This window comes from Flavobacterium succinicans LMG 10402, assembly GCF_000611675.1.
Lineage (GTDB): Bacteria > Bacteroidota > Bacteroidia > Flavobacteriales > Flavobacteriaceae > Flavobacterium > Flavobacterium succinicans.
Map to the genome: position 1 here is coordinate 115,344 of NZ_JATV01000005.1, position 57,671 is coordinate 173,014.

Annotated in this window: 49 protein-coding genes, 1 tRNA gene and 1 pseudogene (2 of these 51 cut by a window edge); 24 read left to right on the plus strand and 27 right to left on the minus strand. The window is 35.4% G+C overall.

Annotation, left to right across the window (positions count from 1 at the left end; all coding sequences use genetic code 11):
- The 8 genes from AO58_RS17545 to AO58_RS0106140 all read right to left on the minus strand — a co-directional run.
- On the minus strand, window positions 1–1,365 hold the 5' portion of the coding sequence (locus tag AO58_RS17545) for a PAS domain-containing hybrid sensor histidine kinase/response regulator (RefSeq protein WP_024980854.1). The gene continues 582 nt to the left of window position 1, outside the view; only the first 1,365 of its 1,947 coding nucleotides appear in the window; it begins with the start codon at window positions 1,363–1,365; its stop codon lies off the left edge, out of view.
- A gap of 330 nt (window positions 1,366–1,695) precedes the next feature.
- On the minus strand, window positions 1,696–2,106 hold the full coding sequence (locus AO58_RS0106105) for an ankyrin repeat domain-containing protein (protein WP_024980855.1): 411 nt from the start codon (window positions 2,104–2,106) through the stop codon (window positions 1,696–1,698).
- 228 nt (window positions 2,107–2,334) lie between these two features.
- Complete coding sequence (locus tag AO58_RS0106110) at window positions 2,335–3,090, minus strand: hypothetical protein (protein WP_024980856.1); 756 nt, start codon at window positions 3,088–3,090, stop codon at window positions 2,335–2,337.
- Window positions 3,091–3,320: 230 nt separating this feature from the next.
- Entirely contained in the window at window positions 3,321–4,271 is a 951-nt protein-coding gene (locus tag AO58_RS0106115; protein ID WP_024980857.1) for a phosphoribosylaminoimidazolesuccinocarboxamide synthase, read from the minus strand.
- Between the two features lie 83 nt (window positions 4,272–4,354).
- The gene (locus AO58_RS0106120) at window positions 4,355–6,712 is read right to left on the minus strand and encodes a S9 family peptidase (RefSeq protein ID WP_035717417.1); all 2,358 of its coding nucleotides are present in this window, start codon (window positions 6,710–6,712) and stop codon (window positions 4,355–4,357) included.
- 184 nt (window positions 6,713–6,896) lie between these two features.
- Window positions 6,897–7,508: a DUF502 domain-containing protein gene (locus tag AO58_RS0106125; protein WP_024980859.1), complete on the minus strand. Its 612-nt coding sequence runs from the start codon at window positions 7,506–7,508 to the stop codon at window positions 6,897–6,899.
- Between the two features lie 24 nt (window positions 7,509–7,532).
- Complete coding sequence (locus tag AO58_RS0106130) at window positions 7,533–8,348, minus strand: Cof-type HAD-IIB family hydrolase (RefSeq protein WP_024980860.1); 816 nt, start codon at window positions 8,346–8,348, stop codon at window positions 7,533–7,535.
- A 98-nt stretch (window positions 8,349–8,446) separates the two neighbouring features.
- A complete protein-coding gene (locus AO58_RS0106140) occupies window positions 8,447–9,397 on the minus strand; it encodes a PhoH family protein (RefSeq protein WP_024980861.1) in 951 nt (316 codons plus the stop codon).
- A gap of 107 nt (window positions 9,398–9,504) precedes the next feature.
- On the opposite strand from AO58_RS0106140, the gene AO58_RS0106145 reads away from it, so the two are divergent.
- From AO58_RS0106145 to dnaN, 5 genes are all read left to right on the plus strand, one after another.
- On the plus strand, window positions 9,505–10,332 hold the full coding sequence (locus AO58_RS0106145; RefSeq protein WP_024980862.1) for an SAM hydrolase/SAM-dependent halogenase family protein: 828 nt from the start codon (window positions 9,505–9,507) through the stop codon (window positions 10,330–10,332).
- Between the two features lie 39 nt (window positions 10,333–10,371).
- Complete coding sequence (locus tag AO58_RS0106150; RefSeq protein WP_024980863.1) at window positions 10,372–10,668, plus strand: putative quinol monooxygenase; 297 nt, start codon at window positions 10,372–10,374, stop codon at window positions 10,666–10,668.
- Between the two features lie 80 nt (window positions 10,669–10,748).
- Entirely contained in the window at window positions 10,749–11,474 is a 726-nt protein-coding gene (gldF, locus tag AO58_RS0106155) for a gliding motility-associated ABC transporter permease subunit GldF (RefSeq protein ID WP_024980864.1), read from the plus strand.
- Complete coding sequence (gene gldG, locus AO58_RS0106160) at window positions 11,474–13,159, plus strand: gliding motility-associated ABC transporter substrate-binding protein GldG (protein ID WP_024980865.1); 1,686 nt, start codon at window positions 11,474–11,476, stop codon at window positions 13,157–13,159. Before gldF ends, gldG begins: the two co-directional genes overlap by 1 nt.
- Window positions 13,160–13,262: 103 nt before the next feature.
- Window positions 13,263–14,381, plus strand: coding sequence for a DNA polymerase III subunit beta (gene dnaN / locus AO58_RS0106165; RefSeq protein WP_024980866.1), 1,119 nt, complete (start codon window positions 13,263–13,265; stop codon window positions 14,379–14,381).
- Between the two features lie 269 nt (window positions 14,382–14,650).
- Here the strand turns inward: dnaN and AO58_RS0106175 are convergent, their stop codons facing one another.
- Entirely contained in the window at window positions 14,651–16,423 is a 1,773-nt protein-coding gene (locus tag AO58_RS0106175; RefSeq protein WP_024980867.1) for a MutS-related protein, read from the minus strand.
- A gap of 390 nt (window positions 16,424–16,813) precedes the next feature.
- The gene (locus tag AO58_RS0106180; RefSeq protein ID WP_024980868.1) at window positions 16,814–17,464 is read right to left on the minus strand and encodes a DUF1349 domain-containing protein; all 651 of its coding nucleotides are present in this window, start codon (window positions 17,462–17,464) and stop codon (window positions 16,814–16,816) included.
- A 190-nt stretch (window positions 17,465–17,654) separates the two neighbouring features.
- On the opposite strand from AO58_RS0106180, the gene AO58_RS0106185 reads away from it, so the two are divergent.
- Window positions 17,655–18,413: a response regulator transcription factor gene (locus AO58_RS0106185; protein ID WP_024980869.1), complete on the plus strand. Its 759-nt coding sequence runs from the start codon at window positions 17,655–17,657 to the stop codon at window positions 18,411–18,413.
- Between the two features lie 173 nt (window positions 18,414–18,586).
- On the opposite strand, the gene AO58_RS0106190 is transcribed toward AO58_RS0106185, so the two are convergent.
- Window positions 18,587–20,398: an AMP-dependent synthetase/ligase gene (locus AO58_RS0106190; protein ID WP_051536625.1), complete on the minus strand. Its 1,812-nt coding sequence runs from the start codon at window positions 20,396–20,398 to the stop codon at window positions 18,587–18,589.
- An 811-nt stretch (window positions 20,399–21,209) separates the two neighbouring features.
- Here AO58_RS0106190 and AO58_RS0106195 point away from each other — a divergent pair.
- Window positions 21,210–22,043 carry a helix-turn-helix domain-containing protein gene (locus tag AO58_RS0106195; protein WP_024980871.1) on the plus strand — a complete coding sequence of 278 codons (834 nt, stop codon included), beginning with the start codon at window positions 21,210–21,212 and terminating at the stop codon, window positions 22,041–22,043.
- Window positions 22,044–22,114: 71 nt separating this feature from the next.
- Entirely contained in the window at window positions 22,115–22,624 is a 510-nt protein-coding gene (locus tag AO58_RS16995; protein WP_051536627.1) for a cupin domain-containing protein, read from the plus strand.
- A 390-nt stretch (window positions 22,625–23,014) separates the two neighbouring features.
- Here the strand turns inward: AO58_RS16995 and AO58_RS0106205 are convergent, their stop codons facing one another.
- From AO58_RS0106205 to AO58_RS0106220, 4 genes are all read right to left on the minus strand, one after another.
- Entirely contained in the window at window positions 23,015–24,865 is a 1,851-nt protein-coding gene (locus AO58_RS0106205; RefSeq protein ID WP_024980872.1) for a M61 family metallopeptidase, read from the minus strand.
- 65 nt (window positions 24,866–24,930) lie between these two features.
- On the minus strand, window positions 24,931–25,719 hold the full coding sequence (locus AO58_RS0106210) for a CPBP family intramembrane glutamic endopeptidase (RefSeq protein ID WP_024980873.1): 789 nt from the start codon (window positions 25,717–25,719) through the stop codon (window positions 24,931–24,933).
- 38 nt (window positions 25,720–25,757) lie between these two features.
- Window positions 25,758–26,450 (minus strand): TapB family protein, encoded by a 693-nt coding sequence (locus AO58_RS0106215; protein ID WP_139225563.1) that lies wholly within the window; start codon window positions 26,448–26,450, stop codon window positions 25,758–25,760.
- 62 nt (window positions 26,451–26,512) lie between these two features.
- Window positions 26,513–28,375 carry a M61 family metallopeptidase gene (locus AO58_RS0106220; RefSeq protein ID WP_024980875.1) on the minus strand — a complete coding sequence of 621 codons (1,863 nt, stop codon included), beginning with the start codon at window positions 28,373–28,375 and terminating at the stop codon, window positions 26,513–26,515.
- A 414-nt stretch (window positions 28,376–28,789) separates the two neighbouring features.
- Between AO58_RS0106220 and AO58_RS0106225 the strand changes: the two genes are divergently transcribed.
- Window positions 28,790–29,314 carry a hypothetical protein gene (locus AO58_RS0106225; RefSeq protein ID WP_024980876.1) on the plus strand — a complete coding sequence of 175 codons (525 nt, stop codon included), beginning with the start codon at window positions 28,790–28,792 and terminating at the stop codon, window positions 29,312–29,314.
- A gap of 230 nt (window positions 29,315–29,544) precedes the next feature.
- Here the strand turns inward: AO58_RS0106225 and AO58_RS0106230 are convergent, their stop codons facing one another.
- On the minus strand, window positions 29,545–30,405 hold the full coding sequence (locus tag AO58_RS0106230) for an EamA family transporter (RefSeq protein ID WP_024980877.1): 861 nt from the start codon (window positions 30,403–30,405) through the stop codon (window positions 29,545–29,547).
- A 149-nt stretch (window positions 30,406–30,554) separates the two neighbouring features.
- On the opposite strand from AO58_RS0106230, the gene AO58_RS0106235 reads away from it, so the two are divergent.
- Window positions 30,555–32,981 (plus strand): AsmA family protein, encoded by a 2,427-nt coding sequence (locus AO58_RS0106235; RefSeq protein WP_139225562.1) that lies wholly within the window; start codon window positions 30,555–30,557, stop codon window positions 32,979–32,981.
- 36 nt (window positions 32,982–33,017) lie between these two features.
- On the opposite strand, the gene AO58_RS0106240 is transcribed toward AO58_RS0106235, so the two are convergent.
- The 7 genes from AO58_RS0106240 to AO58_RS0106270 form a co-directional block, all read right to left on the minus strand.
- Complete coding sequence (locus AO58_RS0106240; protein ID WP_024980879.1) at window positions 33,018–34,475, minus strand: hypothetical protein; 1,458 nt, start codon at window positions 34,473–34,475, stop codon at window positions 33,018–33,020.
- A gap of 97 nt (window positions 34,476–34,572) precedes the next feature.
- The gene (locus AO58_RS0106245; RefSeq protein ID WP_024980880.1) at window positions 34,573–35,691 is read right to left on the minus strand and encodes a vWA domain-containing protein; all 1,119 of its coding nucleotides are present in this window, start codon (window positions 35,689–35,691) and stop codon (window positions 34,573–34,575) included.
- A 276-nt stretch (window positions 35,692–35,967) separates the two neighbouring features.
- Window positions 35,968–36,633 carry an META domain-containing protein gene (locus AO58_RS0106250; RefSeq protein ID WP_162150396.1) on the minus strand — a complete coding sequence of 222 codons (666 nt, stop codon included), beginning with the start codon at window positions 36,631–36,633 and terminating at the stop codon, window positions 35,968–35,970.
- A gap of 162 nt (window positions 36,634–36,795) precedes the next feature.
- Window positions 36,796–37,176, minus strand: coding sequence for a YchJ family protein (locus AO58_RS0106255; RefSeq protein ID WP_024980882.1), 381 nt, complete (start codon window positions 37,174–37,176; stop codon window positions 36,796–36,798).
- Complete coding sequence (locus AO58_RS0106260) at window positions 37,166–37,393, minus strand: hypothetical protein (protein WP_024980883.1); 228 nt, start codon at window positions 37,391–37,393, stop codon at window positions 37,166–37,168. The genes AO58_RS0106255 and AO58_RS0106260 overlap by 11 nt, the downstream gene beginning before the upstream one ends.
- A gap of 1 nt (window position 37,394) precedes the next feature.
- Window positions 37,395–37,547, minus strand: coding sequence for a hypothetical protein (locus tag AO58_RS18140; protein WP_169733397.1), 153 nt, complete (start codon window positions 37,545–37,547; stop codon window positions 37,395–37,397).
- Window positions 37,520–38,089, minus strand: coding sequence for a hypothetical protein (locus tag AO58_RS0106270; RefSeq protein ID WP_024980884.1), 570 nt, complete (start codon window positions 38,087–38,089; stop codon window positions 37,520–37,522). Before AO58_RS0106270 ends, AO58_RS18140 begins: the two co-directional genes overlap by 28 nt.
- Window positions 38,090–38,180: 91 nt before the next feature.
- Between AO58_RS0106270 and AO58_RS0106275 the strand changes: the two genes are divergently transcribed.
- The 5 genes and pseudogenes from AO58_RS0106275 (at window position 38,181) to AO58_RS0106295 (ending at window position 40,604) form a co-directional block, all read left to right on the plus strand.
- On the plus strand, window positions 38,181–38,426 hold the full coding sequence (locus AO58_RS0106275) for a hypothetical protein (protein WP_024980885.1): 246 nt from the start codon (window positions 38,181–38,183) through the stop codon (window positions 38,424–38,426).
- 162 nt (window positions 38,427–38,588) lie between these two features.
- On the plus strand, window positions 38,589–39,029 hold the full coding sequence (locus tag AO58_RS0106280; RefSeq protein ID WP_024980886.1) for a KTSC domain-containing protein: 441 nt from the start codon (window positions 38,589–38,591) through the stop codon (window positions 39,027–39,029).
- 168 nt (window positions 39,030–39,197) lie between these two features.
- Window positions 39,198–39,944 (plus strand): DUF4369 domain-containing protein, encoded by a 747-nt coding sequence (locus AO58_RS0106285; protein ID WP_024980887.1) that lies wholly within the window; start codon window positions 39,198–39,200, stop codon window positions 39,942–39,944.
- A gap of 18 nt (window positions 39,945–39,962) precedes the next feature.
- A pseudogene (locus AO58_RS0106290) lies at window positions 39,963–40,349 on the plus strand (peroxiredoxin family protein); the annotation flags it as partial.
- Between the two features lie 174 nt (window positions 40,350–40,523).
- Window positions 40,524–40,604, plus strand: a tRNA-Tyr gene (locus AO58_RS0106295).
- Window positions 40,605–40,656: 52 nt separating this feature from the next.
- On the opposite strand, the gene AO58_RS0106300 is transcribed toward AO58_RS0106295, so the two are convergent.
- Together AO58_RS0106300 and AO58_RS0106305 are read right to left on the minus strand one after the other, a co-directional pair.
- On the minus strand, window positions 40,657–41,352 hold the full coding sequence (locus AO58_RS0106300; protein WP_024980889.1) for an SIMPL domain-containing protein: 696 nt from the start codon (window positions 41,350–41,352) through the stop codon (window positions 40,657–40,659).
- Window positions 41,353–41,404: 52 nt separating this feature from the next.
- Window positions 41,405–42,043: a rhomboid family intramembrane serine protease gene (locus AO58_RS0106305; RefSeq protein ID WP_024980890.1), complete on the minus strand. Its 639-nt coding sequence runs from the start codon at window positions 42,041–42,043 to the stop codon at window positions 41,405–41,407.
- A gap of 110 nt (window positions 42,044–42,153) precedes the next feature.
- Here AO58_RS0106305 and AO58_RS0106310 point away from each other — a divergent pair, with 110 nt between their 5' ends.
- Complete coding sequence (locus AO58_RS0106310) at window positions 42,154–43,023, plus strand: lysophospholipid acyltransferase family protein (RefSeq protein WP_024980891.1); 870 nt, start codon at window positions 42,154–42,156, stop codon at window positions 43,021–43,023.
- 60 nt (window positions 43,024–43,083) lie between these two features.
- Here the strand turns inward: AO58_RS0106310 and AO58_RS0106315 are convergent, their stop codons facing one another.
- Both AO58_RS0106315 and glmM read right to left on the minus strand, forming a co-directional pair.
- Window positions 43,084–44,571, minus strand: coding sequence for an aminotransferase class V-fold PLP-dependent enzyme (locus tag AO58_RS0106315; protein WP_024980892.1), 1,488 nt, complete (start codon window positions 44,569–44,571; stop codon window positions 43,084–43,086).
- A 286-nt stretch (window positions 44,572–44,857) separates the two neighbouring features.
- A complete protein-coding gene (gene glmM, locus AO58_RS0106320; protein ID WP_024980893.1) occupies window positions 44,858–46,246 on the minus strand; it encodes a phosphoglucosamine mutase in 1,389 nt (462 codons plus the stop codon).
- 148 nt (window positions 46,247–46,394) lie between these two features.
- Here glmM and AO58_RS0106325 point away from each other — a divergent pair, with 148 nt between their 5' ends.
- The 8 genes from AO58_RS0106325 to uvrA form a co-directional block, all read left to right on the plus strand.
- A complete protein-coding gene (locus AO58_RS0106325; protein ID WP_024980894.1) occupies window positions 46,395–46,979 on the plus strand; it encodes an acyl carrier protein phosphodiesterase in 585 nt (194 codons plus the stop codon).
- Window positions 46,976–48,658, plus strand: a complete 1,683-nt coding sequence (gene ggt, locus AO58_RS0106330) for a gamma-glutamyltransferase (protein WP_024980895.1) — start codon at window positions 46,976–46,978, stop codon at window positions 48,656–48,658. Before AO58_RS0106325 ends, ggt begins: the two co-directional genes overlap by 4 nt.
- A 2-nt stretch (window positions 48,659–48,660) precedes the next feature.
- Window positions 48,661–49,335: a DNA alkylation repair protein gene (locus tag AO58_RS0106335; RefSeq protein WP_024980896.1), complete on the plus strand. Its 675-nt coding sequence runs from the start codon at window positions 48,661–48,663 to the stop codon at window positions 49,333–49,335.
- A gap of 2 nt (window positions 49,336–49,337) precedes the next feature.
- A complete protein-coding gene (locus AO58_RS0106340) occupies window positions 49,338–51,137 on the plus strand; it encodes a chloride channel protein (protein ID WP_024980897.1) in 1,800 nt (599 codons plus the stop codon).
- Between the two features lie 75 nt (window positions 51,138–51,212).
- Window positions 51,213–51,950 carry a LolA-like protein gene (locus tag AO58_RS0106345; protein ID WP_024980898.1) on the plus strand — a complete coding sequence of 246 codons (738 nt, stop codon included), beginning with the start codon at window positions 51,213–51,215 and terminating at the stop codon, window positions 51,948–51,950.
- A 63-nt stretch (window positions 51,951–52,013) separates the two neighbouring features.
- Window positions 52,014–55,094, plus strand: coding sequence for a WD40/YVTN/BNR-like repeat-containing protein (locus AO58_RS0106350; protein WP_024980899.1), 3,081 nt, complete (start codon window positions 52,014–52,016; stop codon window positions 55,092–55,094).
- A 112-nt stretch (window positions 55,095–55,206) separates the two neighbouring features.
- The gene (locus AO58_RS0106355) at window positions 55,207–56,160 is read left to right on the plus strand and encodes a Fic family protein (protein WP_024980900.1); all 954 of its coding nucleotides are present in this window, start codon (window positions 55,207–55,209) and stop codon (window positions 56,158–56,160) included.
- A 117-nt stretch (window positions 56,161–56,277) separates the two neighbouring features.
- On the plus strand, window positions 56,278–57,671 hold the 5' portion of the coding sequence (gene uvrA / locus AO58_RS0106360; protein ID WP_024980901.1) for an excinuclease ABC subunit UvrA. The gene runs 1,438 nt beyond the window's last position; the window shows 1,394 of its 2,832 coding nt (coding positions 1–1,394); the start codon lies at window positions 56,278–56,280; its stop codon lies beyond the right edge, outside the window.

The window sequence follows — 57,671 nt, forward strand, 5'->3', positions numbered from 1 at the left end:
ATCTTCTTGAACAAAAGACTCAAAGATCTTGTCTTGATTTTTTTCTTTTATGCCGATCCCCGTATCTTTAACGGAAAATTGAATAGCAAATACACTTTCTTTAAACCCACCAACCACCTGTATATCAACATGTATTTGACCAATAAATGTAAATTTAATCGCATTACTAATTAAATTCACCAACACTTGTTTGAGACGTAAAGCATCAGCGTATACAAAACAAGGGACATTTTCGTGAATGGTTACCGATAATTCAACTCCTTTTTGCTGTGCTTGAAATTTAAAAAGATGAATGGCTTGCTGCACCAATTCGTACAGATCAACTTGTTCAATATTTAGTTGAAATTTCCCTGCTTCTATTTTGGAAAAATCAAGAATATTATTAATAATTCCTAGCAATGTAATTGCCGATTCGTTGATTGTTTTCAAATATTCAACTTGGTGTTCGTCTAAGTTGGTTGCAGATAATAAGTTTGAAAAACCAATAATACCATTTAAAGGAGTGCGAATTTCATGACTCATATTCGCTAAAAATTCTGATTTGGTTTTATTGGCTTTTTCAGCCTTTTTTTTAGCTTTAATTAAAGCTATTTCTAGTTCCTTCCTTTCTGTAATGTCACGGATTGTACCGACTATAGCATAAGGAATCCCAGAGGCATCACATTTCAAGGATCCTTTACCGTGAAACCAGCGCTCTTTTCCGTCGGAAGGTCGAATAATTTTGTATTCTTTATCAAATGGATGTTTTTGAGTCAATACATCATCCATAATATAATGCTCTAAATCTTGTTTGAAATCAGGATGAACCAAATCAAGCCACATGTGCGAATCAAAAGAGTCAGCTGAGGAAATACCCAAAAGTGTATCTAGAAGCGGAGAGCGAGACCATTTTGCGTTTTTTAAATCTATACTATATGTACCAATACTGGCAATTTGTTGGGTTTCTGTCAAAAACTGTTCTTTTTCTATCAATAAAATTTCAGCCAATTTTCGATGAGAAACATCTCTTAAAATAGAAAGTATTGTGTTATTCGTTAATAATTTAGAGCGAATTTCCAAGTACAGAATAGTGCCATCATTTCTTTTTACTTTCCTTTCCGATTGGACAGATAACCCTTTTCTTAATTTTTTATATTGAAAAGGCTTAATTAAGAGCTCGTCATCGAAAACAAAATCATAGATCGATTTGGTTAACAATTCTTCTTCGGTGAAACCAGATATCGTACAAGTGTTGTCGTTTACACTCAAAATCTGCCCATCAAAAGTAGTTACAACAATAGCATCAAGCATTTGTTTGACCAAAACACGATATTTTTCGTCACACTCTTTTTCTTTTTCAACTTGCGTTACCGAATTTGATATCATAACCTTACTGATTAAAATAGTAACAATTAAATTCGAAGATATATTGGACATACAAAGTAACGAAATTTACATAATTATTTGTTCTAAATCACAAATAAAACACTAAAATCATAAAAATCACAACACTATAATGCTATATAAAGAATAATTAGCTTAAAAATTTAAGACATTGTGAAAAAAAAGAGGTTGTCTAAAAATAAAGACAACCTCTTTTTTTTAAGTAAAATATTTGAATAGCTAACATGAATAATTTTCATATAAAAACTTTTCAGAAAGACATTTGGACTTCTTGTGACACTTTCTTGTTGTACGATTGATAATTCATTACAATTAGCGCTGTACTATAGCGTTGGCGTGATTTAATTGAAGAAAGACAAAAGCCTCTTTTGCATTGGATAATTGAGCATACTTGGCAGCATCGATACCGAAATTTGTTTTCTCATCTACCTTTGCTCCTTTGGCAATTAGTAATTTCATGATTTCGACTTTGTTGTATCGCGCTGCAATCATTAAAGGTGTTAAACCGTATGATTTTTCATTGACATCAGCACCAAAGTCTATTAATTTTTTGATGAATTCCAAATCGCCTTTATAAATTGCGACGTGCAAAGGTGTTGCTTCTCCATATGAAGGAGTCATAACTTTTACTTTAGCAAATGATTTAACGTTTGCCGCTTCTACTTTTGTAGCAAAACTTGATAGTACTACTACTAAACCTAAATAGATGATTGATTTTTTCATGATGATTGTGATTTTTGATTATTGATTGATGATTAAAACTCTATTCAAAAGTAAGGTATTTTTATTTATGTGTATTACAAGGTACTATTTATTAACTAATAATTAACTCACTGTTTAAATACTTGATTTTTAAGTATATTAAAATTAAAACAACCTTAGATTATAGACGTTACCCAATGAATAATGTTACAACACTTTAAATAAATTAACTTTTATTTTGCTTTTAACTTATTGATTAGATTCGATAATGGTATTATCTAAGTAATCTGTAATTATTAAATTCTTTTCGGTCAAAGGATGAGAAGGAATCACGATTGGTTCGTCAAACATTTGTAAAGTTTCAATCCAATTAAAATCTAGAGGCACTTCTGACAAAGCATTGTCCTCACCTACTACATTAAAGTCTACAGTATTACTTTCAATAGTTGAAGAAGGCAAAACTATAGCTTCATCATACATTGCTAACGTATTGATCCCATCAAAATCTAATGTTTGGGTTTCATTTTGATCTACGTCTCCTATTATTGTATATTCTTGATTTAATCTATATTCAAAAGTATACTCTTTGTTTGATGTAAATGGTATTTCGATAGCTTCTTCCTCATATGATAAAGTATTGAATTTATGAAAATCTAAAGCTCTAGTTTCGTCTTTTTCTGTTTCTTCAATGATAGCACTTTCAAAAGAAATACTTTTTTGAGTTGATGAAATCAATTCTAAAACTGTAGGGGTTTCTTCTAAAACAAGTTCTGGCTTTACTAAAACTATTGGACTTTCCTTTTTAACTTCAAAATTTGTTTTAGCCAATTGAACTTTAGAAAAATCTACTGTTGCTTTTTGGTATTCATTTTGTTTAAAACTAGAATTGATTTTGGCTGCTCTTCTAGTTCCTATTTTACCGAAATTATTTTTGTCTAAACGAATTTCTAAAGTTGAAATTAAAACTACTGATACTGCTACTGTGTAAATGATTGATGCTTTCATGATTTTTATTTTTTTAGTTTTTTGATTTGTTGTTTTAAATAATAATATCCTATGCAAATATATATCTTTTAAACAGTATCTTGTTTTGCATAGTACTTATATTTAACAAATAATTAACAAAACACAAAAGATAACCCCTTAAAAAAAAGGAAATTGAAGTATTTACAAACAAAAAAACCTCATACTATTTTCATAGCATGAGGTTTTAAAGAATATGTTTTAGTATCGTTTTATCCTTTTAGATACTCCAAAACATTGTTTTCGATACGTTCATTAATATTTGTAATATCAGCTTTCACAAACTTTTCGCCAATTATATTTTCATACAATTCAATATAACGATCAGAAACTGATTCGATGTATTCCTCTGTCATTTCTGGGATTTGCTGTCCTTCCTTACCTTGAAAACCATTTTCAATCAACCAACGACGCACAAACTCTTTAGATAATTGCTTTTGCTCTTCCCCCTTTTCCTGTCTTTCTTGGTAGCCTTCAGCATAAAAGTAACGAGAAGAATCTGGCGTATGAATTTCATCTATTAAAACGATTTGTCCCTCTTTAGTTTTACCAAATTCATATTTAGTATCTACCAAAATCAAACCACGACTTGCTGCAATTTCAGTACCTCTTTGGAACAAAGCACGAGTATACTTTTCAAGTACTACATAATCTTCCTCGGTCACGATACCGTTTGATAAAATAGCTTCTCTCGAAATATCAGCATCGTGTTCACCATTATCCGCTTTGGTAGTTGGTGTAATTATAGGTTCAGGAAATTTATCATTTTCCTTTAGGCCTTCTGGCATTGCTACTCCGCAAAGTGTTCTTTTTCCCAAAGCATATTCACGAGCCGCATGCCCCGAAAGATATCCACGGATTACCATTTCTACTTTGAAAGGAGTACACAAATGACCAACAGCCACACTTGGATCTGGAGTAGCCACTAACCAATTTGGAACAATGTCTTTAGTCAATTCCATAAACTTAGTAGCAATTTGATTCAGAATCTGTCCTTTGTATGGAATACCTTTTGGCAACACTACATCAAAGGCTGAGAGTCTATCTGTAGCGACCATTACTAAAAGATCATCATTGATATTGTAAACTTCACGAACTTTACCGCGATAAACGGATTTTTGATTCGGAAAATTAAAATTGGTAGTCGTAATCGTTGTACTCATTGTGTTGTTAGTTGTGTGTTTTTTTTAAGATCGCAAATTTAAAACTATTTCTAGGAGCAAGCAAAGAAAAGCGTTGGTATAATTTACTTGGTCTCTTTTTTTCCGATGGTTGCTTCGAACAATTGCAAAATTCTACTGTATTCGTCTATCCAAGAATAAGTTTCTCTAAATCCATGAGCTTCGACTGGAAATGAAGCCAAGCTCCAATTCTTCTTTCCTAGTTCTATAAAACGTTGAGAAATACGAACAATATCTTTGTATTCTACATTATCATCAACCATTCCGTGAAGCATCAACAGATTTCCTTCCAATTTGTCTGCGTAATATATTGGAGAGCTTTTTTGAAAAGCAATAGGATCCGTTTCAGGGAAATTCAAAATATTACCTGTATAGCCATGATTGTAATGTGCCCAATCGGTTACAGATCGTAAAGCTGCGCCCGAGGCAAACTCTTTTGGAGTCGTTAGCATCGCCATCAAAGTAATAAAACCTCCATAAGATCCGCCATAAATCCCTACCCTGTTTGGGTCAATTCCGTATTTGTCTACTAATACTTTTTTTCCATCTATATGATCTGAAAGGTCTTTTCCTCCCATAAAACGATAAATACCCGTTCTTACCTCTCTTCCATACCCATCACTACCTCTGTAGTCAATATCTAGTACGGTATAACCTAAATCCGTCAACAAGTTATGGAACATGTATTCTCTATGATAATTACTCCAATAATTGTGAGCATTTTGCAAATACCCAGCACCATGTACAAAAATTACTGCTGCTTTATTTGCTTTAGTTTCTTCTGGCTGGTACACTCTTGCATAAACGGTAGCACCATCTTGTGCTTTATAGGTAATCACTTCTGGTTTTCTCCATTTGTAGCTTCTGAAAGCTTCGGTAGTAGAACTTGTAATAGGACTAAGTTTTGCGTTTTTTATATTAGGCGCCACATATAATTCCCAAGGTTTGTCTTTATAAGAATAACGAACTACTAGTGTCGTTTCATCAGGAGACATGCTTACTTCATGCGCTCCATCGGCAGTCAATATTGGTTGCAGAACCGTATCACTAACATTCAATTTATAAAACTCACGATTGCCAGGATGCGTGGTATTGGTCGACAAATAGAATGTTTTCTTATCTTTTGACAAGGTAACGTCTCGCACTTCCCATTTGCCAGTTGTTACTTGTGTTTTCTTTTTTGTCTTCAAATTATAGGTATACAAATGAGAAAAACCTGTAGCTTCAGATTGGAAATAAATGGTTTCATTATCATACAAAAAGCCCAAATTACCCGAACCAAATGAATAGGAAGGAATGCCAGGTCCACCAATCCAAGCCTCGTCATGTTGGTGGTCTATTTCTTCGAAAGTCCCGTTTTCTAAATTGAGATTTACCAACCAACGCTCTTTGTTGTCTTGGCTTCGGATTTCTACCACCGCAAAGGAACCCGTTTCGTTGTAGACTGGGTCTTGCGCAATAATTAATTTTTCTTCTTTGTCTTTCTTTTTCAGATTATCATATAATGCATAATATTCTGGTTGGTCTTTTATATGTGATAATTTTGAAAAATTGATCATGTATACCGTGTCTTTGGCTACATTATAAATCCCCATTTTCGAATTGACTAGGTTTTTGACAGACACTTTTTCTTTAGTCTCAGGTGATTGGTTGTATCCGTCGGCAGTGATAAAAACTTCCATTTTTTCACTTTTAGTTTTAGCTTCTTCGGTGAGTCTGAATGTAGCATATTGACCATTTGGGTTCATTTTAAAAGCCTCCAAATTATCCTCTCCATACCAATATTCCTTTGGGAAATCCGATTTTATGGCTTTGGCTCTTTCAGCGTTCCATTTTCTTTTAGCCTCTTGGTCTCTAATGAACTGGAACAATTCGGTTTGTTGTGCTTTCAAAAATGATTTATCGTCTTCTTTTTTGTTTTTAGAGGTCCCTTTTTTGAAATTGGTCAGCTGAAGCAATGTACCTGCTTTTGTATCCAACTGCATCAAGTTATCATTTTGTCCAAAAAACAAAACTCCTTCTTTACTTCCTAACTCTAAATTAGTGATAGAAGCAGTAGTAGCATATAGTTTTTTGGTCACTTTATCTTTAATACTATAAGAAAAAATAGCGCCTTTGTTGCTATAATATCCGACAGTACCATTCTTGTTGATTTTGATATTGTATCGAGAGAACGCAGCTTCTTCAGGTGTAGCCAATTTTGGTGCTGTGGTTCCTTTTTGCCAAAAATACGTACTTGCTCCCCATTCTTTATTAGGATTCCATTCAAAAAAAACTTTTTGGCCATCTACTGACCAACGAGGATTTTCGGGTTGCCAGCCAATGAAATCATTTCCTTTCATGATTTCTTCTAACTTAAGTGATTGGCTGAATCCAAAAAAGGAAACTAACAGTAAAAAATAGGGTAATTTGGTTTGAAGCATAGGTATTGTTTGAATTTATTTTTTTTGAGTTATTGTTTTGTTATCATTAATAACGACATGAATAGCAGAATACTAATACACTGGACTAAAGCTATTTATTAGAGAAATTTTAATCAAAATAAAAACTAAAACTACCTCAGATTGTTCTGAGGTAAGGCCTTAAAAAGAGGTAAAAGTAACGTTTTTATTTATTTAATAGTTCGAGAAATCCTTGTCCGTTATTACTGATGGATTGCAATAACTCGGTTTCAGAAACATTATTTAAAATTTTGATCTTATCAGTTGTCGTGAGATAAAAAACAGATTTCAAATTAGTATTGGGATCTATTACATACACCACTGCTTCCTCCTTTTCGTTTTTTTCTTGAAGAAAAGCCGGTATCCAAGAATCATTTTGCATAAACAAAATAGGGATTTTCGGTGGAACAACTGGAAGCACTTCGTCTTTTTTTTCTTCTTTAATAAGTTTTTGTTTCGCTAACTCCTTATGTTTTTCGTAGCCTGGTAAATAAATTTTCAAGTTATTATCTATGGTATCACTAATTCGTTTAAAAAAACTAAGACGAACCAAAAAACCACAAACTACAAGAAAAGCAATCAATAAAATGACCCCAAAAACGTTTGCCATATTTTTTCCTAAAATAGTTTCTAAACCAAAATACTTGGCCATTCCACTACCAAATTTTGCAAAAGCGCCAAATACTTTTTGAAAAATAATCATTAAAACATAAAGGGGTAAAAGAAATAAAACCCCTGCAATTGCGTTGTTTTTTAAATCGTTCCAAAGATCTTTCATACTGTTTTTTTTTTAAGATTAATATTAAATATCGAAATGGTTCATTAGATAATTAGCTACCGCATCCTCTTTATTCGACCCAATAACTTCGAGCTGTCCTAACTTATCTTTTAAAGTATCGGGTGCGTTTTTCATAATCAATCCTTTTTGTACGGAGGCCAACATTCTTTCGTCATTAAATCCGTCTCCAAAGGCCATAGTATTTTGAAAAGAAAAACCTTCCCTATCTAAAATTTTAGCGATAGCCACGCTTTTATCAACAGATGTATCCATAAATTCTAAGCAAAAAGGCAAACTAAAAGCATGGCATAATTTATCGGAGTGATGTTCTAATATTTTGTCTTTGAGAGTTACTAAAACTTCATGTTGATCATGAGTAAAAAAAAGTTTGATGGCACTATAATCAGTAATTGTTTTAAAGTCAACCACCCTAGGCGGATAAGAAGCATCTCGTTGAAAACTATTGATTTTATTGTTTGTTTTAGAAGTCAACCATTCTTTTTCTTTAAATAAAACCGAAGTAATTGATGGATCAATATCCAATTCAAAAACAGCTTCAATTATTTCACTTTTAATGTTGTAAGCAAAAATAAGTTCTTCTTCAGGGCAATGAATTCGCGCTCCATTGGAAGTCACTAAATAAAAAGGGATCTCTAAATCGCAAACAATCGCTTTAGCATCCAAATGATGACGACCAGTTGCGATAATAATCGTGTAACCTTCAAGATGTAATTTTGTAAAAACGCTTTTGGTATAGGGTGAGATTTTATGGTTCTCATTTAAGAGTGTGCCGTCTAAATCAGAAACAATTACTTTTATAGTGTGATCTTCAAACTTCATGTGCTATCTTCTTTTTTGTACAATCTAAAAAAATAAAAGCAAAAAGAAAAACGAACTGTTCGCCTAACTTTCTGCCTATATCACTAAATAGTATGGTTTTAATCATTATTCTCGATTTGCTTGTAGGCATCGATTACTTTCTTCACCAATCGATGACGTACAATATCCTTGTCATCCAAATAAATAATTCCTATTCCTTCTATATCTTTTAAAACTAATAATGCTTCTTTAAGTCCAGAAATCGTCCTTCTAGGCAAATCGACTTGTCCTGGATCACCAGTAATCATAAATTTAGCGCATTTTCCCATTCGAGTTAGGAACATCTTCATTTGAGAGTGCGTGGTGTTTTGCGCTTCATCTAAAATCACAAAAGCATGATCTAAAGTTCTACCGCGCATGAAGGCTAAGGGTGCAATTTGTATAATCCCTTTGGTGATTAGATCTTCAAGTTTTTCATTGGGGATCATATCTCTAAGCGCGTCATAAAGTGGCTGCATGTAAGGATCTAGTTTCTCTTTCATGTCACCGGGCAAAAAGCCAAGATTTTCTCCTGCTTCAACTGCGGGACGGGTAAGGATAATTTTTTTGACTTGCTTTTCTTTTAAGGCTTTTACTGCCATGGCTACTCCAGTATAGGTTTTTCCAGTTCCTGCTGGACCTACAGCAAACACCATGTCGTTTTTGTTCAAGGTATCTACCAACAATTGTTGGTTGGGTGTCATGGCTTTGATGATTTTGCCACCAACACCATGCACTAGAATTTTATCATAGTCCAATACTTTGCGATTATCCTGAGCATCATTCATAATCACTCGCTCAATTACATTCAAATCGATAGTATTATATCTGGTAAAATGCAACATGAGGCGCTGGAACTGCTTTTCAAATTCATCCAACACTTCTTTTTCGCCAAAAGCTTTTAAGGTAGAGCCACGAGCCACTATTTTTAACTTGGGATAATATCTCTTAATCATTTCAAGATGAGTATCTTGAGCGCCCCAAAAATCTTTTGGAGCAATATCAACAAGCTCGATGGTTCTTTCGTTCAAAATGGAGTAGTTTTTAATTAAAAATAATAGCTGAAATTAGTAGCTTTGCATATCTCAAATTTAAGCAAAATAGCTTAAAATTACCTGAAATAGTTATAAACAAAATTATGTCAATAATTACTCTTACTACCGATTACGGCTTAAAGGACTACTTTGTAGGCGCCCTTAAGGGTAAGATAGTATCGACAAATCCTGATCTTACAATTATTGATATTTCGCATGAAATAGATCCTTTCAACACTGTGGAGGCGAGTTACATAATAAACGCCGCCTACGCAAACTTTCCAAAAGGAACAGTTCACCTAATTGGGGTTGATATAGAATTAAACAATGAAAATCAGCATATTGCTATGCAATGGAATGATCATTTTTTTGTAGCTGCTGATAATGGTATTTTAAGCTTATTGTGTCAAAAAATAGTCCCCCAAAAAATAGTTGCTATAACCATTCATGACCGATTGCATCACGGCGCCACAGACCTAGATGTTTTTGTTCAAGTCGCTTGTCATTTGGCCAAAGGAGGCTTATTGAATGTAATTGGCAAAGAAATCCAATCCTTGAAAGAGGTTACTGAAATGCAAGTCACTTTGAATGACAAAGGAGATCGCCTAACCGGTTCAGTTATGTATATCGATCATTTTGGTAACGTGGTTTCCAACATCAGCAAAAAACAATTTAATGAAACAGCCAAAGGGCGTAATTTTGAAATTTTATTAAAATCAAAAAGTATCAAGACAATACTCCCATCCTATTCGGCCATTGCCGCCTCTGGTAAATATCCTATGAAATATTATGAGGGAGAAAAGTTAGCCCTATTCAACGAAGCTGGGTATTTAGAAATTGCCATTTTCAGAAGCAACCCCTCAAAAGTGGGTTCTGCCAATAGCTTATTGGGGCTCAATTATAGAGATCCTATAACTATTCAATTTACCTAAGTCAGAATAAAATTAATAATCATTCAAAAGTCATTTTAAATGTTGGTACGAATCGTAAAATTGAGTTTTCTTCCTGAACATATTACTACTTTTTTAGAGAATTTTGAGTCCATAAAACACCAAATCAGAAACACACCGGGCAATTGTTTGTTAGAATTGTATCAAGACCAAGCCAATCCGAATATCTTTTTCACCTACAGCTATTGGGAAACCGCATCGGATTTAGAAAATTATAGACAATCGGCTTTTTTTAATGACGTTTGGACCGACACCAAAAAACTCTTCAATGCCAAACCCGAAGCCTGGAGTGTCCATAAATTAGAAAGCTTGGTGTAAAACTAGTACAATTCATAAAGACTCTAGGCTTTCAACATAAACAAATATCGCATCATATAAATTGAAACTGAATTATAAAAATGAAATCAATCATACTAAGAGAAATAAAATCCTTTTTTGGTTCCCCTGTGGGCTATTTGGTTATTGCTTTATTCCTGCTGCTTAACGGATTATTCCTTTGGGTATTTGAAGGCGACTACAATATCCTGAATTCTGGCTTTGCCGACATGACCCCTTTCTTCACATTAGCGCCTTGGATTTTACTTTTTTTAATTCCGGCCGTAACCATGCGCAGTTTTTCGGACGAGAAAAAACAAGGTACTTTAGAATTATTATTAACCAAACCACTAAGCATTTGGGAAATAGCCTGTGGAAAATTCTTTGGGTCGCTACTGCTAATTGTAATAGCAATTGTACCTACTTTTCTCTACGTGTATATCATTTCCACTTTAGGTTTTCCGGAAGGAAACATTGATATGGGGAGCACAATTGGATCGTATGTTGGCTTGCTATTCTTAGCGGCTGGTTACACAGCTATTGGTGTATTTACCTCCACACTTTCTGAAAACCAAATTGTTGCTTTTATTATTGCAGTCCTTTTATGTTTCGTATTTTATTTTGGTTTTGAAGGATTAGCTTCGGCTCTTGGAAATTGGAGTTCGTGGATCACAGTAGTTGGCATGCAAAACCATTATAAAAGTATGAGTCGTGGTGTGTTGGACACTAGAGATATTCTGTATTTTGTAAACATCACTATTGTATTCCTAACGTGTACCGTTTTTAATTTAAAATCTTTTAAAGCGTAATGAAAACTATTAAAAAAAGCCATTTGACTCGCTTACTCTATACTTTTGCTGTTTTATTTGTACTACAATTCCTTGGTTCGCTTGTATTTTATCGTTTGGATTTAACCAAAGACAAACGCTACACCTTATCACCGACTTCATTAAATATTTTGAAAGAAGTGAAAGACCCAGTGTCGATCAAGGTCTATATGGAAGGTGATTTACCTGCTGAATTCAAGCGATTACAACAAGAAACCAAACAAATTCTAGAAGAATTTCAAGCCTACAATAGTAGTATTGTCTTTGAATTTGTAGATCCTCTAGCTCATCCAGACGAAAGTACTGACCTCATCAAAGACTTGTACAAAAGAGGACTTACTCCAATAAACATAACTGTTGATGATAAAGGAAAACAATCCCAAGCCATGGTATTTCCGTGGGCTATTGCTACTTATGACGGCAAAGAAGTAGCTATCCCGTTGCTAAAAAATCAAATGGGTGCTTCTACTACACAAAAAGTCATTGGTTCAGTACAGCACCTAGAATATTCTTTTTCTGAAGCTTTTAATAAAATCACGAAAGCCAAACAGAAAAAAGTAGCCATCATTAAAGGTAATGGAGAACTCAAAGAAGCTTTTATTGCTAAATTTTTATTACAAGTAAGAGATCGCTATTTTATTGCTCCTTTCACTTTAGATTCTGTTGCCAAAAACCCAGAAGGTAGTTTACAGTCTCTCCATGAATTTGATTTGGCCGTCATTGCAAAACCTACCGAAGCGTTTACTGAAAATGAAAAACAAGTCCTCGATCAGTACTTGATGCAAGGTGGAAAAACCATTTGGTTAGTAGATCAAGTGGTAGCCGAATTGGATAGTTTATACAATCCCTCTGGAGCAAGTTTGGCATTCCCAAGAGATTTAAATCTAAATGATATGTTCTTCAAATACGGCTTCCGCATCAACCCGGACCTAGTGAAGGACGAACAAGGTAGCCCCATACAATTGGCCTCGGGAGAACCTGGAAGCGCCACACGTTTTCAACAATTCAATTGGAAATTTGCACCATTGGTATCTCCAACCAGCCAACATCCCATTGTAAAAAACTTAGGAGGTATTAAATTGGATTTTGCCAATTCAATTGACACACTCAAAAACGGCATTAAGAAAACTGTTTTATTACAATCGTCTCCGTATTCCAAACGTATCGGAACACCAACAGCTATTAATTTATCGATGGTTTCAGAAACTACAAGCCCTGCTGATTATCCTAATACAGGAGGCATTCCTTTGGCAGTTTTACTTGAAGGAACGTTTCATTCCGTATTCGAAAATAGAATTAAAGGCTTTGAACAATCTAATTTCAAAAACCAAAGTGTACCCACTAAAATGATCATCGTTTCGGATGGTGACATCGTTCGCAATCAATTGGATAAAAACGACATGCCAGTCGAGCTAGGTTACGATCAGCGTAGTGGAAATTTATACGACAACAAAGATTTTTTAATGAATAGCGTCAACTATCTCTTAGACGACAATGGACTTATTAACATTCGTAGTAAAGATTTAGACCTTCCAATACTAGACAAAGAAAAAGTATATTCCCATTATACATCGATTCAAATCCAAACTATTGGGCTTCCAATTTTAATTTTAGGCGTTTTTGGATTACTATTTGTGTATCTTCGCAAACGAAAATACGCCCGATAAGTGTTAATAAAAAAATGTAAATGTAAAACTACTTTACAATATATTTGTAATCAGGTATTCTAGCCTGTTGAAATTTAGAATCCAATAAAATAAAACAATACCCATGAAATTTATAGTATCGAGTTCGTACTTATTAAAACAATTACAAGTATTAGGCAGTGTGATTAACAGCAGCAATACTTTGCCTATTTTAGATAATTTTTTATTTGAATTAGACAACACACAATTGACTGTATCTGCTTCGGATTTAGAAACCACCATGTCAGCATCGTTAGCCATCGATTCTACTAGCGTAGGTAGCGTAGCCGTACCAGCCAAATTACTTTTAGAAATTTTAAAAACGTTCCCTGAGCAACCCTTAACTTTTACGGTTGAAGAAAACAGTACTATAGAAATAAGTTCCAACTCTGGAAAATATGCACTGGCTTATGCTGCGGGAGATGAATTCCCAAAAGCTGTACATTTAGACGAACCTTCTGTAACCTTGGTACCTGCCGATGTATTGGCTACGGCTATCAGCAAAACGATATTTGCAGCAGGAAACGATGATTTACGACCAGTAATGTCTGGGGTGTTTTTTCAATTTTCTCCAGAAGGATTAATTTTTGTTGCAACCGATGCTCATAAATTAGTAAAATATGCACGTACCGACGTGACCGCTTCAGAAGTGGCTGATTTCATTATGCCAAAAAAACCATTGACTATTTTAAAAAACATCTTATCCACATCAGATGCCGAAGTTAAAATAGAATACAACAACAGCAATGCTACTTTTTCGTTCGATAATTATAACTTAATGTGTCGTTTAATCGACGGAAAATATCCAAATTACGAAGCGGTTATTCCAAAAGAAAACCCAAATAAATTAGTAATTGATCGCAGTTTGTTTTTAAGCTCTGTGCGTCGTGTGGCAATTTTTTCTAACAAAACCACCCACCAAATCCGTTTGAAAATTGCGGGTGCCGAATTGAATGTATCTGCTGAAGATATTGACTATTCTAACAAAGCCGAAGAGCGTTTGACTTGCGATTACCAAGGAGACGACATGCAAATTGGCTACAACTCACGTTTCTTAACCGAAATGTTGACCAACTTACAATCCGATATGATTATGCTTGAAATGTCATTACCTAACCGCGCCGGAATTTTAACTCCTGTAGACGGTTTAGAAGAAGGCGAAACAGTGACCATGCTAGTAATGCCGGTAATGTTGAATAGCTAATTAAACGCCTTTTACAACTAACCAAAACCAATTATTGTTATCAAATCCGTAATTCCTAACCAGTTTTACGGATTTTTTTTTTTGAATCAAAAAAGAAGATTGCATTTCATGCCTGCTTTGCCATAAATAATCCAACGGATTGAAATCTGTTGCTAAAAAAATTCAAACACAAAGATTCACAAAGTAGACAGGAAGCGCTCTAACAATTAAAATAATTCAACGGATTAAAATCCGATGCTACAAAATGAAACGTTCCTCCGGAACTTTTATTAGATGATGTCCATTTTTTTCATTAAAAAGGTCGCGCTTTTATTTTGACAAATACCATCACGCAATTGATAATCAAAATACAATTCATCATTCTTTATTTCGACCTCAAAACATTTGTTAGCCAAAATCTGTGGAAACTCATTGGTGGTCAAGCAAACTTCAATATCATGCGTGGCAATAGCTCCAATCGCTTTCTTACCAATTACTTTTTTTACCACCTCTATTGTTCCGTTGCGCTTATCGTCAGAATTGGTACCACGTAAAATTTCATCTAGTAAAACAAAAGCAGGACTTTCTTCTAATCCATTCATGATTTGTTTGAGACGTTTGATTTCTGCAAAAAAATAAGACTCACTATCCGATAACGAATCCGATAATCGCATAGAAACTAAGATAGGCAAAGGATGTATACATGCTTTTGTAGCACAAACCGGCGCACCCATTCCAGCCAAAACCATATTGACGCCTAAGCTTCGTAAAAAGGTGCTTTTGCCTGACATGTTAGAACCTGTTAAAATTAAAAACGATTGGGGACGAAAAGTAACCGTATTCCCTACTCTAGTTTGTGGATTCAATAACGGATGGCTCAAGTTTTCAAAAGCAATTTCATATGTAGCATTCAATTCTGGAAAAGCAAAATCAGGATTATTGAACGAAAAATTAGCTAAACTATGCAACATTTCAAAATCACCAATCACTTGCAAACTTTGCTCTAAATGAGCAGCATGTTGCTTTTTCCAGTTAACAATTCCATGTAAAACATGAATATTATACAAGAAAAAACCGTTGAATAAAATAGCCGTCAAAAAATTACTCGTGCTGTCCATTTTACCAAACAAATCAGATAATTGCTTAAGTTGTTGGCTAACTTGCTGCTTATCGTGTACTAATTGCTTTTGTAATTCTATGGTCTTAGTACTAGTAAACGTCTCGTTTTCTATCTTTTCGATTAGTAAACTATAATTGTACACAATTGTATTAATTTCAGAAGAATGCGCTGTTTCAGCTAAAATACGTTTTAAAAACAGACCAGAAATTGCCAAGTTAAGCATGAACATAAGACCAAATAGCTTAGCTAAGACCAAACTCGAAGTAACGCCATATCCAATAGCCAATCCGGCAAGAACCACGGGAGCAACATAACCAACCACTAAGGCAACTTTACCAACTGCTTCACTATTAAAAATGCTCCAGCGTAATAACTTTTGATACTGTGCCTTACTATCTCCGCCTACTTTGGCTATCGCCAAAAAGGACTGACGCCAATCGATTTTGTCGCGTAACTCTTTAACTGCTTCTTGAGTCTCAGCTATGGCAGTAGCGGTATTTATTTTTAACAAATGTGATGCTAAAGTATTTTTACCCATAAAAGTGCCCGTTCTATTCAAGCTTTGAAACAACGATTGCTCTCCAAAAACATCCAGATCGTACGCGTACGGATGATGAAAATCATTGTATTCAATACCGTTTTCAAAAGGAATGCTTTTTCGTTCTAAAAAATTAATTTCATCCGAATTGATAGCGACTAAAGCTTCGGTGATTTTCTTTTGATACGCTATTCGAGTGTGCCAACGCATCAGTACAAAAAAAGCTACAACCGACAAAACTCCTAAAACAACTAAACCAAAACTATCACTTTTTTGATAACCATAAATAGCCACGATCACTCCAAAAACAGCTACTAAGCGCCCCAAACTGATCCGATTGTATTGCAATTGTAGTTGCTTTACTTGCGCTTCAAAATGTGCTTTATTTTGTATGTAGATTTCCATTTTTTTCTGTTAGATGAAAAGCAAATATAAGCGATTCACCCACATCAAACGAAAGAAAAAGGAAAAAGACGAATTGCTCTGAGGACAGCATCTACAAATAACTTCGAATGAGTATGTTTTGAAAACTGAGCAATTACAAAAAAGTAATGAGAATACTTGTAATTGTAACGATCATTCTTGGGTACAATGCACTATCAATTTCTTTAGCCAATATCATTTAAAAATCTAAGTTCACCATTGCATTGAATAGTAAAACTGACTATTTCGTGTTAGTTTGTAGTTGTTTAAATCAGTATAAAACAATGCATACACAATTAATTTTCCATTAAAAAAGTACTAAGGTTTAAACCAACCCCCAGTACTTTCTTTACTTGTAACAATGTTAACACTCTAATTTGTATTATTTTTTAACCACTGCAATCTTCTTTTATCCGCAACATGCTTGACTTGAAAACCTTCGAAACTCGCAGTAAATCCTACTCCATCTGGCGATGCACCCATTAATCCTACTTGTACTGGCACATTATCTTGCAGCCATGCTACTCTCATCAAGACATACTCTTTATCATCAAAAGAATAAAATACTTCAACCGCATCTAAACTTCTAACTGCTTTGATCCACAAATAAGGCACTTCTTTCTCTAAGGTAATAACATTCCAATCTGAAGTTTTATGAGTGACAACAGTACTAAGATTATATTTTCCGTTAACAAATTCTATCCCTGTTTTAATGTAATTTTCGTGATCAATGCGCAACATTAAACCAGATTGATCAAAACGACTTTTATATTTTGCAGATATTTTTACTTTTGCTTCAAATTCTCCTCCGTAAGTAGCATAATAAAAAGGTGCATCATCGATTGTAAAGCCATAATGCGTAATTCTCCAATAATCACTTAATGGGGTAACATTCATTTGTAAACTGTTGTTTTTGATACTCCATTCTTTGGGTTCATTAAACCATTGCATTTTCTCTAATGTTTGTGCTTTTGAAAAAAAACAAACCATTACTAACAATGTTGTTGCTAAGGTATTTCTCATTTTATTCTTATTTAAATTGTTTACGCGATACAACTGAAGTGTTAAAAACATTTAAAATAAAGTGGGTTATAAAAATTCAACCTAGAACTTTTACTACTTTTAAATGTATTCATGTCATTAACATAGAATACAAAAATAACATTACCAATCGAGGTGTTCAATACTGATAAATAACCATATTTAGATTCAAATGAAAAATGAAAATAAAAAAAAACTAAACAGTGAATTTTCGTCCTTACATGGAAGCAAAGAAGCTTGTTCAGATAACCTTGAACATTACAGAAACATCGCTTCACAATATGCAGAAATTGAAAATGCTATCGCTATTTTGAGTGATTTAAATACCAATAGAAGCTATATGTATTTTGGAAAATTTGCTAAAGAGCTTAACATAGAGCATTCAGATACATCTAGTCAAATAGATTCTATTTGGGAAGATCAGATATTAATATTACTACATCCTGATGACCTAAAAAAGAAATATCTTCACGAATTACGTTTTTTTCATCATTTCACAAAACTGCCAAAAAAGATCCGTTTTGATCATTATCTTATTAGTAAAATAAGAATGCAAAATCATTTTAGAAACTATATCCCTGTAGTGCATAGAATGTTTTACATAGCAGACACCAATAACAACACATTAAGATTTGCTTTGTGTTTGTACAACCCAATGGTTATTGATTTCTCCGGTAAATGCTACATAGTAAACTCTAAAAACGGTCAAAAAGTAGACCTCGATAGCAATAGCGATACAAACATCTTGACCAAAAGAGAAAAAGAAATACTTAACTTGATCGACAAAGGAATGATGAGCAAATCCATTTCTGAATCGTTATGTATTAGCATCAACACAGTAAATAGACACCGACAAGAAATATTAAAAAAACTCCAAGTAAAAAACTCTATTGAAGCCTGTAGGATTGCTAAAGACTTACATTTAATGTAAGCTTTTTTGAAAACCAGATAGCGAATTTGCACAAAAAAAGTGAACTGATGAAGTAAACCTTGCCCACAAAGTGCATCAACAACCTAAAACAAATAAGTTATATACCATTAAAACAGAAGTATTCTTAAAACTGATACTTCTGTTTTTTTTTAATAAAAAAGAAACCTACCCTGCTATTCTTGATATAACGCTTCTATTTGATCTTTGAATTTATCCAAAACTAATCTTCGTTTTAACTTTAAAGTTTGAGTAAGAAATCCGTTTTCTACCGTGAAAGATATATCAGAAAATATAAATTTTTTCGGGATTTCATAACCACCGTATTTATTTTTCAAACTTTTTCTAATTTCAATACCAACAAATTCTTGAACGGAAGGTAAATGAATTAATTTATCCACTTCGGTTTTAATATTTAAAAACTCTGCTGTTTTGCGCAATGTAGCATGATCTGGGACAACCACACAAATATTATAAGGCCTTCCATCACCATAAATCATTGCTGATTCGATATACGGTAATAAAACAATATCCTCCTCTAGTGCTGAAGGAAAAACATATTTACCATTTTCTAGCTTAAACTGCTCTTTTAGTCGGCCAGTAATATATAAAAATCCGTCAGCATCTAATTTTCCGCGGTCACCAGTCCTTAACCAACCATCTTCAGTAAATACTTCTTTGGTAGTTTCTGGCTTGTTATGATATCCAACCATTAGATTAGGTCCCGATACTTGTATTTCACCATCTTCACTGTTGTCATCCACCACTGTTTTGTCGATACGAATTTTAATAAACTCAAGAGCGCTACCAACACTTCCTTTGCGGTTTAATTCTGGACTATTCATCGTTATTGCGGGAGAGGTTTCACTCAAACCATAACAGTTGTATACCGAAATACCAATGTCAGCGAAAAAATTCGTTACTTCTTCATTCATTTGAGCACTTCCGGTAATACTGGCTACTAAATCACCTCCAAAACGTTCTTTAATTTTAGAAAAGACCAGTTTCGAACCCACCCAATACATCAATTTGGTCCCGATCGGTACACGACCTTCGTTAATACGATAATCACGGGCCGCCTTTAAAGAATTTTGAAAAAGTTTAAGTTTAAATCCACCTTCATCTTTCATTTTTTGATGGATACCCGCGTAAATTTTATTAAAAACTCGAGGAACAGCAATCAAAAATGTAGGCTTCACTTTTACAAAATCATCCGCAAGCGTTTCCATACTCACCATAAACCCAATAGAACCTCCAAAAAAGAGCCAATTATAAAGTTCTGCAGTTTGGCCATAACTATGTGCCCAAGGCAAAATAGACAAACTTACCGATTTATCACTAAGGTGATTTGCATATCTTCTGAAACCAGCTCTAGCATTTGAAACCAAATTACCATGAGTTAACAAAACTCCTTTAGGCTCAGAAGTAGTGCCTGAGGTGTAAATTAAACAAGCAATCTCGCTAGAAGAAGGAATATACGACGAAATAAAATTAGTACGGCCTATTGCTTCCAAATGATTCATACTTTGATCACCAATGGTATCAATAATATAAATATGTTCTAAAGCAATTGCACTTTCTTTTAAATTCTTAATTTGTTCATAGATACTAACGCTTGAAACCAGTAAAAACTTAACATTGGCATCCTTTATAATGTATTCCCAAGTACCGTAATTCTCACTTTCATACATAGGAACAAATCTTGCCCCTAAACCATAACTTGCAAAGGCAGCCACAGCCCAATCTGCGCGGTTACTACAAATAATCCCTACAGCATCGCCTTTTTGAATATTCAAATGCGCCAATCCACCCCTCAAATCATCAACACGCTTACCAATAGCACCGTAAGTAACCCAGTTAAACACTCCTGATTTTAAATCCTTTGTCCCAAAAAAAGAATTGCTGGTAAATTTATTGGTCGCTAATTCAAAAAGCTCGACAAGATTGTCAGGCTTTTCAAGTATCATATCATTATTATTGTTTTTCATCACTATAGTATTACAAAAACTACACCTACTACGATTATTGTAAACCTTCTAATAAAAATGCAGTTCAATTTAAAGTCTGTAAAGGTAAGGCCATTTATTTTTTTCACTGTACTTAATTATAAATTTAAGCGTAAAACTTACCATTAGTAGCGACGATATATCAAAGTGCACGAAAGTAGTGAACCGAAGAAATAATCCTTACCTGACAAAGACGCATGACTTTATTTTTTTTGATAATTCTTGAAAAACGAAAATGCGATATAAGTCTCAACTCGCCACTTTTTACTATAACTTCCTTTAGAATAATTGTCTTTTCAAAAGGGATAAAAAACTACAAAGTAACCGTTGGCCGTTTTTTTTAGTTTTTTGGATTTACTTAAAATAGACACTTAGGAATTGACAAACGAATCTCATTTTTTTGTAATACACTCACGGAAAAAGTAAGAACACTTTTAGTCGTTTTCGTATTCAAGAACAGCATCAATGAATACGAAGTCTTGAGTCTTCTTGGAGCAGGCCATTTTCTGCACACCACACGAGCCGTCCCGCTGTACGCTATATCTTGCTGTGCGAACCCCGCACAGCAAGGATGCCGCTCCCATCGGGGCTAGACTAGAACGTTTGGTTTTCATAAGTAATAAACAATCGAAACCCAATAACAATCATCATAATAAAGACTTCAGAACTTACCATTCTGAAGGCTTTTTAATTTAAACAACATTCAAAACAATCACAAAAAAAACCTCATTTACAATAACTTAGCAATTCAAAGCAATGATTTTGTACCTTTACTTTTCTAAAAAAGTAATGTATGGCCTTATTAGAATTACAGCCCTCCGTTGCCTTGCAAGAATTCATTCGGGTTTATCGAATTGTACATTTTGTATTTGATTCTAAGGCAACGCTTCCTTTTAAGGCTTATCCTCCAAGAGCCGAACACTGTTTGAGCTTTTATCCCAAGGACACCGAAACCGTTTCTTATACCAAGAGCGCTACAAAGATTAGTAATTTGAAGAGCGTACTTATGGGGCAACAAAGTGAAATTACGAATCGTTACGTGGGAAATGATTTTTTGGTGTTCCAAATCGTTTTTCGTCCTGGAGCTTTATATAGAATCACTGGCATTCCATCTTATGAGCTTACCAATTCCTATATTGATGCAGAAACTGTCTTTCAAAAAGAAATAAAGAACATCAACGAACAATTGCATCAAGCCAAAGATTACATTCAGATGAAAACTGTTATCGAATCTTTTTTATGGCGTCAAGTCCAACACCAAAAAAAAGAGGCGCATCGATTGGATAGGGTTTGCAATACCTTACTGAGCACTACTCAAAATTTTAGTATCGATTCACAAGCGCAAGCTGCTTGTTTGAGTCCACGTCAATTTGAACGAAAGTTTGTAGAACGTATGGGAGTTTCTCCAAAATATTTTAGTAAAATCATTCGATTTGAAAGCACTTTCCGAATGAAAAACAAATATCCACACTACGATTGGCTAACCATAGCCATACAATGTGGATACTATGATTACCAACATTTAGCTAAAGATTACAAAGAGTTGACCCACCTCACCCCTGCTGCATTTCATTTATTGGATTTGAATTCTCCTGAGCGGAAATTTGGTGAAGCGGATACCTATTAAAATGTCGTTTTTTTACCATTTATTGCTAAAATTTCATAGCAAATTTGTACTGTAACCAACAACAAAAGACTATGAAACGAAGAAATTTTATTACCGCATCAGCCGCTACCCTTCCATTATTGGCTTTAGGACACGAGTTGCCTACTCCTTCCACAAGAACCACAAAAGGCTTTGTTGTAAAAGCCAACCAAAGTAGATTTGAAGAAAAAACCCTCATCAACGGCACTAGTCCCAATAATATCAAAATTGCCTCCAAAGATACCGATGGTGCGCTTAGTGTATTTGAGTACATTGGAAATGAAAAAGGTGGACCTCCCTTGCATATTCATCCTAATCAAGATGAGATTTTCTTTATTGTAAGTGGTCACTATCTCTTTCAAGTAGGGTCGGAACGCTATCAACTACAAACCGGAGATACTATTTTCTTGCCGCGAAATGTTCCTCATTCCTTCTCCCAAATATCTTCCACGGGGAAAATGATTTTCTTTTTTCAACCCTCAGGAAAAATGGAGGATTTCTTTAGAACAATTGGCAACCTCACAACGCCTCCAAAACCAGAAATAGCCGCTAAAATCTTTTAGGAGCATAATATGAAGATTATGGGACCTCCATTGGCGTATTGATGGAAAAATAAGCAAATTACTAAGGTGTTATAAAACATACACTAATCTAACTTATGTTTTGCTTTTCAAAAGGGATAAAAAAACTAAAAACAACCGTTGTTACATTACCTATGATAATCAAACTCAGCTTATAAGCAAACCTCTATATTTTGGAATACCTCAACTGAAAAATTTAGGAGACTTTTAGTATGTTTACAGCTCCAATATAGCATAAAAAATGTGCAAAGTTAGATCACTTTGTGCAGTTTAGGTAATAGTAATCAAGAAGAAGAATATTATTAAAAAACTTCGCAAATTCTATTCTTTACGGAGTTGGTTATATTCAAATTAAAAGTAGTGATGCTGTATTTAATTATACAACCATTGGTCTTTTAATTTAGCTTTTGATGCATCAGTAAATTCAATTTTATTTCCATCTACTTGATTCAGTTTTACTTTTCCTTTCAAGTCAATTGTTTTTCCTTTTCGAATGACTTTGGCTGTGTAGTCGTCACCATCTTTTAGATTAAAAGCCAAAATAGAAGCTAATTTACCACTATCAGGACCTTCAGGTTTTATGCCTCGTAAATCAACAATTTCATCATTATCTTGAAATCCTACGGCTTTTAAAAATTCATTTTTGCCATCTAAAGTAGTTATAAACACTTTGTTTGTTTTGGAGTCCACTTTAAAATAAGTAGTGGTTCCCAATGAAAAAGCCATTTGAACTGGTACCTTCACTTTTTTCAAAGAAACGCCCACCTTTGCTAAATAAGAGCCATAATCTATGGGTTTATTTTGAACTACATGATTTTGAAGAAATACGCCCACTTCTGGATAGGTTAATTTTGTAAAAATCGGAATCAATTCCTCGTCCTTAAACGCTTTTTCTGCTCCGTAAAGTTTTGACAACTCTCCCATTACACTCAAAATACCTCTTTTCCCATTGCTTTTTTCTCTGATAATAATATCCAAACACATCGCAGCCAGTGTGCCTTTGTTATAGAAATTCCCAAACTGTTTGTTGACTACAGGGTCGACTACGTTCTTGCTTACTTCAGTTAATGACATGGTATCACTATACAAAGTAGAAGCAAAATTTATCTTATCTGCTATTACATCGTAGAGCGCTTGTTCGTTTGCCATACGTTTATTGGTTTTGAATAACACCGAAAAATATTCCGTAAAACCTTCATACATCCACAAATGTTCCGACATTTTCGGAGTATTAAAATCGAAAAACTGAATCTCTTTCGAATGCACGTTTAAAGGGGTAAGGGTATGAAAGAACTCATGCGAAATGGTATGCTCCAATCCTGTGGCTTGCATGTCGTCTTCAAATGTACCTGTCGTGGAACTGTTGTGTTCTAGGGCACCTGTACCTTGGGCATCATCTTCTGTTCTTGCAGTGAGATACACCAAAACCGCATATCTTTTTGTGGTATTAATCGCTCCTAAAAATTCCTTTTGAGCTATCATTGTTTTTTGCAAAGCTGGCATTAGGAATTTTGAAGTCACCTTTGTATTTCTGGGTGAATACACGTGGAGCACGACCTCCATATCATCAATTGTAAAGGTTGAAATATCAGGTTTGGCGTACATAATGGGACTATCGATTAATGTTGCATACCGAGTCGTTTTAAAAACATCTTTGGTGTCACTCGTATCCTCATCTACCATAGCAGTTGTTCCAGTTAAATCTTTGGGATGTTCAATAGTCAACACAAAAGGTTTCTCTTGTTGATTTTCAAAATAGCCTACAAATCCTCCTAGATTCAAATAGAAATTTTGACCTTTTAGAATATTGGTTCCTGCTGGCGAAAAGGCTACGGTTTCATTTTTACTCATTTGAACTACTTCTTGGTCAAAAGTGTCATTTACTAAATATTCAACGTGGTCTAATTTTTTAGCATCGGTAATCACCCACGTATTGACATCTTTTTTAGTTACGGGAAGCGTCTTTCCGTCTTTGTCAAGAGCTTTGAAATCTTCAATATACCTTCCATAATCTTGCAAAGCATAAGTGCCTGGAATAATTTTTGGCACCTGAAAAGTAATCGTTGAAGCATCAAAAGCAGCAGGCTTAACCACGACTTTTACTTTGTCATTTGAAACATTCACTAAATCCAAAGTAGCACTCACTTCATTCGTTGGTGTCGATGTGGAGCAACTCCAGAGCATTACTTGAGAAAGGAAAAGCAGTATTACTAGTTTTTTCATAGTTTCTTGGTTTAAAGTTTAAAAAAATAAGAAGTATCAAAATAGGTGAAAGCTGCACTTCTTATTTAATAATTCAATTTTTGAGAGACCAAATAGTCTTCAGAAGCTTTTTTTCTGGTTAGTAGATACAATCCATACATTCCAAACGCTATAGGTGAAGCAATTAGAATTAATTCAAGACATAAATTGAGAATGATATTTTCCTCCACTTTAATCAACTTTAACGTATCGGATAAAAGAAAAACAACAAAATCCCAAATAGCATGCAATAGGATAGCAAAAAAAATGGTTAGATTTTTTACTCTATAGGCAAGGAACAATATGCCTGTACACATTGCCATAAAAGCCTGCAAAAACCCTTCTCCCAATTTGCCTGTTGTCAATGCATTTAAAATATGAATTGAACCAAAAATAACAACAACCGCGAAAGCCGCTTTTCGGAAACCCCAAGATTTAGTAAACGCACTTAAGAGTATCCCTCGAAACATCAACTCTTCGGATATTCCCACAAGCAGGCAATTTCCAAAAGTCCACGCTATGCCGTTGCCTTTTATTACATCAAAATGATAGCATAAAAAAGCAATCACTATTAGAATTATAACAATCTGAAAATATAAAATTTGAAGATTTTGACTGTTTTTTAAAACCAGCCCAGTAATTTTTAGGTTACCAGATAGGATGGTGACTAAAAATATAAACAAAGCCGCTCCTGCAATAGAATAAGAAAGTCCATTACCAAGGCCTTCTCCTAGCTCTTTTGTTTTACCATTCAAAGCATAAACATTAGGACCTAAGGTGATAGCTGTCCATAGTAGTAAGATTATAATAGCGCTGTAGGCATTGAAATATTTCATTTATCCAACTTTAAAAATTAGGTTATACTGATTTATGATTATTTTGAAAACTTAGTAAGCTCCACTACTTTTTCAAGTCGCTCTTTTTTATCATACTCCTCAGATTTAACAATTCCAACCCCTTTAGCCATCCACACTTTATATTTTTTTGTTTTATTGAACAAAATGGATGTATCCTCTGTGTAAGTGATAACAATACAGTCAAAAGTTCCAGCTTCCAGGGTAATCTTTTCTTCCGCTACAACCTTTCGGTCATAAATTTTGACGCCACTATCCAAACTAATTTCTCCTTTCACGCTGATGCTAATTGTTGCTTCTGGCAAAGTTTGCCCAACTTTCATCGTATTAGGAAAAACAGGATTATTACCCGAAACACTTGATTGACTGAATTGTGTACTCTTTTTTAAACTCGCTTCGACAGATTTTAGCATGTTTATCGCAGTCTCTGCTCCATCACATACTAGTTCATAAGAGGATTCGGTTGTTTTGTTTTTTTTCAAATCTGTAACTTGTGTTTTAACAACCGCTATACTTTTTCCTCCTTCTTGTCTGTTTTCAATAACTTCGAGTAGGGACTTACCTGTTACATTGTTTTTGTTATCCAAAACTTTCATCTCCATTACAGTTCCTTTTTTGGTAGCGTAATATCCTTCGCAGTTCAACGAATAAAAGGAAAAACTAAGCAATACACAGAGGAAAAGAATGCAAGTGTTTTTGACAGTTGCTTTCATCTTTTATTTTTTACCTATTTCACGTTTAATCGGAAATCTTTAGATTTTGTTAGCGTAAACGATTATCCTTTTAACCACAATTGGTTTAAAGCTTGTTTAGACGTATCTGTATAGCGGAATCCATCGCCTTCTGATGTATTTAATATTACTGACCCACTCAATTGTTTTTCGCTACCATTTCGAATAATTTTCGCCTTAAATGGTGCTCCTACTTCTAACCCATAAACAGGCATCAGTAATTTATTGATGTCTTCTCCGTTTACTGGGATTCCATTTAATTCCATTACTTGGTCATTATTTTCAAAACCAATTGCTTTGATAAACTCATTTGAGCCGTCTTTGGCATCTATATAGACATTTTTCTTTTCATCCATTTTTAAGAACATCTTATTATCAAAATAGAATGCGATTTTAACTGGTATTTGGACTTTAGTGGTAGATACCCCAACTTTTGACAAGTATTCGTTATAATTGATAGGCACTCCTTTTACAATGTGCGTTTGCAAAAACTCCCCTACTTCTGGATAGGTAATTTTTGTGAACTCTGCTATAAAGGCATTGTCGTCGAAGGGTCTTGTTGGTCCGTATATTTGTGATAATTCACCCATAACGCTTAGGATTCCGCGTTTACCGTTACTTTTATCTCTAATAATAACATCCAAGCACATGGCCATCAACGCTCCTTTTTCGTAGACGTTAGGATATTGTTTTTTCATTGCAGGAACCAAAACGTTTTTACTCATTTCAGTAAACGACAAATCGTCTTTGAAGTAGGTTCTTGAATTCAATAACTTTTCGCTCATCGTATTATAAAAAACAGCGGCATCAATCAAACCTTCTTTTACTTGGAATAGATTGGCGAAGTATTCTGTAAAACCTTCATACATCCACAAATGTTGTGACATCTGCGGTTGATTAAAATCAAAATCGTGTATTTCTTTCGAATGTACTTTAAGCGGTGTTAGTGTATGGAAAAACTCATGAGAAATAACGTGAATCAATTCCGTTATTTTCATATCATCCTTAAAAGTGGCCGTAGTTGAAGTATTATGTTCTAAAGCCCCCAAACCTTTAGCATCATCGTTGTTCATTGAGGTGATATATACAAGGATTGCATACTTTTTAGTGGTATTAATCTTGCCCAAGAATTTTTTCTGTGCGGTTATCATTTTCTTTATATCGGGTAGCAGCGCTTGTGAATTAATACTTTTATTACGTGGAGAATATACGTGCAAATACACATCCATTCCGTCTACAAAAAATGAAGACACATCTGGTTTGGCATACATAATTGGGCTGTCTACTACTTCGGCGTAGCGCGACAATTGAAAAATGTCATTTGTATCACTTTTATCCGTATCGATTAATGCAGTAGTTCCCACTAAATCTTTGGGATGATTTACTGTTAGTTTATAAGTAAAATCCTTTTGATTGTCAAAATACCCCACAAATCCACAAAGGTTCAGCATAAAATTTTCACCTTGTAAAATATTAGTTCCCGCTGGAGAAAAAATGGTGGTAGAATTTTCGGCAAATGCTTGCCCTTCTTCAGAATCATAGGTGTCGTTGATTAGGTATTCTACACGATCCAATTGATTGGCATTGGAGATTGTCCATGTATTGACATCTTTTTTAGTCACCGGAAGTTCTTTTCCTGATGCATCATAGGCCTTGAAATCGTCAACATAACGCCCATAATCAGCAATTGCATACGTACCGGGAATAATCTTGGCTAATTGATACGAAATTGTTGTTGCCGTAATTTGTGCTGGTTTTATTGTCACTTTCACTTTGTCATTAGACACATTCACTAAATCTAATGTAGCTTTTACTTCGTTTTTAGAAGAACGAACTGTATCCTTAGTAGTTGAACAACTCCATATCACTAATTGTAACAGGAGTATCAGTAATAAATGTTTTTTCATAGTAAAAAATTTTAGAGATAAATTAAGTCGACTGTATCATTAAAATAAAAGAAACTAGGAAGTAAATTTTTATTTTCAATAGTAGTGAATTTAACATATTATTCTCAATATTAACACGTTACACAAATAAAATTAATCTAATTATAGTTTTTTAAACTAAATTCAACTTAAAAAACCTCATAAATCTTGGCTTTTTGTTGTTTGTATTAAGAAAATAAACAGTACTGTATTTACTTTTTTCCAAAAACAGGCTGTAGATCTGACTAACAACAACTTAACTTTAAAACAGTTTTAATTTTAGTCTGAATAAAGTTGTGCATCCTATTAAAGCTTCTTGATTTTATTTTTAAGTGCTACAACTTATATTTATGTAGTTTTTTATAACTTACAACAAGTTAATTCTACCCAATCACCATGTCAAGACGAGATCGATTAGAGCAAATGCCATTGTACCAAAAAGCCCTTCAAATTTTAAAAATTACGATGGGTTTAGTAGAAATTGTTCCAAAAGACAATGAATACCTTCAAGAAACCACAGTGCGTTTTATGATGGAAAACGCTATGTTGCTAGCGCCAAAAATAGCGGGAGCTAGCGCTATTGATTTGTACGATTTAAAGATGGAAAATGCTACCCTTGTTCGGAAGGCGGCTAGAGATTTGTATGTACAAGCAGGAAGTTTGAGCTACGAAGAAAATATTCCCGACCAAGATTATATTCGGTTATTGAGAAGTGAAATCGAAGAGTTCAGGCTTTTGTTTGTGGACTGGGTTGAAAACTTTGACCAATGGAATTACATCAAGGACGATTGGGGGTTGTTTAATCCGCCAGGAGTAAGCGCACACGACAAAGACCCTGATGAAGATATTCCGTTTGATCCTGATGCTTTTTTTGAGAGTATGAGAGATAGTGAAGAGGAGGAAGACGATGAAGAGGAGTGAAAATGTTGTTGATTCTCTAATTCTGTCAACGTTACGTTTGCATCGCGGTTTATTAAAACAATACTTTTCTTAAAACGATATTGCTGATTTTTTTGTTATGAAAACAAAAAGTCTCGCCTAGCCCCGATGGCAGTGAAAATCCTCTTGTGCCGGGGTTCGGCATAAGAGATTGAAACGTACAGCGGGACGACTCGTGAGGTGCGCAAAGATTTGGTGCTCCTAGAAAAAAATTACGCTTGTAATTGGGCATACGTGAGTAGGACAATGGTTAATAAGGCCAAGAAAATCCCCAAATAGTTCTTCTTGGAAAGTTTTTCTTTAAAAACCAATACGCCAATGAGACTGCCCAACACGATGACGCCCATATTCATACCTGCAAAAACAGTAGACGGATTTTCGGAAAAAGCTTGGTGCGCCTTGAGGTAAAAATAGATGTTTCCAAAATTGAATACGCCTACTGCTATTCCCCAAAGGGCATTGATACTCGCATTTTTTTGGTGTTGGATGAAAATTTCGTAGCCCACTACTCCACTCATAATCACCAATGCCAACGCAAAAATGACTAAAAGCGAGGTGGTAAAAGGCAGTTGGGTTTGCAAGGCGATTTGTTTGAACAAAATATCGATGACTCCAAAACCCAGCAACACCATAGCAGGATAGCCCCAATTGGAGTTGCTATTGGCTGTAGGCTTAGACAAAATAAGCAGCAGGGCTGGAAATCCTATGCCAAAAGCCATGACTTTGAGGGTACTAAATTGCTCTCCAAAAAGCAACCAAGAAGCAAGTAATGGAATAAACAACGACAAGCGCTGAGCAGCATCGGTCTTGACAATACCCATATAGCGAATGGACTCGGAAAGCAGTAAAAAAACACTCGGCAACAGCAGTCCGAGAGCAAGATACAACGGCCAAGGCGCTTGTTCAAGTAGCGTATCGAATTGTGGTGGAAAACAAAAATAACAAAGCAACAAGGCAATCGCATAATTGGTCGCAATAATGGCTTTACTGTTGAAAGCGGCGTGATTCCTAAACCACTTGAAAAGGACGCCCACGGTAACACTGCAAACGATACTTAGAATTAAAAAGAGCATAACAATTGGATTATCCACCAAAAATACAAATTCTATTGTGGTTTTCTTTCTGTAAAGAAAGGCATAGTTTGCGTTTTACTTCCGTAAGTGGCTTCAGTTGATTATATTTGATTCAAAATGAAGCCTTTTCAATTCCAAAACATTTTACTATGACAGAAAAATGGTGGCCAATAGGCAAAAAAGTGGGTAAAATTATCCTATTCTTGACGATGCTTCTTTTTATTGGCTATGGTGCTTTGGGTTGGTATGTAAGCGCTCATCATAACGAACTGCTAAAAGAGGTGCGTCGGATTGCCAATGAAAATTGCAAAGGCGAAGTAACAATTGGCGACCTTGAAGTACTCTTTTTTCGTGGATTTCCCAACATAACCATTGCTATAAAAGAAGTAAGTATCAAAGACAGTTTGTGGGCACAACATAAAAAAACATTGCTAAAGGCGCCTTCGATTTATGCCGAAATTCAACCTTGGGCGATATTTTTAAAGAAAATAAAATTAGACCATCTCTCCATCAATGATGCCCAAGTACAACTGTTTTTAGACGCAAAAGGCTATAGCAATACGGCTGTTTTTTCTAGTGCACCAAAAACCGATACTACAAGTTCAAGTTCGTTGTCATTGGATTTGAATCACCTAAAATTCAACAATGTTTCCTTTGTTTCTGACAACCAATTCAAGCATAAAAAATTTGATTTTGTTATCGAAAAACTTCGGATAGAAAAACATACAACTTCAGAAGGTTGGGAAGCTGATATTGCGTTAAACACCTTAGTCAAAAGTTTAACATTTAATACACAACACGGAAGTTTTGCCAAAAACAAAATCATTAAAGGAGCTTTACAAGCAAAATATTCCGAAAGTAAAGGCTCAATTGCCATTAATACAACTGCTTTATCTATTGGAGAAGATGTTTTTCAAATTCAGTCACATTTTGGGATTAGCAAGACCAACAGTTCCTTTTCTATTGCTATTACCAATCCAAATATTCGCTGGCAAGCGGCTTATAAATTGTTGTCCGACAACATTAGCAGCAAACTCAAACCTTTTGATTTTAAAGACCCTTTTGGCGTACAATGCACTATTGTTGGCGACTTGAACAAAGAAGGCGACCCCAACATTCGAGTGGAAGCTAACATCAAAAATAATGACCTGAGCTACTTCGACCATCAAGTAACCGATTGTACTTTTAAAGGCATTTTTACCAACGAATACCAAAAGAACAAAGGCATAAACGATGAAAATTCGGCAATCTTACTCAATGATTTTCGGGGAAAAGTCCATTCGATTCCGTTTACCACCAAAAATATGATGATTTTGGATTTGAAAAAACCCATCGCCTCGGGTGCATTTGTAAGCCGTTTCAATTTAGAACAACTGAATCAAACGATAGTGAAACAAACAGTAACTTTTGGAAGCGGTCAAGCAGATTTTCAACTTACGTTCAAAGCTGATGTGGTGAATTTAGAAATGCAAAAACCGTTACTCATTGGGTCAGTCGTGATTCAAAATGCGAGTGGAACGCATATAAGTTCAAAGAAGAAATTCAAAAATAGCAGTGTTGATTTATCCTTTACTTCAAAAGAATTGAAAGTCAATAAAATCGTATTGAACACCCAAAATAGTGCCTTACTGATGAAAGGTCAGTCCGCTAATTTTTTAAATTTTTACTATGATACACCAGAAAAAATTATGGTAAATTGGGACATTCAAGCTCGTACAATTGATTTACAAGACTTCAGTTTCGGAAATAAAAAAGCGGCAAGTCTAAAAAAATCAACTACTATTACTCCTGACTTTATCAATATCTTACATCAATCCAATGCAACAGTTAATTTAAGAGCTGAAAACATTGTTTATAAAAAATTTAAAGCACGAAATGCGATAGCGCAAATTAATGTAGTTCCCGACCGCACCATCTTAAAAGAGGCTTCGCTACAATTTGGTGGCGGTTCATTAATGGTAAACGGAATGGTTTCGTATCAAAACAAAAACAACCACTTCAACGCAAAACTTAACGCAAGTAAAGTAAACAGTGCAGCCTTACTGAGCGCTTTTGATAATTTTGGTTCCAAAGCACTCACTCCAAAATCCGTTTCGGGTTTAATTTCTGTTTCCGGTGTTTTGGATGGCTACTTTGATAATAACATTACTATCGTTAAGCGTTCTCTAACCGGAAATTTAAAACTTAACCTGAATAATGGCGCTTTGAACCAATTTGAACCTTTGCAAAGAATTGGAAAATACGCCTTCCCGTTTCGGAATTTTAATCGCGTAACTATTAATCCTCTTGCAATCAACATTGTTTTTAAAAATGGTTTTGCCAACATTGCTCCTACTCCAATAAACACATCTGTATTCAATTTTGATTTAGCAGGAAGTTATGGTTTTTATGGAGATTCTAATATGCAACTCGATGTTCATTTGCGAGACCCTGCAAAGGATAAAGAGATAACCAATAAAAAAGTAGTCCAAGAAAACAGAAAGAAAGGCATCACCCTACACCTTCAAGCCATTGAAGAAGGTAATGCACCGTTTAAAATCAAACTGCGCTACAAAAAAAACGAAAAACTGCAATAAAAAAGGGTTTAGCTTTTACACTAAACCCTCTCCAAATTATAATTTACTGATGTAACTCCCAAACGGATCCTTGAACTGATACCCTTCAGAAAAACGATCTTTGCTCAACTTTTTATACGAAGCCAAGCCCCACAACAAGAATTCTTTCATAAAATAAAAATCCTCCTTCGGTAATTGAGGCTGGTATTTTTTGATAATAACTTCTAATGGTGTCACACTATCCAAAATAGTTTGATATTCTGAATTCGTGGCATCATCCAATAATTCAAAACCACTTTCGGCAAAAAACCATTCTAAAGTATCGGTATAGGCTGTTTTTTCTCCTTGTTTTTCCAATTTTTCAATCTTTGGGAAATAGCCCGGGAAAAATGTACGAATCGCATCATTGATTAAATGTTGGGCTACCACAGCTGCCCCTTCTTGCTCGCCTTCGTAAACCAACTCCACTTTTCCGGTTATGGCAGGAATAACCCCCATAAAATCAGACAAACGAACAGATGTAGTGCTTTCACCCGCTTTTAAAGCACGACGCTCGGCAGTACTAATCAGATTTTCGTAGGCCGTGATACTCATTCTAGCACTCACCCCACTTTTAGGATCAATAAAATCGCTATCACGAGCTTCAAAGCTAATTTGTTCCAACAAATCTTTGGCTAAAGCAGGAACATACACCACATCGGTTTGACTGCTTTCTAACTTGGCTTCTTGCTGCGTAATAGTGCGAGCAATAGCAATAGTTTCTGGATAATGCGTTAAAATTTGAGAACCTATACGGTCTTTCAATGGCGTAACAATACTCCCACGATTGGTGTAATCTTCTGGATTGGCGGTAAAAACAAACTGCATATCCAAAGCCATTCTTAACTTATAGCCTCGAATTTGAATATCACCTTCTTGCAAAATATTAAACAGCGCTACTTGAATTCTAGCTTGTAAATCGGGTAATTCATTGATGACGAAAATACAGCGATTCGCTCTTGGAATCATACCAAAATGAATCACACGATCATCCGCATACGACAATTTTAGATTCGCCGCCTTGATCGGATCGACATCGCCAATTAAATCGGCTACTGTTACATCGGGTGTCGCTAATTTTTCATAAAAACGCTCACTTCTTGGCAACCAATCTATGGGCGTTGCATCGCCTAACTCGGCAATCAAATCCTTGGCGTAACGAGAAATAGGGCGGAAAGGATCATCATTAATCTCAGAACCCGCCACAAATGGAATGTATTCGTCCAATAATTCGACCATCTTTCTAGCCAAACGAGTTTTGGCTTGCCCGCGAAGTCCTAGCAAATTGATATTGTGTTTCGACAAAATAGCACGCTCCAACTCTGGAATCACCGAATTTTCAAATCCGTGTACCCCTTCAAAAGTCGGAATACCTGCTTGCAATTTCTTCCTCAAATTATCGCGCAATTCTTCTTTAATCGTTCTTGGTTGATAACCCGATTGTTTTAATGCACCTAAAGTTGTTATATCCTTCATTGATGGTATTTTTGTTTTGATTCGCTTTTACTAATTTCTATTTTCTGACTTCTATTTTCTTCTTTCTGAACACTGCCGTCTGCCTTCTGAACACTCCCTACTTAATCCGCTTCTTTCGATTCGCCTCATAATCCTCAAAAATCATTTCACCCAATCCTTTCAAACCCGTATAAAAGGCTTTTCCTTGATTGGCTTCGGTAAAATAGGTCACAAACTTTTGCAAATACGGATCATTTGCTATCATAAAAGTGGTGATAGGAATGTGTAATTTTCTGGCTTGTTGCGCCTGAGTGTAGCACTTGTCAACAATGTATTGGTCTAAGCCATTACTATTCATATAATACGAGCCATCTTTCTCCCGAACACAACTTGGTTTCCCGTCGGTAATCATAAAAATTTGTTTGTTGGTGTTGCGTTTTCTTCGGAGTAAATCCATAGCCAATTGCAAACCTGCAACAGTATTAGTATGATAAGGTCCGACTTTTAGATACGGTAAATCCTTAATCGCAATCGTCCAAGCATCATTTCCAAAAACCAAAATATCCAAAGTATCTTTTGGATAACGTGTTGTAATCAATTCGGCCAAGGCCATAGCTACTTTTTTGGCAGGCGTGATGCGGTCTTCGCCGTACAAAATCATACTATGGCTAATGTCAATCATCAAAACCGTACTCATTTGGGCTTTGTACTGCGTGTCCTCGACCACCAAGTCGTTTTCTGTAAGTTTAAAATCAGCTACCCCATTATTGATTTGGGCATTGCGCAAACTTTCTGTCAGCGAAATACGTTCCAAACTATCGCCAAAATGAAACTCTCGAAACTCACCCGTATGTTCATCGCCATTGCCACTGTGTTTCGTTTTATGATTACCATTCCCGGAGCGCTTCATGTTCCCAAAAATAGTATCCAGCGCTTGCTGTCGGATGGCGCGTTCAGTTTTGGCTGTAATGCCCGTTCCAGTTGTACCGTCGTCTTTCAATTCCTCACGGATGTAGCCTTTTTTCTTTAAATCTTCAATAAAATCATCAATGGTATAACTGGCATCGGTCAATTTATATTCCTTGTCCAATTCGCGCAGCCAAGCAATCGCCTCGTCAAAATCGCCCGAAGTATGCGTAATCAATTCTTTAAAAATAGGAAACAAACGGTCAAACGGCGACTGAAATGGCGCTTCATACGTCTTAAAATAAAATCCAGCATGGTTTTGGTTTTTCATCGCAAACAACAAATAGGATTAGGAATCACAATACTTTCAATACAAACTTCACTCCTATTTTGGAGCAGAAACAATAGGCTTTTTAGCCAGCATCGTCCCGTCATCCGCTATATCTTTTTCTTTTTAAAGAAAAAAGAAAAAGGATGCCGCTACTACCGGGGCTAAAGAGCAACAATTGGCCTTTCGATTGGCAAATTAAAAATACAGCATTTTGATTCGGTTGTCTACCGAACGTTTATTAATTTTAAGTTAAATGCAAAAGAAGGTAAAAAAACGCTAATCTACTTTCTTAAAAACCAACTCAATTCCAGACGGATTAGTCAGCGTTAATCGCATATTAGCAACTTGGTAGGTAGTACTACTCTCTAGCGAATGGAGCAGTTCGCTTTCTCTATTTTGGGAACCACAAGCCATTTCAGTAGTAGCTATATTTGTGAAGCGCAACAAACCTTTTTCAAAAAAGAGTTTCCCATTCATTCGGTTACACCCCCCATACCCCATAAAGGTTCCTTCTGTCGTGTTGATTTCTAGATAAGGTAATTCTTTGCTGAATTTGTTGATCGATATATTTTCTCCATTCATCTTTTCTAATACCCAAATATCATGCAGTTTCGGATCCATTACATAATAACCACAACCTGAGAGTGTAGTTTTTAAGTCATTTCCTTGATACACTTCTACCCTAACTTGATACGGCAAAACAGCGCCAGACATGGTATTGGTACACTGATCCTGCTCGATAGTAATAATCATCGTCCCTGTTTCGGTCGATACACTGTAACGTTTTACATTAGCATCCATCGCTCGTACTGGCTCAACATGCGGAGCATTGAATGCTTTGAAATCAGGCAATAAAGAAGTAAACTCAATTTGATTTGAGCTAATTTTCAAACTCCATTCAGGTTCATTACCTATCGCTCGAAAATAAATTTCTTTTTCCATATTTTCTTTTTGTAATTGATACGCTCTAGTAGATTGCTCATTAGTAGTTATAACAGGTTGCGTTGCTTGCGTTTTACAACTGCAGAGTAAAAAAAGGAAAAATAAAGTACAACAATATCGCATCATGATTGAAAATTTTAAAGGAAATAAAACAAAAAACATTTATAAGAACACACCATCAACATAAAACCAGTGCCCGTCAACTTTCTCAAAAGTGGAACGTTCATGGTGGCTATATTTTTCACCATCAGGCCCGGTAAAAAAAGCTTGAAATTCAACGATTGTAGCATCAAAAGCAATAATTTCTAACTTTTCCCATTGGTTTTCGCTAGCCCAACGTAAAATTTCATCTTTAGAAAAAAGGCTTCTAGTACTCTCGTGTGTAGTCGCTATCAAATAGTCCGCATTTTTAACTACGTAAGCGCTATAACGTGATTGCATCAAAGCCAAAGCAGTTGGCGCGGTTTCGTAGCCTAAAATGTATTTTTCGCAACACGCTCCAAAAGCTCTTTCTGAGCCGCACGGACAAGTATTATTGTGCATCCTCAGGATTGATTTTCTGAAACAACTGATTCAGCAACACTTGATATTTGCTGATTTCGATTAAATCGGCATCATCTTCTGAATGGTCTAGAAGTTCATCCAAAGCTTCACTTACTTCGGTCAATTTATTATTGGCTTCACGGTTTTGTTTTTGTGCTATCAAGTCGATAATTTCTTGCACTTGTATTTTCAATTGGTCAAACGGATTCTGGCTCATATTATTCATTATTAGACGCTTGGTCTTCGTTAAACTTTTTTACAATTTCTTTTAATTTCGCTTTGCGCTCCATAGCCGCTTTCTTGGCCTTATCTTGGGCTTTGTGCAACTTGTCGTTGTGTTTCTTTATGTTTCTTTCGTTGTTTCTTCCCATTGTATGCTACGTTTTATTTCTTCAAGAGAGCGCTCAGTATAGATAAGTTTCTCAATTATTTTTTTTCTCAATTCGTCTATATCTTCATAATCAAAATACTTTGCCCAGTTGGTCAATTCGAACAAATTCCGAATTTGCTTGATTCTTTTGGTAGTCTCAAAACTGGTTCGAAGCACCGCTTTTTTATCATAATTAGGATTTTGTTTGTGCTGATAATTTACGGTTCGTTTAGTATAATCTGCTGCAATGTAATATAACTTATCTTCTGCGTTATCGGGATAAAAATCCTCCCAACGCGCAAATCCAACTTTAAATTTAGAGTTTGTGGCGGGTTCCAATGGTTCCAAACGCCATTTACTATTCGCAAATCGCCCCCAATGATTGGATAAACGAAACATTCCTTCAGGAGTGTAATAATATTTACTCCCCGAGGCACTATGATATTGCAAAACCAATCCCTCAATTTGCTCCAAAGCAACTTCATAAAAAACACAAAAAGTGTTTTTAAAAGATTGTGGTGCGGGTCGAAAAACATTTTTCATAGCCACAAAGGTAAGCAGAATAACCAAAACGAATATAATAGCCATAATTATTGTGTATCTTTGCCCTTTATAAATTTGAAGTTTCAGAATCATGGAAAAAGGAATACCAAGCAAAATGCTTAAAAAAGGAGTATATACAGGAATTATAGAACAAGACGAAGACAACAACTTTTTTTGTGGTACTTATTTACTTGATTATAAAATGGCTTTACAATTTAAATTAGGAGACATCATTACGATCAAAACCATTATCGAGAATCCAAGCGATAAAAGTTATGATAAGTATCCCAAAAAATCAAAAAACTTTGACAAGGCCAATTTGAAACCTGAACAATAAACAGGCACATAACACACAATAAATCAAAAACTTAAGTTTGTTTTTGATTTTTTTTTGGTCCTAAACTAAAAAGATAAAAAAAAGTGTACCTTTGCAAAAAATTTGTCAAAATTGAATTCTAATTCATTCCTTTATAGTAAAAGACAATAAGTTACCTTATTTATGAAAAAAATCGTTGAATACCGCAAGCTACTAAATGTAGACAAAACTGTAGACCTTAAAGAGTTAAAAACTATTTATCGCAATGCGATGAAAGATGCGCATCCTGATAAATTTCAAGGTGATGAAGAAGGATTAAAAGCTGCTGAAGAAAACAGTAAAAAAATCATTGAAGCTTACCACTTCTTAGTAAGCATCAATCCTGAGACCATTAAACAAAATTTACCAGAATACACTGAAACTATTGCTACATCAACCATTACTGACTACAAATTTGTAGAAGGTCGTTTGATTATCAATTTCTCTAACGGAAGTGTATATGAATACATCAGCGTACCAAAAGCAACTTACGTGAAAATGGTAAATGCTGATTCACCAGGGCGATTTGCAAAAAGACACATTCTTAATGCATTTACTTGGAGAAAAACCATTAATCAAGACTAATCTTGCAAAAAAATAGTTTAGAAAAGCACTCATTTTGAGTGCTTTTTTATTTATATCATAAATCTTACTTAAAAAAAGAACGGAATAACAAAATTTTAGGTGGCAATAGTGTGCGTAATTTATAAATTTAAATACTTTTGCAATCAAATCTAATAACATAACTCAAAAATGAAAAAAGTCATTTTATTATTATCTGCTTCTGTTGTATTATTTTCATGCAACAAAGATTCTTACACTATTTCTGGTACTGCAAAAGGGATCGAAAATGGAAAAACTATTATTTTAGAAAGTCAAGATGACAAATTAGGCGTGATCGCTATTGACACAGTAAAAGTTGAAAACGGAAAATTTGAAATCGAAGGTAAAGCTACTGAGCCTTCTTTCCATTTAATTACTGTTGAAGGAATTCAAGGAAAATTGCCTTTCATTTTAGAGAATGGATCTATTGAAATCGTAATCAATAAAGATACACTTCAAAAATCTAAAATTTCTGGAACCTACAATAATGACGAGTTTACTTCATTTAACGAAGAAATCAACAAAGTTCAAAAGAAATTAATTGATTTTCAAACCGCTAACACTCAAAAAATGAACGACGCTCAAGCTAAGAAAGACACTGTGGTGATCAATAGTTTGATGAAAGAATTCATGGCTATCCAACAAGAAGTAAGTACAGCGTCTAAAAACAAATATGTTTCGTATGCCGAAACACATCCAAAATCTTTCATTAGTGCTTTAATCATTCAAGGAATGTTGAATGATCCATCAACCGATGTTAAAAAAGCGGAAAAACTATTCGAAAGTTTAGAAGATGATTTGAAAAACACAAAACCAGGTAAAGCGATCAAAAGTCGTTTAACTGAAATGAAAGCACCTACTGTTGGAGCAACTCCAACGGCACCTGCTACAAAATGAAGATCTGATTTTGCTGCGCCTAATCCTGAAGGCAAAGTAATTAGTTTAAAACAAAGCTTAGGTAAAGTTACTATTGTAGATTTTTGGGCCTCTTGGTGTCCACCATGTCGCAAAGAAAATCCAAATATGGTAGCTTTATACAAAGAATTACACCCTAAAGGTTTAAATATTATTGGAGTCTCTTTAGACAAATCTGCCAAAGCGTGGAAAGAAGCTATTGCCAAAGATGGTTTAACTTGGACACAGGTCTCTAATCTTAAATTCTGGGATGAACCCATTGCCAAACAATACAATGTAGAGTCGATACCTGCAACGTTTGTTTTGGATGCTTCTGGAAAAGTAGTAGCTCAAGGTTTAAGTGGCGCCGAATTAAAAGCAAAAATAATGGAGCTTTTATCCAAATAATACAAGTACAATCGTATATATAAAAAATCTCCCTAGTGGAGATTTTTTTATTTCACTCACTCCCAATACATTAAAAAATTCCCTAAAAATTATTGCATTTTTTGTTTGGAAAGCTAAAAAGTGTTCTTATATTTGCACCCGGTTAGCGCAGCGAGCAAGACTTGCTGAGAAATTGGGGAGATACTCAAGCGGCCAACGAGGGCAGACTGTAAATCTGCTGTGAAAACTTCGCAGGTTCGAATCCTGCTCTCCCCACAAAAAAAGTCCCGATGCAAATCGGGACTTTTTATTTATACAAACTTCTCGTTTATTCTAAAATAAAACTCACACTCACATTTACTACAATCGCAATTTCTCCAATGGCTAATGTTTCTCTTGGAGTAGCTTCAGCAGCATCACTCATAGTAGCCTTCATTGCATACACAGGTGTAGGTGACGGATAGTAATTTGAAGAGTTGTCCGATATCATCAACGCCTTACCCACTTTTTGTCCCAATACAGACACAAAATCATCTGCTTTGGCTTTGGCGTCCTTCATAGCTAATTTTCGAGCCTCAGCTTGATATTGTGCCAATTTTGAAGATTGAAACGTAACGCCATCAATTCGGTTAACTCCAGCATCTACCAATCCTTCCATTAGACTATCATACTTAGTTAAATCTTTCAACAAAATCTCGATCGTTTGACTTGCATTATAGAAACGCTTTTTAGATTCATATTCGTATTGTGGATTTAGCGCCACACGACGCGTTTTGTAGTCTTCTGTAGGTAAGTTTATTTTTTTTATAAACTTTAAAACAGCTTCAACTTTTATGTCATTTTCTTTCTTAACATCTTTGGCGTTGGCTCCTTTGGTTTCAACAGTTATTACAATTGCGGCTTGGTCTGGAGTTACTTTTACTTTTCCTTCTCCGCTTACACTAATTTGTGGGACAGGTTTTGTTTCTTGAGCTTGAACAAATAATGTTGAAGTAATCAACAATAAGGCTAATACTTTTTTCATACAGTTTATTTTTAAATGATTTTATTACAAAACGAAAGCAAAAGTAATGCCATTATAATTTTCCTCTTTTTTCCAAAACAAATAAAAGCACAATAGGAATCGCTAAAAGCAAGACCATCAACGAATGTTCAACTAACAATTGTGGTTCTTTTACCAAAGTAATTACATAACCACCAACAGCCCCACCAAAATGTGCGGTGTGACCAATATTGTCGTTTTGCGCTTTCATACCATAAATAGAATACAAAAGATAAAGTATCCCGAATAAATAAGCCGGGATCGGGATTACGAAAAATAAACCCAACATCATATCGGGTTGCAATAAAATAGCGGAATACAAAACCCCTGTAACAGCCCCTGACGCTCCTACAGCCCTATAACTATAATCGTTTTTGTGAAAAGACATCGTGAGCAAACTTCCAAACACTAAACTCCCAAAATACACTAGGACAAACGAAAAATTACCCATAAACCCAAGCACAACTGGCGCAAAAAAATACAGTGTCAACATATTAAAAAGCAAGTGAGACATATCCACATGCAAAAAACCTGAAGTCAGCATTCTTATTTGCTCACCAGCACGAATACTTCCTACGTGAAATTCATATTTTCTAAAGAAATAAGTATCGTTCCAACCTTTGTAACTTACTACAACATTGGCCAAAATTAGGCCCAATAAAATCATGTTCATAAAAAATGCATTTAGTTATTGGTAAAGATAGTAATCTTACATTTTTTAACCCTCGTTGGCTTAACTTATATTATTTCCTTTTTTGAGCTATATTTGCATAAAAAAAATACATGCAACTTCTTGTTTACATCCTAGTTTTCCCATTCCTATGGATGATTTCGATACTTCCTTTTCGCGTTTTCTATTGGTTCTCAGATCTTATTTATTTAATAGTATATCGAGTAGTAGGTTACCGCAAACAAACGGTGCGTGACAATATTGCTTTGGCACTTCCACACTTGACCACAACCGAACGATTAGCTATTGAAAAGAAGTTTTTTAGACACATGTGCGATATGTTTTTAGAAATGATCAAAACTTTGAGCATTTCACATAAAGAAATGGACAAGCGTTTCAAAATCACCAATATTGAATTGGTAAAAAAATTTGAAAACAAAGGCAAAAGCACCATTTTAATGACCTCTCACTATGCCAGCTGGGAATGGCTCATGACACTGAACAACCAAACTAAATTTTACGGAGTTGGGGTGTATAAAAAAATCGCTAACAAATACTTTGATCAATTGGTGCGGGACATCCGTTCACGATTTAATGCAGAATTGGTGGAAACGACCAAAGCCATTCCGTTAATGCGAGACAATGAAAAAACTGGCAAACTATTCATGTATGGCTTAGTGAGTGATCAATCACCAAAACTTGATAGAGCCTTCCATTGGCATAAATTCATGGGAATTGAAGTACCCGTTCATACAGGTGCCGAAATGCTAGCAAAACGATATGATTTTAATGTTCTTTTTGTAGATGTAAAAAAAGTAAAAAGAGGATATTACGAAGCTACTTTCGTAAATATTTCCGAAGATCCAACCAGCATTCCGAACTTTGAAATGACAGAGCGTTATTTAAAACTAGTCGAAAAACAAATCCTAGATACACCTGAATATTATTTGTGGACACATAAAAGATGGAAACACAAACGTTAATCCATAAAAAAACTCATTACCAACTGTAATGAGTTTTTTTTTTAGAAAAGAAAATAAAATCTACTTAGCAAACCATTGTTCAACTAATTTGTTTTCGAATGAAGTAGCCTTTTGATGCAAAAACTCATTGGTTTCGGCATTATATTGATATTCCTTGGCCCATTCTTTATGATTTTCAGCTAAAGATTGAATAGCATTACAAACGTATTCGATTTCAGCTGAAGTTGTAGTCGGATGAATAGACATTCTGATCCAACCTGGTTTACGGATTAAATCTCCTAAACTAATTTCATTAACCAACTTATGAGACGTTTCTTGATCTACGTGTAGCAAAAAGTGACCGTAAGTTCCTGCGCAACTACATCCTCCTCTTGTTTGGATTCCAAAACGATCGTTGAGTAGTTTCACTCCCAAGTTAAAATGCAAATCATCTATAAAAAACGAAATCACGCCCAAACGTTCTTGATGTTGTCCAGCTAAAATTTTAATATTTGGAACATTTTGTAATGAATCAAAAACATAGTCCACAATTTCGTGTTCGCGTTTCAAAATATTGTCAATACCCATTTCGTCTTTCAACTGAATGGCCAAAGCTGTTTTTATCACTTGCAAGAAACCTGGTGTTCCTCCATCTTCCCTATCTTCAATATTGTCAATATATTTATGTTCACCCCATGGATTTGTCCACGATACGGTTCCACCACCTGGACAATCTGGCACCATATTGTTGTACAATTTTTTATTAAAAACCAATACTCCTGAGGTACCTGGTCCACCTAAAAATTTGTGTGGAGAAAAGAAAATAGCGTCCAAATAAGCTTCTTCATCCTCAGGATGCATATCGATGGATACGTAAGGACCAGAACAAGCAAAATCCACAAAACATACGCCATTATGTTGATGCATCATTTTGGCAGCCTCGTGGTAAGGTGTGCGAATACCTGTAACATTAGAACAAGAAGTAATTGAAGCAATTTTTAATGTTCGCTCTTTGTATTTTTCGAGTAATATTTTTAGATTTTCTAAAGAAAAAAGTCCGTCTTCTGTAGAAGGAATTACTTCAACATCGGCAATGGTTTCTAACCAAGAAGTCTGATTGGAATGGTGCTCCATATGAGAAATAAAGACCACTGGCTTTTTCTCTACTGGAATAGCTACAAAATCTTTTAAATTTTCTGGCACTTTAATCCCTAAGATACGCTGAAATTTATTGACCACACCCGTCATTCCAGTACCATCCGTAATTAAAACGTCATTTTGATTGGCATTAACGTGTTGCTTAATGATATTTCTAGCGTGGTGATAGGCTTTGGTCATGGCCGTTCCAGAAACGGTAGTTTCCGTATGCGTATTGGCGACAAAAGGTCCGAAGGCATTCATCAATTTTTCTTCGATGGGGCGATATAATCTGCCGCTTGCTGTCCAATCGGTGTAGATTATTTTTTTTCGTCCAAAAGGTGATTCAAATTCTTGCTCAATTCCGATGATGTTTTTGCGAAATTGCTGAAAATATTGTTCTAAAGCCGTCTCTTTTGTGCTATTTGTCATTATATCTTTCATTTGATTGCAAATATATTGTATTTGATTGAAAACGTAGGATTGATTTTGGTTTTAACATTAATAAAAAAACCTTTTCAATACTGCTACTGAAAAGGTTTCTCTTGATTTATAATGCTAAAAAATGAAACGAAAAAAGCCAATTGTGACTCTTTTACCCCCGATAGGAGCGGCATCCTTTGTTTTTTTTCTTTAAAAAAACAAAGATATAGCGGATAGCGGGATTGCTGTTTCCTGATTAGCCTTTGTTTCGGTCCTAAAAACTAAACTTGTGTTTTTAGATTCCAGCGACTGCTTTGATTTCGTCAATGATTCGCAACGCTAAATCGTCGGCCAATTGTTGTGTAGCAGCTTCGGTATAAATACGGATAATCGGTTCTGTATTTGATTTTCTTAGGTGCACCCAATTTTCGGCAAAATCTATTTTCACACCGTCAATGGTCGTGATGTTTTCTGATTTATACTTATCGGTCATTGCCACTAAAATCGCATCCACATCAATTTGAGGCGTCAACTCGATTTTGTTTTTACTCATATAATATTCTGGATACGAAGCACGCAACTCAGATACTTTCATTTTTTTATTGGCCAAATGTGTCAAAAATAAAGCCACGCCTACCAAGCTATCGCGCCCGTAATGCAATTCAGGGTAGATGATTCCACCATTGCCCTCACCTCCGATGATAGCGTTATTTTTTTTCATTAATTCCACAACATTAACCTCGCCTACTGCACTCGCTTCATAGCTGCCGCCGTGAGCAACAGTTACGTCTCGCAACGCTCTTGAAGAAGACATATTCGAAACGGTGTTACCCGGAGTTTTGCTCAACACATAATCCGCACAGGCTACCAAAGTGTATTCTTCGCCAAACATTTCGCCATCCTCAGAAATGAAAGCCAAACGATCAACATCTGGGTCTACGACGATTCCTAAATGCGCTTTTTCTTCGACTACTAAAGCTGAAATATCCGTTAAATGTTCTTTTAAAGGTTCTGGATTGTGAGGAAAATGACCATTGGGTTCGCAGTACAATTTTACTACTTCAACCCCCATTTGTTCTAACAATTTTGGGATGATGATTCCGCCAGATGAATTCACACCATCGACTACAACTTTAAAATTGGCCGCTTTTACTGCTTCAATATCGACTAATGGCAAGTTCAATACTTCATCGATATGAATATCCATATAAGCGTCATTGATGGTGATTTCGCCCAAACTATCTACGTCAGAAAAATCAAAAGCTTCCGCTTCGGCAATTTCTAATATTTTCTCGCCATCGGCACCACTTAAAAATTCGCCTTTTTCGTTAAGAAGCTTCAAGGCATTCCATTGTTTTGGGTTATGAGAAGCGGTCAATATAATTCCGCCATCGGCTTTTTCCATAGGAACTGCGACTTCAACGGTTGGTGTCGTGGACAATCCTAAGTCGATTACATCAATGCCTAAACCTAATAAGGTATTCACCACTAAATTGTGAATCATAGGTCCAGAAATACGAGCATCTCTACCAATTACAACGGTATTTTTTTCTTTATTGCTATGTTTTTTTAACCAAGTTCCGTAGGCCGAAGCAAATTTTACTGCATCTACAGGAGTTAAATTGTCACCCACTTTTCCTCCAATCGTTCCTCGGATACCTGATATTGATTTGATTAATGTCATTTTATTTCAATTTGGTTATAGCTACAAATATAAAAAAGTTGGATGGGCTAATTGCCTTTCGTCAGAAAACTTTTTGATTTAAGAAATGGTAGCTTCTATTGTGAGGCTTTTTAAAGTTTGTATCTTTGAAAATAGTCAAAGCAAAATAATGAACTTTCTCGCGCACATTTTTCTTTCGGGTGATGATGAATTACTCAAAATAGGCAATTTTATGGCCGATGGCATTCGTGGAAAACAGTACGAGCACTTCCCTTTGTCCATACAAAGAGGCATCCTTTTGCATCGTTTTATTGACACTTACACGGATGCGCATCCCGTATTTAGACAAAGTACACAAAGACTGCACTCCAAATACCATCACTACGCTGGAGTGATTGTTGATTTGTTTTACGACCATTTTTTAGCCAAAAATTGGAGTACTTATTCTGATGAAAATCTAGAAGATTTTACCGAAACTTTCTATCAATCGTTAAGAGACAATTACGATATTTTATCCGAAAGAACCAAAGGAATGATGCCTTACTTAATAGAGCACAATTGGTTATTGAGTTATCAGTCGTTAAAAGGGATTGGTCGGATTTTGACACAAATGGATAACAGAACCAAAAACGAATCCAAAATGAGGTTTTCCTCGAATGAATTGGTTGAATTTTATCCCGAATTTGAGGAAGAGTTCACTATTTTTTTTAAAGACTTACAAGAACAAGTTACCCTAAAAATGCAACATTTATGAAAATTTCTCAATTTCTTTTTCTTTCTATTCTATGTAGTTTTTTGAGTGAAAATGTCGATGCGCAAACTGGATTAATCGCTGAAAAAGCTATGGTGGTTTCTGCACGAGAAGAAGCTTCTAAAATAGGGGTAGAAATTATGCAAAAAGGAGGCAATGCTTTTGATGCAATGGTGGCTACCGAATTGGCTTTGGCAGTTGCTTATCCGTATGCAGGGAATTTAGGCGGTGGAGGATTTATGGTGTATCGCAAAGCCAATGGCGAAATTGGTTCTTTAGATTACAGAGAAAAAGCACCTTTGGCATCCCATAAAACGATGTTTTTGGATAAAGAAGGTAACGTCATCAAAGGAAAAAGTACCGAATCACCTTTGGCCATTGGTGTACCCGGAACCATCGCTGGTGTTTTTGCTGTTCATAAAAAACTGGGAAGTCTGCCTATGTCCGAAATACTAAAACCTGTAATTGCTTTGGCAGAAAAAGGGGTTGTAGTTACGCGCAAACAAGAGCTCCGATTGAACGATTACAGAGAAGAAATTATAAAAGCGAATGGGAATCAAACCTTATTCGCACAACCTTTTAAAGAAAAAGACACCATAAAATATCCCGCTCTAGCCGAAACGCTAAAGCGAATCGCAAAAAATGGACGTGATGAATTTTACAAAGGACAAACGGCTAAAACGTTAGTGCAGTACCTACAACAAAAAGGAGGCATCATCACAATGAAGGATTTAAAACAATACGAAGCCAAATGGCGCACTCCGTTGTCGTTTCAATACAAAGATTTAAAAATCATCTCTATGCCTCCACCAAGTAGCGGTGGTATTTGCTTGACTGAAATTTTCAAAATGATTGCTCCCTTTGATTTATCTAAAATGGGACATAATTCAACAGAATCTATACAAGTAATTGTAGAAGCCGAACGCAGGGCTTATGCCGATAGAAGTCACTATCTTGGCGACCCCGATTTTGTTAAAATCCCAATTAAAGCATTGTTAGCAGATGACTATTTACAGCAACGTATGAGTAGTTTTAGTTTCGAAAAAGCCACCTTGTCCTCTGAAATCAAAGAAGGAAAAGTAAACTATAATGAAAGTACCGAAACCACTCATTATTCTATAGTAGATGCCGCTGGTAATGCGGTAGCAGCTACCACAACCTTAAATGATGGCTATGGTTCCAAATACTATTGCGATGCTTTAGGTTTCTTCCTCAATAACGAAATGGACGATTTTAGTGCCAAACCCGGAACCCCAAATATGTTTGGTTTAGTAGGGAACGAAGCCAACAGTATTGCTCCAGGAAAACGAATGCTAAGTTCTATGACTCCAACTATCGTTGAAAAAAACGGACAATTATTTATGGTAGTAGGTTCGCCGGGTGGTTCTACTATTATTACGTCAGTTTTACAAACGATTCTTAATGTTTACGAATACAAAATGAATATGCAACAAGCTGTAAATGCGCCTCGTTTTCATCATCAGTGGTTGCCTGATTTGATTACGTTTGAACCAAAAACATTCGACACAACTACTTTTGAAAAACTAAAAACAAAAGGCTATATCATCAATGAAAAAACGACTCCTGTCATTGGCAAAGTCGATGCTATTTTGGTTTTACCTAATAAAAAACTTGAAGGTGGAGCTGATTTTAGAGGTGACGATACAGCGGTTGGCTTTTAATTATGGATTTCATTACAGCCTTAGAAAAAGAATTTATAGCGCAGGCGAATACAGCACAAAGTAGTGCTATGGAAGCGTATATGAAAAATCATTTTCCGTTTTTTGGCATTGCTATGCCACAACGAAGAGTAATTTTAAAATCGGTTAGTGCCGAATATTCGGATAGTATAAAGGCAAATACTCGCACGCTGGCGTTTCAGCTTTATGAAAAACCACAAAGAGAATTTCATTATTGCGCAATTGAACTTTTAATTCAGAATTGTAGCAAAAAATTACAAAAAGATGACATTCATTGGATTGAACGACGACTACTCACCTATTCTTGGTGGGATACTGTCGATACAATTAGCAAATATTTATTGGGACGCTATTTGACTCAATTTCCCGAGCAAACGAATATGGTGATTGAGAAATTTTCTAATGCTTCTAATATTTGGTTGAACAGAAGTACACTTTTATTTCAATTAGACTATAAAAAGAACACCAATTTTAGTATCTTAGAATCTGTTTGTGAGCACTTTAAAGAAAGTAATGAATTTTTTATTCAAAAAGCAATAGGCTGGGCATTAAGAGAATACAGTAAAATCAATCCTATAGCTGTCCAGAACTATGTTACAAGTACCAATTTAAAACCATTAAGCAAAAAAGAAGCTTTGCGAATTATAGAAAAACAATAATTATGACTATTAAACTCTTTTTTTTTACTGTAGTAGATCGCCTTGAATCACTGATTGCTTGGAGTCAAAGTAAAATAACCAACAAGCAGTTTATTTTTTTATCTAGTGTTTTAGTGGGTATTTCGGCTGGAATAGCTGTTATTTTACTTAAATATTTTGCGCATTCTGTATTTACTTTTGCCAATTACATCAATGGTATTTTACAACTCAATTTTATCAATAGTATATTACCCATTATAGGAATCCTACTAACCGTTTTAGTGGTCGACAAACTATTGGGAGGCTCGATCGAAAAAGGAACTTCTCAAATATTATTTGCGGTAGCCAAAAAAGCCAGTATAATTCCCAAAAAACAAATGTATGCTCAAATAGCCACAAGTTCCTTAACTGTTGGTCTAGGAGGTTCGGCAGGGTTAGAAAGTCCAATTGTAATTACGGGAGCCGCTTTTGGCTCTAACTATGCTCAAAAATACAAATTGAGCTATAAAGATCGTACCTTACTTATAGGTTGTGGTGTAGCGGCAGGAATAGCTGCGGCCTTTAATGCTCCCATAGCAGGTGTATTGTTTGCTGTTGAAGTATTATTGGTTGATGCCAGTATTGCTGCCTTTACTCCCATCATGATTGCAGCAGCAACGGGGGCCATGGTATCAATGGTGGCACTTGACGAAAGTATTCTGTTGTCATTTAATAAACAAGAACATTTTACGCACATTAATATCTTTTATTATATTTTACTAGGGCTTTTTACAGGCTTAATTAGTGTCTATTATTCCCGAAATTTTCAGAAAATAGAACGTCTTTTTCATGTTTCAAAACTTTCCATTTATAAAAAAGCATTCATTGGTTCCAGTATTTTGGGTGGCTTGATTTTTATTTTCCCTACGCTTTTTGGTGAAGGTTATGAAAGTATTCGGGTGCTTTCTCAAAATGACCCAGGAAGAATTTTAGAACATACCTTATTTAAAGATTTTAGAAATAACAATTGGGTTTTATTATTATTTATTGGCGCTAGTATGATGCTCAAAGTCTTTGCCACTGGATTAACATTAGGCTCTGGAGGTAATGGAGGGAACTTTGCCCCTTCGCTTTTTCTAGGATCCTATATTGGTTTTTTCTTTTCGACCCTTTTAAATCAAATTGGATTGACTAAACTGCCGGTGAGTAATTTTACAATTGTTGGAATGGCAGGCATACTAAGCGGTTTGTTTCATGCCCCGCTAACTGCTATATTTTTGATTGCCGAGATTACTGGCGGCTATGGATTAATGATTCCGTTAATGATCGTGGCTTCTACCAGCTATGCGGTTTCAAAACGTTTTGAAAAACACTCCATGGATGTAAAAAGCTTGGTTAAAAAAGGAAATGCCTTTACTAGTAACAAAGACACCAATGTCCTGTCCATACTTGAAACCAAAAGCATCATTTCAACCGACTATTTAACCCTATTCCCAGAGGAGAAATTAGATCGCTTGGTAGATTTGATTTCTAATTCAGATCAGGTGATTTTTCCAGTAGTCAATACCAAAAATGAGTTGGTTGGGATTGTTCAATTTCATGATGTTCGAGAAATTATTTTCAATCCGTACAGAGTAAAATATACAACGATTAAGGAAATCATGACGCAACCGCTTGCCACGATTTCACCCACAGACCAAATGGAAAGCGTTATGAATAAATTTGATCAAACCAAAAAAGCTTTTCTTCCAGTAGTACAATTTGGACAATATTATGGCTTTATCTCAAAATCCATTGCATTAGAAGCCTACAGAAGTAAATTGAAAGCCATGACCATAGATTAATTTATTTTTTTTTGTAACAAAATCAAAATCAAGCCTACTAACAACTAAAATTCAAACCATTAAAACTATACACTTATGAAAACCTTAAAATTAACTGCATTAGCGTTGTTCCTTTTAACAAGTGGTACTTCACTAATCGCTCAAACTGCAGATGAAATTGTTTCTAAATACATTACTACTATCGGTGGTGCCGAAAAGCTAAAAGCACTAAAAGGTGTCAAAATGGAAATAGCTGCTAACGCACAAGGAATGGAAATTCCGGTAGAACTTGTTCAAGAAGCAGGAGGAAAAATGTATTTAAAATTCAATCTTCAAGGGAAAGAAATTACTCAAATTGCTTCGGATGGAGAAAATGTTTGGAGTACCAATTTTATGACCATGAAAGCTGAAAAAGCAGATGCAGAAACCACCGCTAATACAAAATTAAGCAATGGCGATTTTCCGGATCCTTTTTTGGATTACAAATCTAAAGGATATACTGTAGAATTAATGGGTAAAGAGACCAAAGAAGGAACAGAATGCTTCAAAATCAAATTTACCAAAAAACCAATTATGGTAGATGGCGTTAAAACAGACGATGTAACTTACTACTATTTTGATACCGATAATAATTTACCTATCGCTACCGAAACTGAAATTAAACAAGGTCCTGCAAAAGGTCAAAAATCAATTTCGACCATGAGCGACTATCAAGAAGTGGATGGCATTTACTTTCCTTTTGCAATGAACCAAGGTGGCCAAACTATGACCGTTAAAAAAGTGATTTTAAACCCTTCAGTTGATGCAAAAGCATATGCTTTCCCAGCGCAATAAACTAAAAAATACTAACCCAGAGTCCTTATTGTTTGATAAGGACTTTTTTTAACTTTTAACTTTATGAAAAAAACCACCCTTTGGCTTGCTTGCATAGGAATACTATCAGCGAGCAGTGTACTAGCACAAGATAAAATAATACTTAAAGGTAAAGAATTGTTTGGCGACATGCAGGCCAGACACCTTGGACCTGCTTTAATGAGCGGAAGAATTACAGATATAGAAATGCATCCAACAAACAATAAAATTGTTTTTGCAGGAACAGCCGGTGGTGGTGTTTGGAAAAGTAACGATGGGGGTGCTTCGTTTAATTCGGTATTCGATGATCACATTCAATCCATAGGATGTGTGGCTATTGATCCTTCAAAACCTGACCAAAACATTTGGGTCGGAACTGGAGAAACATGGACTAGAAATAGTGTTTCTATGGGAGATGGGATATACAAATCTACCGATGGCGGACAAAACTGGAAAAATATGGGCTTGCCAAAATCAGACCGTATTAGTTCCATCATTGTAGATCCAAAGAACAGCGATATTGTTTGGGCTGGTGTTCTTGGCGCATTATGGGGTGATAGTGATGAAAGAGGTATTTACAAAACAACTGATGGTGGAACTACTTGGAATAAAGTGTTTTTTGTAGACAACAAAACAGGCTGCTCCGACTTGATTATTGACCCTAAAAATAGTAATATTATGTATGCTTCTTTTTGGGAATTCCGAAGAACGGGTTGGTCATTCAGCTCAGGAGGCACTAAATCTGCTTTGTACAAAACAACCGATGGCGGTAAAACTTGGAACAAAATTCACAACGGATTCCCTACTGGACAATTAGGTCGAATAGCTATTGCTGTAGCTCCTTCAAATTCCAACATTTTATATTCCGTTTTAGAAACCGAAAAAGCGGAATTGAACGGATTGTATCGTTCTGATGACGCTGGAGCTAGCTGGAAACACTTGAATAGTGATTTTGGATTGGTTGTACGTCCTTTTTACTTTTCAAGAATTACCATTGATCCAAAAAACGCAGATATAGTAGTGAAAGGCGGATTAAATGGTTCTATTAGTAGAGATGGTGGAAAAACCTTTAAAAATCTTGGCTACATGCACTCTGATATTCACGATATTACTTTTGACAATAATGACAGTAACAGAATGTATTGTGCTACAGACGGTGGTGTATACAGAAGCTGGGATGGCGGAAACACTATGGAAATGGTCAGCAATTTACCTGTTTCACAGTTTTACCATGTTAGTATTGATGACAAAGAACCATTCAACGTTTATGGAGGTTTACAAGACAATGGTTCTTGGTATGGTCCGTCAAAAAGTCCCGGAGGAATAGAGTCTAGAGACTGGACAAGAATTGGTCAAGGTGATGGCTTTAGGGTGATCAAACATCCAACAAAGAACATTATTTACAGCGAAATGCAAGGAGCTGAAAATGTTTGGCGTTACAACACAGATACACAAGAATTAATTACAATTCAACCTTTGGCAGTAAAAGGCGATCCAAAATTGCGTTTCAATTGGAATGCACCAATGGAAATTAGTAAAAAACAACCCGATCGTTTTTATATGGGAAGTCAATACGTTCACAAATCAGAAGATATAGGGCTTACATGGACCAAAATCTCTCCGGATTTAACCACCAAAGATCCATTAAAAATGGACACTACAAAATCAGGTGGATTATCTGTTGACAATTCTGGTGCAGAACAACATTGTACCATTTTTACCATCGCAGAATCTCCTCTGAACGAAAAAGTAATTTGGGCAGGAACCGATGATGGTAATGTACAAGTAACAAAAGATGGTGGAAAAACATGGACCAATGTAGCGGCTAATATCACTGGACTTCCAAAAAACACTTGGTGCTACCACATTGAAGCTAGTACGTTTGGTGAAGGAACCGCTTATGCTGTTTTTGAAGGCCATGCCAAGAATGATTACACACCTTACGCCTACAAAACAACTGACTTTGGTAAAACTTGGAAATCCATCATTACGCCTGATATCGATGGTTTTGTGCGTAACATTCAAGAAGATTTTACCAATGAAAACTTATTGTTTTTAGGAACCGAAAAAGGATTGTATATCACAATTGATGGAGGAGCTAACTGGTCTCATTTCACTAACAAAATGCCATCAGTTGCAGTACATTATATGGAATTGAGTACCAAAACTAATTCGTTGGTTATGGCAACACATGGACGTGGTGTTATTGTATTAGATGATATTACGCCATTGCGCCAAATTACACAAGACGTTCTGGCTAAAGACGTTCATTTCTTTACATTGAAACCTGCTGTTATCGAAGAACAATCAAGCTTTGGTTCTACGGCTACAGAATTGGAATTTGTGGGCAGTAATCCATCCACAAGTGCACAGATTATCTACTACCTGAAAAAGAGACATACTTTAGGAAAAATGGACCTTGAAATTCAAGACGAACAAGGCAATAAAATTATTAGTTTGCCTGCTGGTAAACAAAAAGGGATTAATGTAGTAACTTGGGATTACAACATGAAAAACCCAAAAATTGCTGCTGCCAAAACCTTATCCTTTGCAGGATTTACTTCACCACGCGTTCAAGAAGGAAATTACAAGGTAGTATTAACAAAAGGAAAAGAAACCTTTACGCATGCTTTTAAGGTATTGAATGACCCAAAAAGTAGTATTTCATTATCCGATAGAGCCAAACAAAAAGAAACTACACGAGAGTTGTTCAACAAAAATGAAGAACTAGCTTACGCAGTGTATGAAATTGACGAAACCGTTAAATTACTAGATCAATTGATCGCTAAAAATAAAGGTTTTGCAAAAAGTGGTACAAAAATCAAAAACGATTTTGAGACTGTAAAAGCTAAAATGGTAGTTACTACTGGTGATGGCTACGTAGCTTCGGCAGAACCTCAGTTGAGAGAGAAATTAGGCGCACTTTATGCTTCTATCGCTGGGAATTTCTCGGCTCCTTCGCCCTCTCAATTAGAAAACAAAGAAGCTATCCTACAACGTTTTGATAATGAAATGAAAGAATTTAAAACTATTAAAACTAAAAACGAAGCCACTTATTTGAAACAAGCCAAAGAACAAAATATTCCATTTACTCTTAAAACGTATACAGAGTTTGTAGCAGAATAATTAAATTTTCAAAACCAAATCAGTAAAAACGCTAACTTCGGTTAGCGTTTTTTTATTATCGGATGGGTAAATATTTTTATTTATCCGATATTAATTGTATTTTTGTGGGGTTATGTGGAAAATAGATTTTGGATATCGGGAAGAATTTCAATCAACGTTTGAACGATTGTATCAAAAAAAGCAAGATTTGCAAAATAGCAGACCCTTGCCCACCATCGCTTTGAATAAAATCAAAGAAAGCTTATCTATAGAATGGACCTACAATTCCAATAGTATAGAAGGAAACACCTTAACACTTAGAGAAACACAAATGGTCTTGCAAGAAGGAATTACTATTAAAGGGATTTCCTTGAGAGAACATTTTGAAGCACACAACCACGATAAAGCCATTGATTACCTTTTTTCGATAATCAATGATAACTATGTATTACGAAGTATTGATATATTATCGTTACACGGTTTGGTATTACGCTCGATTGAAGATGATTTCGCAGGCAGATTACGTAATGGAGGTGTCCGCATTTCGGGAGCCAATTTTATTCCTCCCAATGCAAACAAAGTTTCTGATTTACTAGATGAATTGATTGACTTCATTAACACCAACCCTTTAAATCTAAACGATATTGAGTTGGCCACCATCTTTCATCACAAATTAGTTTGGATTCATCCTTTTTTTGATGGCAATGGAAGAACAGTTCGTTTGAGTATGAATTTGCTATTGATGCGATGTGGTTTTCCACCAGCTATCATACTCAAAAACGATAGAAAAAAATACTATGAAGCCCTCAATCAAGCCAACAATGGGAACTATCAAAAACTAATACTTTTGATGAGTCAAGCATTGGAACGAAGTTTGAATATTTACCTTAATGCTATGCCTGATAGCAACAACGACTTTCAGACAATAGCTACTATTGTTAGTGAACCAAGCAGCCCTTACGGACAAGAATATGTTAGTTTATTAGCTCGAACGGGAAAAATAGACGCCTACAAAGAAGGCCGAAATTGGTATACCACCAAAGAGGCCATTGAAGCCTATATCAGCTCCAGAAAAAGAAAGCGCTAACCCAAAAAGTTGGCGCTTTTTGTATCCCTTTTTTAACACAATCTTCGATAGTGTTCTACCAAAAGAATAAATCAAAATAGTAACTTTGCTTCCGACCTATTCGGAATTTGCAAAATTATGCTAGATACAAACAATACCATTGAAGTTCAAGGTGCTCGCGTTCATAACCTAAAAAACATCGACATTGCGATTCCTAGAGAAAAACTCGTTGTCATAACAGGACTTTCGGGTTCGGGAAAATCATCCTTGGCTTTCGATACTATTTATGCCGAAGGACAACGCCGTTATGTAGAAACATTTTCGGCTTATGCCCGACAATTTTTAGGGGGGCTAGAACGTCCAGATGTTGATAAAATCGATGGTCTTTCGCCTGTGATTGCTATTGAACAAAAAACGACTAGCAAAAGCCCGCGTTCTACCGTGGGAACAATTACTGAAATATACGATTTCTTACGTTTGTTATATGCGCGTGGTGCTGATGCCTACAGTTATAATACGGGAGAAAAAATGGTTTCCTACTCTGATGAGCAAATCAAAGAATTAATCATTCAGGATTTTAATGGAAAAAGAATCAATATTTTGGCTCCAATCATTCGAGCGAGAAAAGGACATTATGCCGAACTCTTCCAACAAATTACCAAACAAGGTTTTCTAAAAGTAAGAGTTAATGGCGAAATTGTAGACATTACTCCCGGAATGAAACTCGACCGTTACAAAACACACGATATAGAAATTGTAGTGGATAGAATTGTAGTTGATACTTCTGATGACATACAAAAACGTTTGTCCGAAAGTATCAACACTGCTATGCATCACGGTGAAAATGTATTGATGATTTTGAATCAGGATACGAATGAGGTACGCTTTTTTAGCCGTAATTTGATGTGCCCTACTACTGGAATTTCGTATCAAAATCCTGAACCCAATTTGTTTTCTTTCAACTCACCAAAAGGAGCTTGCGAACACTGCAATGGATTAGGAACTATTAATGAAATCAATACCAAAAAAATCATTCTCAATCCAAAATTATCCATCAAAGCGGGTGGTTTTGCTCCGCTTGGAGAATACAAGTCGTCTTGGATTTTTAAGCAATTGGAAACTATTGGCGAAAAATTCCATTTCAAAATAACGGACCCCATCGAAAAAATTCCAGCTGAAGCTATGGAAATGATTTTGAATGGTGGTAAAGAAAAATTTGCAGTTCAATCGAAAGATTTGGGCGTTACGAGAGAGTACAAAATTGATTTTGAAGGTATTTCGCATTTCATCAAAAACCAACACGACGAAAGTGGTTCTACTGCTATCAAGCGTTGGGCTAAAGAGTTTATGGATGAAATTGCTTGTCCGGTTTGCGAGGGCTCTCGCCTTAAAAAGGAAGCTAATTATTTTAGAGTAAACGAAAAGAATATTTCTGAATTGTGTACTATGGACATTTCAGAATTGACCGCTTGGTTTTTGGATTTAGAAAATCATTTGACAGACAAACAAAAACGAATTGCTACAGAAGTCAT

Coding starts and splice junctions, on each gene's coding strand:
- AO58_RS0106275 (WP_024980885.1), top strand. CDS start 38,181: ATGGAAAAAGGAATACCAAGCAAAATGCTTAAAAAAGGAGTATATACA.
- AO58_RS0106335 (WP_024980896.1), top strand. CDS start 48,661: ATGGATTTCATTACAGCCTTAGAAAAAGAATTTATAGCGCAGGCGAAT.
- AO58_RS0106150 (WP_024980863.1), top strand. CDS start 10,372: ATGTTGGTACGAATCGTAAAATTGAGTTTTCTTCCTGAACATATTACT.
- AO58_RS0106315 (WP_024980892.1), bottom strand. CDS start 44,571: ATGACAAATAGCACAAAAGAGACGGCTTTAGAACAATATTTTCAGCAA.
- AO58_RS0106205 (WP_024980872.1), bottom strand. CDS start 24,865: ATGAAAAAACTAGTAATACTGCTTTTCCTTTCTCAAGTAATGCTCTGG.
- AO58_RS0106215 (WP_139225563.1), bottom strand. CDS start 26,450: ATGAAAGCAACTGTCAAAAACACTTGCATTCTTTTCCTCTGTGTATTG.
- AO58_RS0106130 (WP_024980860.1), bottom strand. CDS start 8,348: ATGAAGTTTGAAGATCACACTATAAAAGTAATTGTTTCTGATTTAGAC.
- AO58_RS0106280 (WP_024980886.1), top strand. CDS start 38,589: ATGAAAAAAATCGTTGAATACCGCAAGCTACTAAATGTAGACAAAACT.
- AO58_RS0106270 (WP_024980884.1), bottom strand. CDS start 38,089: ATGAAAAATGTTTTTCGACCCGCACCACAATCTTTTAAAAACACTTTT.
- AO58_RS0106230 (WP_024980877.1), bottom strand. CDS start 30,405: ATGCTCTTTTTAATTCTAAGTATCGTTTGCAGTGTTACCGTGGGCGTC.
- AO58_RS0106125 (WP_024980859.1), bottom strand. CDS start 7,508: ATGAAAGATCTTTGGAACGATTTAAAAAACAACGCAATTGCAGGGGTT.
- dnaN (WP_024980866.1), top strand. CDS start 13,263: ATGAAATTTATAGTATCGAGTTCGTACTTATTAAAACAATTACAAGTA.
- AO58_RS0106120 (WP_035717417.1), bottom strand. CDS start 6,712: ATGCTTCAAACCAAATTACCCTATTTTTTACTGTTAGTTTCCTTTTTT.
- AO58_RS0106310 (WP_024980891.1), top strand. CDS start 42,154: ATGCAACTTCTTGTTTACATCCTAGTTTTCCCATTCCTATGGATGATT.
- AO58_RS0106325 (WP_024980894.1), top strand. CDS start 46,395: ATGAACTTTCTCGCGCACATTTTTCTTTCGGGTGATGATGAATTACTC.
- AO58_RS0106195 (WP_024980871.1), top strand. CDS start 21,210: ATGGCCTTATTAGAATTACAGCCCTCCGTTGCCTTGCAAGAATTCATT.
- AO58_RS0106145 (WP_024980862.1), top strand. CDS start 9,505: ATGTCAATAATTACTCTTACTACCGATTACGGCTTAAAGGACTACTTT.
- AO58_RS0106350 (WP_024980899.1), top strand. CDS start 52,014: ATGAAAAAAACCACCCTTTGGCTTGCTTGCATAGGAATACTATCAGCG.
- AO58_RS0106240 (WP_024980879.1), bottom strand. CDS start 34,475: ATGAAGGATATAACAACTTTAGGTGCATTAAAACAATCGGGTTATCAA.
- AO58_RS0106235 (WP_139225562.1), top strand. CDS start 30,555: ATGACAGAAAAATGGTGGCCAATAGGCAAAAAAGTGGGTAAAATTATC.
- AO58_RS0106105 (WP_024980855.1), bottom strand. CDS start 2,106: ATGAAAAAATCAATCATCTATTTAGGTTTAGTAGTAGTACTATCAAGT.
- AO58_RS0106210 (WP_024980873.1), bottom strand. CDS start 25,719: ATGAAATATTTCAATGCCTACAGCGCTATTATAATCTTACTACTATGG.
- AO58_RS18140 (WP_169733397.1), bottom strand. CDS start 37,547: ATGGGAAGAAACAACGAAAGAAACATAAAGAAACACAACGACAAGTTG.
- AO58_RS0106220 (WP_024980875.1), bottom strand. CDS start 28,375: ATGAAAAAACATTTATTACTGATACTCCTGTTACAATTAGTGATATGG.
- AO58_RS0106250 (WP_162150396.1), bottom strand. CDS start 36,633: ATGGAAAAAGAAATTTATTTTCGAGCGATAGGTAATGAACCTGAATGG.
- AO58_RS0106260 (WP_024980883.1), bottom strand. CDS start 37,393: ATGAGCCAGAATCCGTTTGACCAATTGAAAATACAAGTGCAAGAAATT.
- AO58_RS0106300 (WP_024980889.1), bottom strand. CDS start 41,352: ATGAAAAAAGTATTAGCCTTATTGTTGATTACTTCAACATTATTTGTT.
- AO58_RS0106110 (WP_024980856.1), bottom strand. CDS start 3,090: ATGAAAGCATCAATCATTTACACAGTAGCAGTATCAGTAGTTTTAATT.
- AO58_RS0106305 (WP_024980890.1), bottom strand. CDS start 42,043: ATGAACATGATTTTATTGGGCCTAATTTTGGCCAATGTTGTAGTAAGT.
- AO58_RS0106185 (WP_024980869.1), top strand. CDS start 17,655: ATGAAAAATGAAAATAAAAAAAAACTAAACAGTGAATTTTCGTCCTTA.
- AO58_RS0106175 (WP_024980867.1), bottom strand. CDS start 16,423: ATGGAAATCTACATACAAAATAAAGCACATTTTGAAGCGCAAGTAAAG.
- AO58_RS0106115 (WP_024980857.1), bottom strand. CDS start 4,271: ATGAGTACAACGATTACGACTACCAATTTTAATTTTCCGAATCAAAAA.
- AO58_RS0106180 (WP_024980868.1), bottom strand. CDS start 17,464: ATGAGAAATACCTTAGCAACAACATTGTTAGTAATGGTTTGTTTTTTT.
- AO58_RS0106225 (WP_024980876.1), top strand. CDS start 28,790: ATGTCAAGACGAGATCGATTAGAGCAAATGCCATTGTACCAAAAAGCC.
- AO58_RS0106245 (WP_024980880.1), bottom strand. CDS start 35,691: ATGAAAAACCAAAACCATGCTGGATTTTATTTTAAGACGTATGAAGCG.
- AO58_RS0106355 (WP_024980900.1), top strand. CDS start 55,207: ATGTGGAAAATAGATTTTGGATATCGGGAAGAATTTCAATCAACGTTT.
- AO58_RS0106340 (WP_024980897.1), top strand. CDS start 49,338: ATGACTATTAAACTCTTTTTTTTTACTGTAGTAGATCGCCTTGAATCA.
- ggt (WP_024980895.1), top strand. CDS start 46,976: ATGAAAATTTCTCAATTTCTTTTTCTTTCTATTCTATGTAGTTTTTTG.
- gldG (WP_024980865.1), top strand. CDS start 11,474: ATGAAAACTATTAAAAAAAGCCATTTGACTCGCTTACTCTATACTTTT.
- gldF (WP_024980864.1), top strand. CDS start 10,749: ATGAAATCAATCATACTAAGAGAAATAAAATCCTTTTTTGGTTCCCCT.
- glmM (WP_024980893.1), bottom strand. CDS start 46,246: ATGACATTAATCAAATCAATATCAGGTATCCGAGGAACGATTGGAGGA.
- AO58_RS0106190 (WP_051536625.1), bottom strand. CDS start 20,398: ATGAAAAACAATAATAATGATATGATACTTGAAAAGCCTGACAATCTT.
- AO58_RS16995 (WP_051536627.1), top strand. CDS start 22,115: ATGAAACGAAGAAATTTTATTACCGCATCAGCCGCTACCCTTCCATTA.
- AO58_RS0106285 (WP_024980887.1), top strand. CDS start 39,198: ATGAAAAAAGTCATTTTATTATTATCTGCTTCTGTTGTATTATTTTCA.
- AO58_RS0106255 (WP_024980882.1), bottom strand. CDS start 37,176: ATGCACAATAATACTTGTCCGTGCGGCTCAGAAAGAGCTTTTGGAGCG.
- AO58_RS0106345 (WP_024980898.1), top strand. CDS start 51,213: ATGAAAACCTTAAAATTAACTGCATTAGCGTTGTTCCTTTTAACAAGT.